Here is a 55334-nt window from a genome sequence, read left to right as displayed (position 1 = left end):
AAGTAGGGCCACGTTTATCACTCCGTTCTCCCGCTCGCTATCATGAGCAGGATTGTGGTCTAAACATGGGTCAACTTAGGATGCAAATTTCCGAGGAAAGTGGGTCAGATTTAAATGCAATTCAACATTCCGTAGGCTGTAATGAGCTGGGTTGTGGTCTCACATGGGGTAGCTTAGGGTGAAAATTTCCGAGGGGAAACTGGGGCAGATGTTAGGGCGATTCAACAGCAAGGGCATACGACTTTAGGAAATTGCAAGGATAGGTGGCAATACAGCATGAAAATGAGCACTTGGATGTCAAAGGGTCGTGCGCTAATTTGGCGACGGGAGAGAAAATGCCTTACGAATCAATGAGCGTGACTGCAGGTTTGGATGGCAAACGTCAATTGGCGTGTTTCCGTGCCGGGGCTGCGCACCGGCACTCAAAAATATTCGAGGTCAATGGAGAAAAACACAGGCACGCCTCGGAATTCGTAAAAAATAGAATGCGAATCATTATTATTTCGGCTCTTTTGGATCAGTCCGGAAGAGCCTTTTTTTATCAGCAATGAACGGCGGAGGTTCGCCAGTATTTTTATTGGACCGAAAAATAATGAAGACCAATCAGGCCCCTTTCAACCCTGCACGCGATATGCGTATCGCCACCTCCATCCTGGTTTCGCTGGTGGCGCTCGGTTTCCACTTGCCAAGCGTGGCGCAACAGTCCGCCGCGCCCGCCGGGCAGGCCGCGCTGGAGCCGATCCAGGTCAGCAGCGACTGGCTCGGCACCGGGCTGGAGAGCAGCGTGAAGACCTATCCCGGCGCCCGCACCGTGGTCAGGAAGCAGGACATCGACAGCACCGGCGCCATCAGCATCGGCGAAGTGATGCGCCGCATTCCGGGCGTGCAGTCCAGTGACAGCGCCGGTACGTCCGGCAGCGCCATTTCCTTGAATATCGGCGTGCGCGGCCTGACCGGGCGCTTTTCGCCACGTTCCACCGTCCTGCTCGATGGCATCCCCTTGTCGGTGGCACCCTACGGCCAGCCCCAGCTTTCGTTCGCACCACTGAGCCTGAACAACATCGAATCGATCGACGTCATCCGTGGTGGCGGTGCAGTGCGCTTCGGCCCGCAGAACGTGGGCGGCATCATCAATTTCAAGACGCGCTCCATTCCGGCAAGCGAGGGTATCTCGGGGGATGCTTCCGTGCGCTACAACAGCTACGGCAAGGGCGGCGGCAATGCGCAGTACACCGCCTTCGCCGGCGGCCAGGGCGACAATGGACTGGGCATGGCCTTCCTGTATTCGGGCCAGGACGGCAGCGGATGGCGCGACAAGAGCGATGAGCACCTCAACGATTTTGCGCTGAAGATGCGCTACGAAATTTCAGCGAGTGCCGAGCTCTATGCCAAGCTCAATTACTACGACGTGATGAGCCGCACCCCGGGCGGCCTGAGCACCGCTCAGTACGCCGCCGATCCGTTCCAGAATACCCGCCTGCGCGACAACTGGAGCGGCACCCGCAAAGGCTTCGACGTCGGCTACCTCAATACGCTGTCGGACCATCAGGAGCTGGAGGTCCGCACCTACTTCAACCAGGCGACCCGGCAGAGCAGCTTGATCAACGCGACCGGCGTGCGCCTGTCGCATCAGCCGCGCAACTACGAAACGCTGGGCATCGAGCCCCGCTACACGCAGCGCTTCGCCTGGGGCAGCACCACGCATGATGTCACCGTCGGCTACCGCACCATCCGCGAGCGCGGGGACGACAATATCTACAACGAAGCGGTTCGCACCGGCGTGTTGAGCGGATTCACCCGGTTCCAGAACAGCACCGATGCCCATGCCGCCTACATCGACGACAAGATCGCGTTGGGCAAATGGCGCATCACGCCGGGCCTGCGTTTCGAACAGGTGCAGTCGAGCCGCTACGAAACGGGCAAGAAGACGCCCTACGAGGTGGCCAACGACAAGCTCCTGCCCTCGATCAACCTCGCCTACCTGCTCACCGAGCAGCTGACCCTGTTCAGCAACTACAACACCTCGTTCGGCGTGGTGCAGAATTCGCAGCTCAACACCATGTCCTCCGCCCATCCGCTGTCGCCCGAACTGGCCAGGACGATGGAAGGGGGCGTGCGGTGGAAGAGTGCGCAAGCCTCGGCCGAGGCGACGATGTTCCACATCAATTTTGACAACCAGATCGTCTCGGTGCAGGGAACGACGCCCAACGTCTTCCGCAACATCGGCAGGACCCAGCATGATGGCGTGGAGTTGGCGATGGACTATGCCTTCGACCAGGACAGCCCCCTGAAAGGCTGGTCGGTCTTCGCCAACTACACCTACACGCGGGCGCTGCAGAAGTCGGGCAGCAATCCGGGCAAGGACTTGCCGTTCTACGCCCGCACGACCGATACGCTCGGGGTGCGCCTGCAATCCGGTCCCTGGGCCCTGAACCTGTCGACGACGCACCAGGGCCGGCAGTTTGCCGATGAAGCCAACACCCTCGCCGAAAGCGCCGACGGCAGCATCGGGGAAATCCCCGGCGTGCGTCTGTGGAATGCGCAGGCGAGCTGGAAGGTGCCGGGCAAGAAGGGGCTGGACCTCACCGCGGGCGTCAACAACCTGATGGACCGGCGCTACTTCACTCGTACCGTCGATGGCAATCTGGGCAAACTGGTCGGCGCGCCGCGGACGATCTATGTGCAGGGGCGTTACGCATTCTGAGCTTCGGGCCGAGCGAAATCGCTCGTCAATTACCGCTCCCGTCGTTCACCTGCTCCTTCCACAAGGCTGGCCCTGCATCCGGGGGCAGGTGAAGAAAAATTCTCGCATTACGGGAATTTCCTCGTAAAAATGAGGCTGGCTCCCCGGGCCAGCCTCGTTACAACTGCAGTTTTCTTCTGTTTCCCCGCCCTTATTGGTGCGCTCCTTCGCATCCTGATTCAAAAAAGTGCATAAAACGTGCGATATGAATGAAGCGCAGCGTTGGCATGGAACTCGCTCTCCCAGCCGCACCATTACGGTGTATTCTGCCCGGCGGGGCAGTGCATTGGAGGAACGGCCCCGCCTGGCCTGGGGCTTTGACCGGGCCGCTTGCCTGCTGTGGCTCCGTCCCTTTTTTAGCGGCGATGAGCGGCGGGAGAGCGCCCGAGTCGGGATGCCCACAGGCATGGCTCGTTTTTTGCTGTAGCAGAGTCCGCAAGCAAGAACCGGTCAGCGACTGGGAGGCGCTGCGGTGTTTTCCGACCGGGTTGCCGTCCACACGGTGGTCAGGTTCGGTCAGCACACATAACAAATGGCACAACGAACTGCGTTTTCAATCTTTCATTGGAAGTAATAGGAGCAATTCATGCAAAAAATCAAAATGATTCCTGTCGCTACGGCACTGGTGGCAGCGTTCTCGTTTGCAGGGGCAGCGCAAGCACAAGAAGTCATCAAGATCGGTCACGTCGCTCCTCTGACCGGTCCCAATGCACACATCGGCAAGGACAACGAAAACGGCGCCCGCATGGCCGTGGACGAACTCAATGCCAAGGGCTTCGAGATCGGCGGCAAGAAGGTCACCTTCCAGCTGGTCCCGCAGGATGACGCTTCCGATCCGAAGCAAGCCACCACCGTGGCCCAGGCCCTGGTCGATGCCAAGGTCAAGGGCGTGGTTGGCCACATGAACTCCGGTACCACCATCCCGGCCTCCAAGATCTACTACGACGCCGGCATCCCGCAGATCTCGCCCTCGGCAACCAACCCCAAGTACACCCAGCAAGGCTTCAACACCGCCTTCCGCGTGGTGGCCAACGATGGCCAGCTCGGTGGCGTCCTGGGCCGTTATGCCGTCAATGAACTCAAGGGCAAGAACGTGGCCGTCATCGACGACCGCACTGCCTACGGTCAAGGCGTGGCTGAAGAATTCCGCAAGAGCGCCCTGGCTGCCGGTGCCACCATCGTGGCCACCCAGTACACCACCGACAAGGCTACCGACTTCAACGCCATCCTGACCTCGGTCAAGTCCAAGAAGCCTGACCTGGTCTTCTTCGGCGGCATGGATGCCGTGGCCGGCCCGATGCTGCGCCAGATGGATCAGCTGGGTGTGGCTGCCAAGTTCATGGGCGGTGACGGTATCTGCACCACCGAACTGCCGAGCCTGGCCGGTGCTGGCCTGAAGGACAGCGAAGTGGTCTGCGCCGAAGCCGGTGGCGTGACCGAAGCAGGCAAGAAGCCGCTGGAAGACTTCAAGGCTGCCTACAAGAAGAAGTTCAACCAGGACGTCGTGATCTACGCACCGTACACCTACGATGCGCTGATGACCCTGGCTGACGCCATGAAACAAGCCGGCTCGTCCGACCCCAAGGTCTACCTGCCGGTTCTGGCCAAGATCAAGCACAAGGGCGTGACCGGTGAAATCGCCTTCGACGCCAAGGGCGACATCCTGAACGGCACCCTGACCCTGTACACCTACAAGGGCGGCAAGCGTACCCTGCTGAGCGTGGTCAAGTAATTTGACATCAAGCTTCACCTCCGGGACCTTCGCGGTTCCGTAGGGAGCAGCAGTGACAAGCCCCGGCCTTCGTGCCGGGGCTTTTTGTTTCATATCGTCCCCAAACCGCATCGACCCGCCGCGTCATTTCCAGATTATAATGAGACACGTTCTCATTACATCTTGCGGTCATGGCCGACCTCGCTCCTTCCCGTGCTCACGACATTGCTGGCCTCTACACCGGGCATCACCGGTGGCTGCTGGGCTGGCTGCGCCGCCGTACCGACAACGCCGAACTGGCCGCCGACCTGGCGCAGGATACCTTCGTGCGCATGATGGTCTCGCGCCGCGATTTCTATCTCGATGAAGTGCGCACGCTGCTGGCCACCATCGCGCGCGGCCTGATGATCGACCATTTCCGCCGCTGCGCGCTGGAAGCCGCCTTCCTGGAAATGCTTGCGCAGATGCCGCCCGAGCACCTGCCTTCGCCCGAAGCCCAGTTGCTGGTGCTGGAAACCCTCAACGAAGTCGACGCCATGCTGGCCGGCTTGCCGCCCAAGGTACGCAGTGCCTTCCTGCTGTCCCAGCTCGATGGCCTGGCCTATGCCGAGATCGCGGCGCGGCTGGAGGTGTCGCTCAGTTCGGTGCAGCAATACATGAAGCGCGCCTTCACCGCTTGCTACCGGCTGCACTATGGCAGCTGAGACCGCAGTCCCGGGCGATGACGTGGTCATGGCCGCCATCGACTGGATGGTGCGGCTGCAATCGGGCAGCGCCACCGATCATGACCACGAGGCCTGCCGCCGCTGGCGTGCCGAACAGCCGCAGCACGAGCTGGCGTGGCAGCGCCTGCAGTCGCTGAGCGAACGTGTGGGCAGCTTGCCGCGCGCGCTGGCCCACGGCAGCATCGGCGCCAGCCCCACCCGCGCACGCAACAACCGCCGCTTTGCCATCAAGACCTTGTGCGTGTTGACGGGCACGGGGTTGCTGGCGTCCAGCGCGGCCCGATGGACGCCCTGGCAGGCCTGGATGGCCGGCTACTCGACCCGCACCGGCGAGCGGCGCCGGGTGACGCTCGCCGATGGCACCGTGCTGCAACTCAACAGTGCCACTGCGGTGGATGTCAGTCTTGACGAACAGCAGCGCCTCGTCCGCCTGCATCGCGGCGAAGTGCTCATCTCCACGGGGCATGAAGAGCGCGTTCCCTCTCGCCCCTTCCTCGTGCAGACCCGGCTGGGCCAGGCGCGCGCACTGGGCACCCGCTTCCGGCTGCGCGATGCGGAGGAGGGCATGCGCCTTGCCGTTTATGAGGGTGCGGTCGAATTTCGTTCGCAAAATGAGAATGCGCCGATACGCGTGGATGCCGGGCGTGAGGGTCTGTTCGATGCGCAAGGGCTGGTGGGCCGCCTCTCTGCCGCCAATGAAGAGGCCATCGCCTGGACCGAGGGCGTCATCGTGGCCGACCGCATGCCGCTGGGCCAACTGGTGGCCGAACTGGATCGCTATCTCCCCGGCAAGCTGCGCTGCGATCCGGCGGTGGCCGACCTGACCATCTCGGGCGTGTTCCCGCTCGACCAGCCGGCACGCATCCTGGCGGCCATCGCGCGGACCTTGCCGGTGCGGGTGGATTCCTTCACGGAGTACTGGGTCACCCTGCGGCCGCGGGCCTCCCCCTGAGGGTGGCATTGGTCTAAAAATTTTTTAAATATTTTCTGCAGGTTTCGGAATCTCGTTCGGTCTACCAGTAGCAAGCCCTCTGAAGCTCACCACCGAACGACATCCATGACAACCCGAACCCGCTTCCCCTCGCGCCCGACCCTGTCCCGACTGGCCATCCTGGCCGCCTTTGCCAGCCCCATGGCCGCTGTCCAGGCGCAAGCCACCGATGCCCAGCGCCAGGCCTACGACATCCCCGCTGGTCCCCTCGACCAAAGCCTCAACAGCTTTGCCCGCCGTGCCGGCGTGCTGCTCTCCTTCGATCCGGCCATCACGCGCGATCGCCAGAGTGCGGGCCTCGCCGGTCGTTATACGGTCGACGAAGGATTTGCCGCGCTGCTCAACGGCACACCGCTGCAAGCCATCCGCAATGCCGACGGCGGCTACACGGTGGCCGCACCGGCGGCCGCCACCGGCAGCAATGCCAATGCCGTCCTGCCCACCGTCACCATCACCGAAAGCGCCGATCCGACCGCCCCCTATGCAGGTGGACTGGTCGCACGCGGTGGCAGCCTGGGCGTGCTGGGCACGGCCAGCGTCATGGACACACCCTTCAGCACCACCAACTACACCTCGCAAGGCATCGAGGATGTGCAGGCGCGTGCCATCGGCGACGTCATCGCCAACGATGCCTCGGTGCGCAACACCAACGGCAATGGCGGCTTCGGCGACAGCTACCAGATTCGCGGCTTCACCATGTCGGCCAATGACGTGGCCTTCAATGGCCTCTATGGCATGGTGCCGCTCACGCGCATGCCCATCTCCATGGTCGAGCGCATCGAAGTGCTCAAGGGACCGGGCACGCTGATGTATGGCATGGGCCCGGCCGGCGGCGTGGGCGGGGCGGTCAACCTGATTCCCAAGCGTGCGCATGAAGATCCGATCTCCAGCGTCACGGCCACGTATCTCTCCAATTCACAGTTCGGATTGAAGGCCGACCTGGGCCGCCGCTTCGGTGAGCAGCAGGAGTGGGGCATCCGCGTGAACGCGCTCTATGCCGATGGCAACACGGGGCTCTCCGGCAGCAATCAGCAGCAGAGCATGGGCTCGGTCGGGCTCGACTACAACGGCGGCCGCGTGCGCTGGAGCCTGGATGCCTACACCCAGCATGAGGATGCCCGCAACTTCCGTCCGCAATTCAGCATCAGCAGCCTGGTGATGCCGGATGCGCCCTCGGGCAAGACCAATCTCTATCCCGGCACCACCCTGCAGTCCGACGACAAGGCCGTGGCCACCCGCCTGGAATACGACATCAACGACCAGCTGACCGCCTATGGTGCCGTGGGCTATCACGTGGCCAGTTCCGCCCAGAGCTGGCCCAGCGCCACCATCCTCAATGCAGCCGGCGATACCGCAGCGCTTTCCAATGGCTACTATGACCAGAAGGTGGTTTCCACGTCGGCCGATGTAGGTATGCGTGCGCGCTTCAACACCGCTGGCATCAAGCACACCGTGATGCTGGGCGTGAACATGCTGGATCAGCAGACGGATTACTTCTTCCTCTCCCAGAGCAGCAACGTCACCTCCAACCTGTATCGTCCGGTCGCCTTGCCCACGGTGACCGGTGCACGCGGCGCGCCCACGCCGCAAAGCCAGATCCGCCTGACCAGCGTGGCGCTGACCGATACCCTGTCGCTGGCCGATGACCGCCTGCGCATCACCGCCGGGCTGCGCCGCCAGCAGGTCTATTCGCACAGCCTGGCCGATGCCACGCAGACCTCCAACAAGACGGCCATCTCGCCGGTGCTGGGCGTGGTCGTCAAGCCGGTGCAGAACGTCTCCCTGTATGCCAACTACACGGCGGCCCTCAGTGCCGGCGGTTTCACTTCGGCCAGCGACGGCAATCCCAACCAGCTCTTCCCGCCCTACAAGTCCAAGCAGGTGGAAACGGGGGCGAAAATCGACTGGGGCCGTATCACCACCACGGCGGCCGTCTTCCAGATCGAGCAGGCCAATTCCAGCACCACGCTGGTCAATGGCGTGAGTACCACCACCCAGGATGGCCGCAATCGCGTGCGCGGACTGGAACTGGCGGCCTATGGCGAACTGCAGCGCGGACTGCGCTTCAATGCCAGCGGCACCTTCTTCGATGCCAAGCAGTACCACACCGACAATGGCACCAATGACGGCAAGGATGTCGGTGCCATCCCCAACAGCAACTTCAACCTGGGACTGGATTGGGATGCACCCTGGCTGCAGGGCCTGGCCTTGAATACCCGTGTCACCCGCACAGGTTCGATGTGGTACAGCAACGAGAACAAGCTCAAGGTGCCGGGATGGACCCGCGTCGATATCGGTGCGCGCTATATCACCCGGGCGGCAGGGCAGGTCGTGACCTATCGCGCCAACATCGAGAACCTGTTCGACAAGAATTACTGGCTGATGCAGAACGGTTACGTCGGCACCTCATCGGGCCGTACGCTGGTGCTGTCGGCGCAGGTTGATTTCTGATCCGGTCACACAGATCGCGTGCGTAAGCAACGCCCTGCCATTGAAAGGTGGCAGGGCGTTTTTTTGTGTAGAGACGCCTGTTTTATATAAATGATTTAAATGATTTAAAGGATTTCAAGAATGGGAAAATCAGAACATGACGAATCCGTCATGTTCTGATCAGGCCGCCTTCTTGTCCATCTCGCGCGCACTTTCCAGGAACACGTGCCGCAACCATTCGATGCCCGGATCATTGGTGCGATAGCGATGCCACTGCATCATCTGGTGCATCTCCGCCAGCGGCAGCGGGCTTTCCTTGAGCACGACCGGCAATTGCGTGGCCAGCTTGCGCGCCAGCCGTCCATGCACGGTGGCGATGCGGTCGGTCCCCTGCACCAGCGCCACGCAGGAGGCGAAGCTGAAGCTGGTGATCTCCACCCGCCGCTCAAATCCCAGCTTGTTGGCCATCCACGCTTCCACCGATGAGGCATTGGCACCCGGCGGCACCATGACCACATGGCCGGCCTCCATGTAGCGCTCCAGCGTGAGCTTGCCCTTGGCCAGCGGGCTGTCGCGCCACACCACGCAGACGTGGCGTTCGCGGAAGACTTCCTCCGCAGGATGATCGGGCGTACAGAATTCCTGTGGCAGCACCAGCAAGTCCACTTCCGCGCGATCCAGCGAACGGGTCGGATCCTGCACCTGCGGCATCAGCGCAAAGCGAATCTGCGGCCCCTCGGCATGGGCCCGTGCGATCACGCGCGGAATCAGTACATTCAGGCTGAAATCCGAGACCGAGATGCGGAACTCGCGCTGCGACTCCTGCGGGACGAAAGCCGGTTTGGCAGCGATCGATCCTTCGATGCGCCGCAGTACGTCATTGACCGCATCGCGCAGCACCTCGGCACGCGGTGTGGCTTCCATGCGGCGGCCGACCTGGATCAGCAATTCGTCATCGAAATAGTCGCGCAGGCGCGCCAGCGCATTGCTCATGGCGGACTGGCTCAGGTGGATCTTCTCGGCGGCGCGGCTGATGTTGAGTTCGGTCAGCAGCGCGTCGAGCGCGACCAGCAGGTTGAGGTCGAGCTTGTTGAAGCGCATGGATGAGTCTCCGTTGTCGGGTGCCGGCCTTTCTTTTGGGCAAGGATTGCGGGGCGCGGTCAGGTATTGATCCCGCCCATATCATGAATCAAAACAATCCATTTGATCAATATCAACCTCGACCTTAACCTTCACACATCCGCTGCACGTCCTCGCAGAAACACCCAAGAAAAGGTCGGCGCGGCAAGCCGGTGGCGCCCTGCGCCATTGTTCAGCCTGGCCCCGACAAGACGCCGCGACGGCGACACAACCAGCCAGGCAGGGTAGGAGACAAGGAGACAGAAGTGAAGAGAGGAACAGTACCAGCCCGGCGGCTGGGGTATCGTGCCGTCCTGGCCGTTGCAGCCGTACTCGGGAGCGCCAGCATGCAATCCGCGCAAGCCTTCGAAGGTGGCGTTTCGCCATTCCCCACCGGGTCCACCAGTGAATACATCGCCGCGCTGCCGCCCATCCCGGGCCTGTTCGCGGTAGAGCAGTTCAACTACAGCAGTGCCGACGGCCTGTACGACAACAAGGGCAACAAGCGCCCCATCCCCTTCAAGACCGACGTGTTCTCGGCCACCACGCGCCTCTTGGCTTCCTATGGCGTGGAGTGGATGGGTGCCAAGGTCTATTCGCAACTGGTGTTGCCGGTGGTCTCGCTGCATAGCGAAGTGATGGGCCACGGCGAGAACCACAACGGCCTCTCCAACGTCACCGTCACCCCGCTGCTGCTGCGCTGGGACGTGGCCGCGCATACCAATGTCACGTTCGGCTTCGACTTCGCCCTCAAGACCGGTTCCTACGATCCCAAGCGCACCAGCGTGGCGGTCGGCTACACCTCCTACCAGCCGGTGCTGGCGATCCGCCACAACGATCCAAACGGGCTGGACCTGGGCATCTCCAACCGTCTGCTCTTCAACGACAAGAACAGCGATACCAATTACCGCTCCGGCACGGCCTACGTGGCGGACTTCATCGGTGGCTGGAACTTCGGCAAGTGGAAAGTCGGCGTCACCGGTTCCTACCTGAACCAGTTCACCGATGACCGCCAGAACGGCACCGACATCACCGGCAACCGTACGCGCAGCTTTGCCATGGGCCCGACCGTGGCCTACAACGCCGGTACCTACAGCATCAACATGAACGTGCAGCGCGGCTTGTACGCCGCCAACACGGCCAAGAGCGATGCCATCTGGATCAACTTCGCCATGCCGCTGTGGATGGGCGGCCGGCACTGAGTCAACGCAGCCGCTCATCCGTATCACTCATCATCAAAGGAGTTACACCATGTTCCGTTATTTCCCGACGAACTATGTCTGGAATCTTTCCGTCGATCTCGCCATCGAGATGGGCGCGCGCATCGGCGAAATCGAAGCCATGTGCGCGCCCCTGCAAGAGGCGGCCAAACAGCCTGACGCCGAAGGCACCGCCGCCTTCCGCGCCACCTGGGCGGACATGGCAGAAAAGCTCTGCAGCCTGGCCGCCGAGGATGAAGCGCGCGGCCGGCTGCTCTCGGCCGGGACCAAGTACAAGCGCGCAGCCAGCTACCTGCTGACCTGCGAACGCCTGCAGGGTCACGGCGCACCGGGCCGCCTGGAGTTGTATCGCCGCTTCCTGGAAGTATTCCAGCGTGGCATCACGCTGGCTGGTGACAACTGCGAGCGCGTCGAAATTCCTTATGAAGGCAAGGTCATCTCGGGCCTTTATACCCGCGCCAACAATGTGCAGGGGCCTGCCCCGATCCTGGTCCAGCTCAATGGCCTGGATTCGACCAAGGAAATGAAATACCTGGTCGGCCTGCCCGGCTGGCTGGCCGAGCGCGGCGTCTCGTCGCTGGTGATCGACCAGCCCGGCACCGGCGAAGCCCTGCGCCTGCATGGCATGACTGCGCGTTTCGATGCCGAGCACTGGGCGCGCCACGTGGTGGATTGGCTGGAACAGCGCGACGACGTCGATGCCAGCCGCATCGGCTGTGAAGGCGTCTCGCTGGGCGGCTACTACTGCCCGCGCGTGGTGGCCATGGAGCCGCGCTTTGCCTGTGGCGTGGTGTGGGGTGCCAATCACGACTGGCGCGACGTACAGAAAAAGCGCCTGGAAAAAGAGGGCGATTTCCCCGTGCCGCATTACTGGCAGCACGTCTGCTGGGTATGGGGTGCCAAGGATGTCGACGACTTCATGCGCATCGCCGAGGACGTGCACCTGGATGGCGTGGTCGAGAAGATCCGCGTGCCCTTCCTGGTCACCCACGGCGAGAAGGACACGCAGATTCCCCTGAAGTGGGCACACCGTACCTACGAACAACTGGTCAACAGCCCCAAGCGCGAATTGAAGGTCTTCACCGACCGCGAAGGCGGCGCGCAGCATGCCAGCTTCGACAATTCCATCAACGCCGGCCACGTCATCGCCGACTGGGTGGCCGAAACCCTGGGCGGCCGCACCAAGCGCTGAGGCGCATGGCGCCAACGCAATACCGAGTCAATCACAAGGAAAACCGCATGAACATCATTGGACCCGATGCCCTGGTCTTTGGCGTGGAGGACCTGCCCGCCTGCCGCCAGTACCTGCTCGACTATGGCCTCAAGGATGCTGGTAACGATCGTTACGAAGCCCTCGACGGCACCGCCATCGTGCTGCGCGCCAAGGACGACGCCACGCTGCCGGCCGCCATGGGTACCGCCAGCCTGCTGCGCGAAACCGTCTATGGCGTGGCCGACGTGGCCACCCTGGATGCCATCGAAACCGAACTGCGCCGCGACCGCGAAGTCAGCCGCCGCGATGGCGTGGTACGCAGCGTGGACGACATGGGCTTTGCACTGGCCTTCCAGGTCACCGTGCGCCGTGCGCTGGACATGAAATCGGAACGCGTCAACGGTCCCGGCGATGCCCAGCGCGCACCGAACCAGCTGGGCCTGCCGGCAGAGGACCAAGCCCTGCCGCGCACGCTGTCGCACGTGGTGTATTTCGTGCCCGATGCCGCCAAGGCCGAGGCTTTCTACCAGCGCCTGGGCTTCGTCTGCACCGACCGCTTCACCGGTGTGGGCCCCTTCCTGCGTCCGGCCGGGACCCTGGATCACCACACGCTCTTCATGATCCAGACGCCGCCCTTCATGAAAGGCTGCGAACATTTCACCTTCCACATGGGCGGCCCGACCGAGGTGCTGCTGGCCGGCACCCGTTTCGTCGAGAAGGGTTACCAGAGCTTCTGGGGGCCGGGCCGCCATCGCTTCGGCAGCAACTGGTTCTGGTATTTCAATTCGCCGCTGGGCTGCCACGTCGAATACGACGCCGACATGGACCTGCACGACGATCAGTGGGCCGCTCGCGAAGTGCCGATGGGAGCCGATGCCTCGCAATTGTTCCTGTTCCAGTACCGCGAGAAGTGGGCGCCGAGCGGCCCGCCGCCACCGGGCGCTGCACACTGAGCCAAGCGGGAGCACACGCCATGTATTTGTGCCATGTCACCCAATTGCCCGACGACGGCGCGCGCGGTTTCGATACCGGCGGGGCAGGGCAGGCCACCATTTTCCTGCTGCGCCGGGGCGACCAGGTGCGGGCCTGGGTTGACAGCTGCCCGCACCACGGCACACCGTTGCCATGGCGGCGCGATGCCTACCTCGATGCCAGCGGGCAGCATGTGGTCTGTGCCGCCCATGGCGCATTGTTCGATCCGCTCACCGGCGTGTGCACGCTCGGGCCTTGCCTGGGCGACTCGCTCACGCCGGTGGCGCTGCGCATCGATGACGACGGCGGCCTGCACCTGGCCGCCGGCGAAGACGATCAACTCATCAAGAAAAAGATTCAGGAGACACCATGACACTCGCAGCCCAACGCATCCTCATCATCGGCGGCGGTTTTTCCGGCGCATCGGCCGCCATCGACCTGCGCCGCCGTGGCGCCCAGGTCGACCTGGTGGAACTCGATCCCCAGTGGCGCAACTATGGTGCCGGCATCAGCCTCGGCCCGGCCACGCTGCGGGCCCTGAAGCAACTCGGGGTGCTCGATGCCTTCCTGCGCGAAGGCGCGGCCGGTGACGGTGTGCGCCTGTGCCTGCCGCATGGCCCGCAGATCGCCGAGCTGCCCACGCCGCGCCTGGCCGCGCCCGACGTACCCGGCGGCGGTGCCATCCTGCGTCCGGTACTGGCCCGTATCCTGGCTGATGCTACCCGCGCATCGGGCACCGATGTGCGCCTGGGGTGTACCTTCACCGCCCTGCGCGAGATCGGCGACGAGGTCGAGGTCGACTTCACCGATGGCCAGACCCGCCGCTACGACCTGGTGATCGGTGCCGATGGCCTCTATTCCAAGCTGCGTGCCCATCTCTTCCCCAATGCGCCCAAGCCGCGCTACAGCGGCCAGGCCGTATGGCGTGCCGTCCTGCCTCGTCCGGCGGAGATCACCACCTGCACGATGTGGATGGGGCCAAAGATCAAGCCGGGCGTCAATCCGGTGTCGAAAGACGAGATGTACCTCTTCGTCACCGAGCCGCGTCCGGTCAACGACCACGTCGATCCGGCCACCTTCGTGGCGCGCCTGCGCGGGCTGCTGGAAGACTTCAGCGCCCCGGTCCTCAAGACCATCCGCGACCAGCTCGGCGACAACGCCCGCATCATCTTCCGCCCTCTGGAAGGCTTGCTACTGCCGCGTCCGTGGTATCAGGGCCGCGTTGTGCTCATCGGTGATGCCGTGCATGCCACCACGCCGCACCTGGCCTCCGGTGCCTGCATCGGCATCGAGGATGCGCTGGTGCTGGCCGACGAACTCGCACGCAACGGCAGCGTGCCGCTGGCCTTGTCGGCCTTCGAGGAACGTCGCTGGGAACGTTGCCGCATGGTGGTGGAGAACTCGGCCCGGCTGGGCGAGATCGAGGTCGAGGGCGGCGACAAGGACGAGCACTCGCGCATCATGCGCGAATCGCACGCGGCACTGGTCCAGCCGATCTGATTTTTTAAACAATATAAAAAATATAAACGATTAACGCTTCTGCAACCTGCAACCTGCACTCTGCATTCTGCGTACGACGCGAGGAGACAAGATGATCACGACCTATTCCAAGCGCGCCCTGGCTGCGCTGATGCTGGCGCACTGCGCCGGCATGATCGACCTGGTCGCGCTGCCGGTCTGGGTTGGCACGCTGGTGGCGCATTACCACTTCGATGCCCGCCAGGCTGGCCTGTTGGCCTCGCTCTTCCTGGGCGGCGCGGTACTGGCCAGCGCCGTGCTGGCACCGCGCTTCGATCCCGAGACGGCACGCTGGAAGGCGGCCATCGGCTTCGGCCTCTCAGCCCTGCTGTTCGCGGTGGCGGCCCAGACCCAGCACTACCTGCTGCTGGCCTTGCTGCATGCGGCCTGCGGCGTCACCACCGGGCTTTCGCTCAGTGTCACGCATGGCACCATCGCGCGGGGCAGCAATCCGCATCGCGGCTTTGCGCTGGTCGGCATCGCCCTGGGCGTGTTCGCCATCCTGTTCCTGGGCAGTGCGCCGCCGATCATTGCCAGCGTCGGTGGTCCAGCCTTGTTTTATCTCTTCGCGGGTGTGATGGCCATGGGCGCGCTGGCTTGTGCGCTAGCGTTTCCCCGTGCAGAGACTGACGGCCTGCCGCGCGTGGCTGCGCCGCGCGAACCGGTGCCGCGCCAGGTCTGGTACGGCATCGCCGGTATCGCCTGCATGGGCCTGGTGCAATCGATGACCTTCAGTTTCCTGGAGCGCGTGGGCAGTGATCGCGGCTTCGGGCTGGAAGCGGTCACCGGTGTGCTCATCGCGCTGGGCTTCGTCAACCTGCTGCCCGCGCCGCTGGCCGCTTTGCTGGAGAAGCGTCTGCCCGCCCGCAGCGTGCTCATGGCCGGTCCCCTGGTGCAGGCGCTGCTGGTGGTGGTGATCATGAGTTCGTTGCGTTTTGCACCTTATGCGGCAGCGGCCTCCGTCTTTGCTGCCGTGATGATCTTCACGCACACCTTCGCCTTCGGCCTCATGGCACGCCTGGACCGCAGCGGCCGCGCCATGGCCGCCACGCCCGCCATGCTGATGACGGGGGCGGCCATCGGCCCCATCCTCGGCGGCACGCTGGTGCAGGGCTGGGGTTATGGCAGCCTGGGTCCGGTGGCGGTGGCGCTGGGCGTGGGGGCATCGATCTGTTTCTCGCGGCTGCCGCGTGCAGTCGCCGTTCAACCCCAAGAGGCCCTGGCATGACCGCATCCCTGCAGACGCGTCGCCGTCATCGTTTCGTCGACCTGTCCATCTATCTCGAAAACGACGTGCTCTCCGACCCGCCCCCGCTGGCCCCGAAGATCACCTACCAGAAGCACGCCGACACCCTGCCCGAATTCATGGCCATGCTGCCCGGCACCCGGCCCGAGGATTATCCCGATGGCGAAGCCGCAGCGGCCGAATGGGTCACGCTGACCACGCACAACGGCACGCATCTGGATGCACCCTGGCATTTCCATTCCACGCAAGATGCCAGGAATGGCGGCGCGCGCCCCTCCATCACCATCGATGAAGTGCCGCTGGAATGGTGCTTCCAGGCCGGCGTGAAACTGGACTTCCGTCATTTCCCCGATGGCTATGTGGCCACCGCTGCCGATGTGGAAGCCGAACTCAAACGCATCGGCCATATGCTGCAGCCGCTCGACATCGTTGTGGTCAATACCCGCGCCGGCTCCCGCTATGGTCACCGCGACTATCTCGGTGCCGGATGCGGCATGGGTTACGAAGCCACCATGTACCTGCTCGAACGCGGCGTGCGCCTGACCGGCACCGATGCCTGGAGCTGGGATGCACCGTTCTCCTATACCGCGCAACGGGTGGCCGAGACCGGCGACAAGTCCCTGATCTGGGAAGGCCACAAGGCCGGCCGCGACATCGGCTACTGCCACCTGGAGAAACTGCACAACCTCGAAGCCCTGCCGGCGCACGGTTTCACCATCAGCTGCTTCCCGCACAAGATCCGTGGTGCCAGTGCCGGCTGGACACGGGCGGTAGCGATCTTCGACGAAGCCTGATGGCCGCTGCCAGACCGGCAGCCATCAGCAGATTCACGCAATGCAAGCGATTCAATGGAGCCCATGATGTCCTTTCCCCCGATTCACCGCGTCGTCACCGGTCACGATGCGCAAGGCCGATCCATCGTCAGCAGCGACGGTCCGCTGCCGACCGTGGTGGAGGTGGCCGCCATTCCCGGCACGCTCTTCCATGAAGTCTGGAGCACCAGCGCCACGCCCGCGCGGGTGGACAATGGCGTTGATCCCAGCCTGGGCGCACTGGTGCTGTCTCCTCCGGAGCGTGGTACGCGCATGCGCTTCGTGGACATCCCGCCTGATACCGAAGAATTCCTCGCCAGCGCCAACAGCAAGATGCAGGAGGCCTTCAGCCAGATCGGCGAAGCCTCGGCCTCCACCATGCAGGCCGACTCGCCGCATCCGCTGATGCACCGTACCGAATCGGTGGACTATGGCATCGTCATTGAAGGAGAGATGACCCTGGTACTGGACCGCGGTGAAGTCGCCCTGAAGCCTGGCAGTGTGGTCGTGCAGCGTGGCACCAATCACGCCTGGGCCAATCGTTCGGGCAAGCCCTGCCGCATGCTGTTCATCCTGGTCGATGGCGAGTATGACCCGGCCATTGCCGCCCAACTGGCCGAGGGAGCGTAAGCCATGAAGTTCGCCACCCTGCGCGACGGCACGCCTGATGGCGCGCTGGTATTGGTCGCGCGCAATGCCACCACTGCCTTGCCGGTGCCGCAGGTTGCGCGCACCCTCATCGATGCGCTGGCACGCTGGGACGAGGTCAAGCCCGCACTGTCCGAACGTTATGAGGCCCTCAATGCCGGCCGGGCCGACGGTGCCATCGCCTTCGATGCGCAGCTGTGCATGGCGCCGCTGCCGCGCGCCCCGCAATGGCTGGACGCCTCTGCCTTCCTCAATCACGGACGCTTGATGGAAGAAGCCTTCAAGACGCCGCCGATTCCGTATTTCGATACCGTGCCCGTGATGTACCAGGGGGCCAGTGATGACTTCCTCGGACCGCATCAGGACGTGCCGCTGCGCTCGGAAGCCGAAGGCATCGACTTCGAAGGCGAGTTCGGCGTGGTGGTCGGTCCGGTCGCCATGGGTGCGAGCGCGCAAGAGGCCCTGCAGGCCGTGCGCCTGGTAGTGCAGCTCAATGACTGGAGCCTGCGCGCACTTGGCCCGCATGAGATGAAGACCGGTTTCGGCTTCCTGCAAGCCAAGCCCTCCACGGCATTTGCGCCGATTGCCGTCACGCCCGATGAACTGGGCGATGCCTGGCGCGATGGCCGCGTACAGATGCGCTTGCAGGTGCAATGGAATGGCGCGCGCTTTGGCGAGCCGCACGGCGGCGAAATGAATTTTTCCTTTGGCCAGCTCATTGCCCATGCGGCGCACAGCCGGCGTCTCACGGCGGGCTGCATCATCGGCTCGGGTACGGTCTCCAATGTGGCGCGCGCAGCTGGATCAGCCTGCATCGCCGAGCGGCGCGTGATCGAGAAGATCGACCAGGGCGAGATCCGCACCGGCTTCATGCATTTCGGTGATGAGGTGCGCATGCAGGCGTATTACGAGGATGGCCGTCCCGGCCCCTTCGGCATCGTGCAGCAGCGCGTGGTGCGGGCAGCATGAGGGTCCTGGTCACCGGCGCGGGCGGCTTCATCGGCGCGACCCTGCTGCAGCTGCTGCAGCAGGTGGGGCAGGTCGGCCCGCAACGTATTACGCGGCTGGCGGCGATGGACCGCACATTGCCTGCGCTGCCCGATTCCGTCGAACGCATCGAGGGCGAATTGCAGGACGCGCAGGTGCAGTCGCGCCTGGCACAGTTCGGTGCCGATCTCTGCTTTCACCTGGCAGCGGTGCCGGGTGGTGCGGCAGAAGCCGATCCGGCCTTGAGTCGCCGCGTCAACCTGGATGCCACGCTCGATCTGTTCAACTTGCTGGCCGAAGGCAGGACAAGGGGCAGTGCGCCCCCGGTGGTGGTGTATGCCAGCACCATCGCCGTGTATGGCACGCCCCTGCCGGACCCGGTCACCCCGGCCACGCCCACGCGGCCGGCCCTGATCTATGGCGCGCACAAACGGGCTTGCGAAATCCTGCTGGCCGACGCCACGCGCCGTGGCGTGCTGGATGGCCGTTCGCTGCGCTTGCCGGGCATCGTGGCGCGTCCGCGTGCCGCCTCGGGATTGGTCTCGGCTTTCATGAGCGAGCTGTTGCATGCGCTGGCGGCGCGGAAATCGGTGACCTTGCCCGTAGGGCCGCAGGCTACTGCGTGGTGGATGTCGGCACAACGTTGTGCGGAGAACCTGCTGCATGCGGCCACCATGGATCCGATGCTCGATACGCAAGGCCACATGGAGCGCACCTGGGCCTTGCCGGTGTTGCGGCTGTCCATGCAGGAAGTGGTCGACACGCTCTCGGCCTTGTTTGGCGTGGAAGGACGTGCGCTCGTGCGCTATGCCCCGCAAGAGCCGGTGGAAGCGGTGTTTGGACGCTATCCGGTACTCGATGACCGCATCGCGCGCCGGCTTGGCTTGCGTGATGACGGGACGGCGGCGGAGCTGGTGCGCCAGGCGTTGTGTGATCTTTCCTGATATTCCGGCCGGACTATCTGCTGGACCTCCGAGCATGACGACGGTGGCTGCCTGATTTTCCACTAATTACTGCCGCAGGTCAGGACATCATTTATCTCATCCTAATACGCATCATTGATTCCTTCGGTAACAAGTAAGCCTGCGGCGAATCATTTGCCGGTGCAGGGAAATGATCCGCAAACTGTGATGCGAGATTCCAATATTGATAGAACATATTGGAATCTCGAGTGAGATGTGCTTTTCCTCTGGTTTGTAACGCCTGCCGATGCACACAGCCTCAGAAAGCTCTATCTAAGTCTTAAAGTCTGGTTGGCTAGCAGTGTGTCGAGCAATTGACTTGGACCACCGTGCTCTTTTGAACTTAGCAACAGTATTTTTCGGGCTGCACGGCTCGCACCAAGATAGACGCGCGAAACATAGCGTCTACGGGTTCCTTGCCCTTGATCTTCGTCGTAATCTGCACCATCGACATGAATTAGGAATACGGTGTGGAATTGCAGTCCAGCGACGAACTCCGGCATGCTGAAAACGCATTTGTTCCGTGCATAGCGCAACTCCTTGAGGTCTTCACGCGTTGTTATCGGTACAAACTTGTCACGTACACGACCTGCAGAGTAAATTTTGTCAAACAGTGTCTCGTTCAGGCATAGAACGGCTACCTGGCTACCACCGCCATCAATGTCGCGTGCCATACGGATGGCTTGCTCAAATACGCTATCAACCAACTCCAGGTCAGTTGCGAATACAGTAAGTGTTGGAGTGTCACCTTCCTCTTGTTGCGACTCTGCCACGTAGGTTGCGTATTCTCCTTCAAGGTCCATCGCTGGGAAACAAGCGTCCAAATCTCTGAGGAATGCCGTAATCTGAGGCGTCGATCGATAGACCTGCTTAAGTTCAGACAGCGCTGATTCGCCAACACCGGGATTTCGGAATTTCTCCATACTTCCACTTAAGGCTACGTCGTTGGTCCCTTGCTTGATATCGTAGGCCATAAGCAGAGGCCAACGGCCGCTAACTTGAGCCCGTGGTTTAAATAGGTTGTGGAGCAACATCGCCTCGGCACGCGTGAAATAGTGATATTCATCTACAAAAACTAGATCAAATCCGTCTCGCTCGCGTAGTGCGCCCCATTCATGTGTCCCGAGATAACGCCCGAAGTCGGCAATCATCTGATCCATGCCCAGCATCTTTGCTAAGCGAAGCTTTGCTCGATAGACATCATGTATTTCTAAAACCACGCGACGGTGGGCTTCGGTTGGTAAAACCATCTGCCAAGGCTCTCTGGATCCGCGAGCATAGCGGTTCGCCTCGTGGGTATCCTTTTTGATAGCCTCAAGATCAAGTACACAGGCGAATTCATTCATGAGTTCGTCAATGAGCGACGGATCATTGGCTCTATTAGTTAAACGCTTCTCGAAATCCTGGCAGCCAGGAAAGTGGTCCATCACTATTTCAGGGGACACTAAAACCTGATTAATAGCCTCTTCGATCAGAACCCGTTGGTATTCTCTACCTTCACGGCCATCCAGAGATAATGGCTCGAGCCCTTTTTTGTCGTACCCTAGCTTCTCTTGCGCAAGCTCATAAATTGTGCCGATCCACAGTTTTGGACGCCCTGATGGAGTCATCATAGACGTCCATCTCTCATTTGGGTCCAGTGCGTGAAGCATACCGCGCACGACCGTATGAGCTAACGCTGAACTGTGAGTCAAAAAAGCAAAAGTCTTGTCGCTGTCTGGATCCGCATACATATCATGTAGACACTTCACGACCATTGATTGCGTTTTTCCCGTGCCAGCAGCCCCACGCAGGCGAACAGGTCGGTCGTGTGGACGATCAACAAATGCGCGTTGTTCACGATTCAATCTTTGCTCGTACCATTCGGACAAAGTACCAGAGCCCGCTAGTCTCACGCCTAACGGCTCGGATAGTAGAACACCAAAGTTGCCAACTGGGGGGGCAAGTGGAGAGTCGGCTAACAGGGCATCGCAGATACCTTCTACAGCCCGCTTATAAAGATCTTCATCCTTCGGTACACCGTCAAGATCTTCAGGATTGCTTGTTACGGCGAATGAGTAGAGATTACCGCTGCCATCTGGGGATTGGTCGAAGTAAATTCGTTGTTTTGAATCTCTGGCAGCTTGAGCAAATACGGAAAGCCGGGAACCGCTATGGTATGCCTGCCAAGGAATCGGAATCGCAATACTCCGATCGAAGTGACGCAAAGCAACTCGAATTATTCGCTCAAATGCAATTCGAGGCTTACTCAGTTCTTGTAATGGTGAGAAGACTGCGGTGTTGATTACCAAATAGCCGTCGTCTAGATCTGCATCTTCTGAAAGCAAGTAGACGATATCGCTCGATTCCACGCGACGCAGTCCATCAGCATTCTGCGGTACTTCGAATTTTTGTAGCCAAGCATCTTCTACAAATGCTCGGTCTAGGATATTCACAGCTTTTTTGTCGAGTACAACCGCAGCAATATTCTTCGTCATGGTCATGCCTTATGCGCGTTTTTCTTGAAAAATTCCTCTGTAGTCACTTCAGCAGCGGTTTCACAGGCGGATTCGAACGTCGTCGGCATCCCAATTCTAGAAAAGAGGAATGCTAACTTCTGGGTAATTGAGAAACGGATGCCATCGTTAAGACGCCCTAAACGATGGAAAGCATCTGGACGATCATTAATACGAGCGTCTTGCTCGGTAAGGTACAACTCAGCAGCCATAATGGTCCACATTGAACGAAGCAGAACAACGTAGCCTAGACCAGCTTCTTTTGGTAACTCAGGAAGAACGAAATAGTCTTGAAAACCACCGCCATCCTTAAAAGCATTGCGTACGGTCTCCTGTTGCTTTCTTTCTTCAAATCCGAAGAGTGTCCAAGCTTCTTTCAGCCTGCTGAAGGCAGTGTGAGACTCGTCAATTGTGGTAAGCGCAAAGCCTTGGAGATCACGGAACTGCTTACTGTCTTCTCTAGTCGGCTCGCCTGTGATCTTTGTTAATATTTCTTTGGCGCTTCTGTTGCGGAGCCATTGGGCTAGCGACTCATTTGTCAGCGCCTTCAAGTGCGGATATTGCTGGCGCAGTTGGCCGTTGAGCTGATCACATATTCCCTTGGACCGCTTTTCTGATAATTTACGCAGCTGTTCTTGTGCCCAAGGGCCTTCAATATAGGCTTTCATAGGTAAGACTTCGAGCCATGTGTAGCGCTCTCCAGCCTTCTTTTGAGCGATATCGCAATCAGCCGTAATAACTATCCCTAGCTTCTCTGCGGCACCTGTTCTTGTATTAATTTTGCGGATTATGTCGCCCTGACGAATATCATCCGTGTCTTCTATATGGGCAAAAAAGCTGGTCATGTTTTTCTCTAGATGAAAATCGTAGCCAAAACGTGCATATAATCTTACACGTTGATGAATTAATTAATTCATGAAACAGATTATTTATTTTTATATAGTCAAAAGTAAACGTATTAATTAGTTAAGTGGATGGTCTCGATTAACGATTCTTTTAACTGGTCAATTAGGCATAATCAGATAGAAAATTCGGCGGTAACGAAATAAGAGATGAATCGCCCCGGAACTGCTGTAATGACCCACTGAAAACCTGCTCAGTAGTTAATCTTAAAAGGAAATCCGAATGAGCAAGGTCATGGAAGAGGAATTTAAGCGTCGGGCAGCAAGCACAAAGCCGCGCTGGTGTTGGAGATCATCCAGGGAAAGACGACGGTAGCCGAGGCTAGCCGGTCGTTTGATATCCCGCCTTCAGAGATCGAAGCATGGGTCGATGAAGGCCGCAAAGGGATGGAGAACGCCCTGCGTGCCAAGCCGCTGGATGTGAGAGAACAGTACGAGCGGCAACTCAAGGAGCTCCAAGAAGCCTACGGAGAAGCCATGCTGGAGCTGCGCGCCAGAAAGAAATTTGGCGTTTCTGTTGGGCGAGGAAGACAAGTAATCGAGACCATCCGCCAGGGACTCAAACAAGACGGTTTCGATGTGGCTGTCAGCAAGATATGTGCGTGGTTTGGGATTGCCAGGCGCAGCGCTTACTACAAGCCTGTGAAGGCCGAGCCCAAGGTACAGGAGCGCTTCGCCGAACCTATTCGCAAGATGATCCTGGAAGAGCCGTCCTTCGGCTATCGCACGGTAGCGGGCCTGCTCGGGTTCAACAAGAACACGGTGCAGCGGATCTTCCAGCACAAAGGCTGGCAGGTTAAGAAGCGACCTATTGGTTTCCGTCCCAGGGTGAAAGCCTTGCCGTCGGTAGCCACAGGACCAGACCAGCGCTGGGCTACTGATCTGTGTCGGATCTGGACAGGACGCGATGGCTGGGCGGTGTTGGCCCTGGTAATTGATTGCCACACGCGGGAATTACTGGGCTGGCATCTGTCGCGTTCGGGCAGGTCGAAGACGGCAGAGTCGGCCTTGGAGCAAGCACTGATCGCGCGTTATGGTTCGCTGGGGCGCGTGACGGCGCCGTTCTTGCTGAGGTCCGACAATGGGCTAGTGTTCACCAGCCGTAGTTACACAGCGTTGGTCCGTAGTTACGGGCTGCAGCAGGAGTTCATCACGCCGCATTGCCCGCAGCAGAATGGCATGGTCGAACGCGTCATCAGAACCCTGAAGGAGCAGTGCGCTCATCGACATCGCTTCGAAACATTGCAGCACGCCAGTCGCATCATTGGTGACTGGATTGGCTTCTATAACCACCGCCGGCCGCATCAGGCGCTGGGCATGAAGACACCAGCTGAGGCGTTTGCTTTAGCTGCTTGAGGTGAGCAGGTTTCGCTGGGTCATTACAGCAAGGCGTCCGCCTATCACCATTTTCCCTAGTAACTCACGCCGCCAACCCAAACTCCTCCAGCGTATAAGGCTCCCGCTGCTGCAGCACTTCGCTCAATTCCATCGCCTTGCTGAACAGCCATCCCTGCGCATGGATCTGCGGCGCAATGCTGCGAATGAGCTGCAATTGCTCTTCCGTCTCGATGCCCTCGATGACCACCTTCAGCTCCAGCTCGTTGGCCAGGCGCAGCAGGTTGGGGACCACCGAGCGCAGCGGTGATCCGGTGCTCAAGGCGCTGGTGAAGAGCCGGTCGATCTTGATGCCGTCGAACTGCGCATAGGACAGATGCGACAGATTGGCGCTGCCGGTCCCAAAGTCATCGATCCAGATCGCAAAGCCCGCCTTGCGCAACAGCTCGATGTTCTGTGTGAAGGTGGCCGAACGAATGTCGGCGCGCTCGGTGACTTCCAGGTGCAATTGCGGACGCAGGCCCGGCGTGGCCGCCGTCAGGTCCAGCGCGAACTCGATGAAGTCGGTATCCTCGATGTCGGCGACCTCGGTATTGACCGCCAGCATCAGCGCCGGATCGGCCTGCAGCAGATCCTGCATCTCGCGCAGCGCCCGTGCCAGCACCACCTTGGCCAGCGCCGTGCTGAGCCGGTTCTGCGCGGCCAGCGGCACGAAGATGTCCGGGCCGATCTCGGGCTCGTCGGCCGGGCGCCAGCGCGCCAGCGCTTCATAACCCTTCAGGCTCAAGTCGCGCACGCAAACGATGGGCTGGTACAGCAGCACGATCTCGTCATTGGCAATCCCCTCGCGCAGCTTTTCCAGCACGCCCTGGTTGCGGCGCAGGCGCAGGTACAGCAGGTAGGCCAGCGCACCCAGCAAGAAACTGCCCGCCATCAGCGCGAAGAAACTCAAGGGATGGGCCAGCGCAAACCAGTGCAGGTGTGCCGTGGCCTGCGCGCACAGCCCCATGTCGGGGCTGCATTCGGTGATGTCGATGGCCGGCAGCAGTTCGATGGCGCCCGAGGGGTTGTAGCGCAGGCCGGCGCGCTCGGCATAGGTGTGCGTGCCGCTGCCGTTGGTGATGCGCAGGGAGACATCCTGGTAGAAGCGATTGAGATCGAAGGTCGACGGCGAGGCAATGGCCAGGCTGTGATTGAGCGCGACCAGGTTGCTCTGGTAATGCGTCTGCAGGACTTCCTGGTGGCTCCACACGCTGAATCCGCCGCGCGGGCGGTAATGCGGTTCAGGCAGGCGGGTGACCCTGTCCAGCTTGCCCCACAGCGCCGTACAGCGCACCACGCCTTGCTCGATGCGGCCCAGGTCGGCGACATAGCTGTTGGCATAGGTGATGTTGCGCAGGATGGTAAGGTCACCCTCCGAGCACATCTCGAAGGGACTGGCTTCGGCCCGGCGCAGCGCATCGACGGTGGCGCGGCCGGCATCTTCCGCACGCTGCAGCGCCTGCATCGACGAGGCGTCGATATGACGAATCTCCGCTGCGTTCAGCGCAAGCTGTGCCAGGATGACTCCTCCAGCCATGCTGCTGCAGGCCCAGAGAAGAATTTTCCAGGAGGAAACGCGCCGGAAGACTTTGCGGTTCATTGCTCAGAAAGTAATTATTTCGCGCAAGCTTAATTTAAAACCGAGTCTCCTTATTCGGTTTTTTTCGTTGGCCATTGTTTTGCGTCGTGTTTTGCAGCGATTTCCCAGCGCGCGATAGAAGCACCCATCCCAAGTGATGCGCGCCATCCACGAATCTCGCCAGTCCTCGCTTCCCGGTGGATTGGCTCACGTCATGCGCCATCGCGCCGGACTCAGGAAGTCACCTTCACCGCGCGGCCGATGTAGAGGATGGGGCCGGTCGGGCGGCCCGTGGGCGAGCCGGTCCCCGGCTCCAGGGTGATCTCGAAGAGCTGGTCCGGCTGCAGCGGTGGCAGCTTGTCCAGCGGGACTTCCTGGGTCTTGCCGGGCTTGACGATGCCCAGCGACACCGGGCCGTTCCAGTTGGCACCCTTGGTCCAGAATTGCAGCGCTTTCTCCTGCGGCACGGTGGCCACGCCCAGCGGAATCAGGTTGAGGCGGCCGCTGCCACCGGTCTGTACCACCCAGCCGGGCGCCTTGTCCTGCGGCGCGACCAGCACCACCATGTAGGCCGGTGCACGGGCGGGTGGCTCGGCACGCAGCATGAGCACAGCCAGCAGCACCGAGCAGGCCAGCGCCGCACCGGTACTCCAGCGCCAGAATTGCACGCTCTCCCACCATGCATGCCAGCCGCCACGCCGGCGTACCGGGGCCGGCATGGGCAGGCTGCGCTCGATGCGTTGCCACAGGCTGGCCGATGGCTGTACCGGCTCTGCCAGTGCGGTCAGGGGATGCAGCCTGGTTTCCCATTCATCGACGGCGGCACGCAGTGCGGCGTCCGTGGGCAGGCGCTGCTCCACCGCCTGGCGCTGTGCGTGCGGCAGCGTCCCCAGCACGTACTGGGCCGCCAGCCATTGCAGTTCATCGTGTGATGCATTCATCCGATACACTCCCGCAGCGCGGCCAGGCCGCGCTTGATCCATGCCTTCACCGATCCCAGCGGCGCTTGCAGGCGCTCGGCGATTTCGCCATGGGTGCAGCCGTCGACATAGGCGTAGACGATGCTGGCGCGCTTGGCATCGCTCAACTGGCCCAGGCACTCGTCCAGCCGGCCGAGGTCGGCTTGCCAGTCGGGCGCCTCGACGGCGGGCTCGGTGCGGTCGGCCAGTTCTTCCAGGTCGTCACCGGCGGAGACTTCGTGTTGCATGGCGCGGATGCGATTGAGGGCGGTATGGCGCACCACCGTATAGATCCATCCGCGTGCAGCACCGCGCGCCGGGTCGAAGCTGCCGGCGCGGTTCCAGAGGTTGAGGAAAGCGTCATGCAGGACGTCCTCGGCCAGCGCGCGATCACGCACGATGCGCAAGGCCACCCCCAGCAGATAGCGGCCCTCGTGTTCGTAAAGCGCCTGCAATGCACGGCGCTCGCCGCGCGCGCAGGCCAGCAGGGCGGCTTCATGATCGAAGGAGGCGGGGACGTCAGTCACGCGAAAGCAGGCTCCGGGCGCAGGTTGCCCGGCCGGAACGTCCGGCCGGGGTGACCTGGATTATAGCGAGGGATGCGCCGGCATCAGGAGGCTTTCCAGAAAATATAGTCGGCCTGGTAGCCCACCTTCTGCTTGGCACCCGCCGAACCCATGTCGCAGCGATCGGCCGGCGCCACGCCGCCCTTGGTGGCAACGCGCTGGATATAGGTGGTCTGCGTCATGGCGCCCATGCCGGTGGCCGGATTGGCCTTGACCAGCTGATGCGGGATGTTGCCGGTGCCAGCCGGTGCCACTGCCACCTGCGCACCGGTCACCTTGGAACCGTCGCTGCTCTCCCAGGTGGCCGGCGGGCCGTAGTAGCGGCCCACCTGCATGCCGCTGCGATCCTTGAGCACGGCATCGGGGCCGACGAAGGTCCATTCGAACTGGCCGGGCATGTCCTTCTTGGCGCGGCACTCGTAGAGGATCTCGCCCACGCCCACGGTCTGCAGTACCACCTTGTTGCCGGCCGGGACCTTGACGGCGTCCGGCAGGCTGTCCTGCGAATACATGGTCGACATCGGCGCGCAGGCCACCAGCGTGAGGGCCGCGGCCAGGGGCAGGGCGATACGGAGGGAACGGGAGGACAGGACGGCAGTTTGCATGATGGGCTCCTAGTTTCTTGAAATGGATGGTTGTCTCGTGCAGCCCGTGGCCGCATGCGCGACAACGGGGCTGACATGAGGTACTACCCGCGAGGAGCCGATCTGGATGCAGTGATCTGAAAATATTTTTTAAAAAAGATGGGCGGGAGAATTGGTGAGTATCTTTAACGGGAAATTCTACTTCTCCCGCCGCAGCGCGAACACCGCACCCGCCAGCACGATGAAGCCGCCGATGATGGCTTTCTGCCAGGTACTGGGCACGCCCGCCAGGATCAGCACGTTGTTGATCAGGGTCACCAGCAGCACGCCCAGGAGCGTACCCACCACGCTGCCATGGCCGCCCGTGATGCGCGCACCGCCCAGGACCACGGCGGCGATCACATCCAGCTCGCTGCCCACCAGGTCGAAGGGATTGGCCAGGCGCGTGCTGGAGACGTGCACGATGCCCGCCAGTCCGGACAGGAAGCCGGCATAGCCGAACACGAACAGATGCACCGAACGCAATTTGTAGCCCAGGCGTTCGGCGATGGCCAGGCTGCCGCCAACGGCATAGACGGCGCGGCCCATCAGGGTCTTGTTGAGCAGCCACCAGGTCAGCGCACTGGCCAGTACCAGGACCAGCACCGTGGCAGGCAGCACGGCGTGCAGGCCGCTGGCCGTGTCATGCCGGGCCAGGGCCAGCTTGCCGAACTGGTCCATGGCATGCGGCACGTTCATGAAGAACACCGTCCCGACGAAGGTCAGCAGGATGCCGCGATAAAGATATTGCGTGCCGATGGTGACGATCAGCGAGGGTGCCTTGAGCCAGTCCACCAGCAGTCCGTTGAGCACACCCAGCGCGGTGCCGCCGGCCGCACCGGCCAGCAGGATGACGGCAATGTGCGTCTCGGGGAAATACGTCATCACCACCTTGGTGATGGAATACATGGTGAGCGCCGCGATGGCCGCGAAGGAGACGTCGATGCCACCGGCGGCCAGCACGATCATCACGCCCAGCGCAAACAGGCCCAGCGTGGTGCAGGCACGCACGATGTCGAACAGCACCGCCAGCTGGAAGAAGGCGGGATTGATCAGGGCCACCGTCACCACCACCAGCAGGATCAGGACGAAGGTGAACAGCGAAGGGTTTTTCTTGAGCAGCACGCCCAGGCTGGCTGCCGCACTGCGCGGGGGCAGGGCGGGGCTGGTGTCGGCGCTGGCGTTCTGGCGGGTCAAAGTGCTTGCATCCATACTCGGTTCTCAATGTTCGTGGCTTTGTTCGGAGACCAGGTCGTGCGAGAGGTCGCTCTCGGACAAGCCCTCCACCTCGAAGCGGCGCACGATGCGTCCGCGCTTCATCAGCAGCAGGTTGTCGCAGTTCTGCAGCAGCTCGGGCAGGTCGTCGCTGATGAGGATGACGCCCATGCCCTGTTTTGCCAGGTCCTGGATGATGCGGTAGATGATGTCCTTGGAACCCACATCCACGCCCACCGTCGGCCCGTGCAGGATCAGCACGCGCGGATTGATGGCCAGCCAGCGGCCGATCAGCACGCGCTGCTGGTTGCCGCCGGAGAGCGACTGCACCGGACGATCCACGTCCGGAGTGGCGATCTGCAATTGCCTGACCGTGTCCACCGAGAAGCGCTGGCAGGCCGCCGCATCAAGTGCGCCGAACTTGCCGCGCATCTTGCGCAGGATGGTGGTGATGATGTTGTCGCGAATCGATTTGTCCAGGAACAGGCCTTCGCTGATGCGATCCTCGGGCACGTAGCCGATGCCGTGGGTGATGGCATCGCCGGGCGCGCGCAGCGATAGCGGCTGTCCGTCCAGCACGATCTGTCCGGCATGCGCCGGTTCCACCCCGGCCAGCGCCAGGGCCAGTTCATTGCGGCCCGAATCGAGCAGGCCGGTGATGCCCAGGATCTCGCCTTCATGCAGCGTGAAGCTGACGTCCTCGAAGGCAGCGCGGCGCGTGAGGGCCGTGACTTCCAGGCGGGTCTTCTGCAATTGGGCGTCGACGCGATAGCGTTCCTGGCTCAACTGCTTGCCCGTCATTAGCTGGCCCAGCTGGGCCTTGGTGAAGCCCTGGATCGGACCTTGCGCGACTTTTTCGCCATCGCGGAAAACGATGGCCTGGCCGCCGATGGCAAAGCATTCATCGAGCTTGTGGCTCACGAACAGCACCGCCACACCATTGGCGCGCAGGCCGTTGATGACCTTGACCAGCGCATCGACTTCTTTCTGGGTGAGCGAGGTGGTCGGTTCATCCATGATCACCATGCGCGCACTGGTGGCAATCGCGCGCGCGATGGCGATGAGCTGGCGGGTGGCGATGGGCAGCTCGTCCACGCGCGTATCGAGAAACTCCGCCGTGGCCGGCAGGTTGACCGCGCGCAGTGCGCGCGCCGCCGTGTCGTTGAGGGCGCGGCGATCGAACAGGCGTGCCAGCCGCCCCTGGTGGTGCACCAGCTGGGCGCTCAGGGCGACGTTTTCGGCCACGCTCATGTTGGGCAGCAGCGAGAGATCCTGATACACCGTCTCGATGCCCAACGACAGTGAGGCCAGTGGCGTGAGTCCGGCCACGCGTTCGCCCTGGATGAAGATCTCGCCTTCGCTGGGCGGCTGGGCCCCGGCGATGATCTTGATCATGGTGCTCTTGCCGCAGCCGTTCTCGCCCAGCAGGTGATAGATCTCGCCGGCATGGATGGTGAGATCGATGCCGCGCAGGGCGTGCACCCCGGCAAAGCGCTTGTGGATACCCTGCAGCCGCAGGAATTCCCGGGCTGGCGTTCCATGGGGGCTGGAAGTGTCTTGAGTGCTCATAGTCCAACGCGATGACGAAGGACATCCGCCGTGGCCGGGTTGATGATGCGGGCGCGCGGCGGATGTCCGGTGGGTCTGATCAGGCCGCGATCAGAACGCGTACTGCTTGTAGTTCTTCTTGTCCACTTCCACCCAGGCCTGGCCGGTGACGATCACGCCCACGCCCGGGCCCTTCTTGACGCTGACCTTGTTGTAGCCCGGAATGCCCAGGTCCATGCCGTCGGTGATCTTCTTGCCCTGCACCAGCATCATGGCCGCCTTGTTCATGGCCAGGCCGGCATCCTTCGGATCCCAGAAGGCGATACCGCCCACTGCGCCCGATTCCAGGAACTTGGCCGCTTCGCTGGGCAGGCCGGTGCCATAGACACAGACCTTGCCCTGCAGGCCGGCTTCTTCCACGGCGCGGCCGATACCCAGCACGTCCAGCGAGGACGAACCCTGGAAGCCCTTGATGTCGGGATGCTTGCGCAGGATTTCCTTGGCCTTGGCATAGGCCTTCTCGGCATCGTTGGCCGATTCGTTCTTGGCATCCACCAGGGTCATCTTGGGGTACTTCTTGGCGGCATTGGAGGCGCCGCCATCGGCCCATTGCACCTGCGACTGGCTGCCCAGCGAACCGACCAGCGACGACCACTTGCCGGTCTCGCCCATGCAGGCTGCCAGGCGGTCATTGAGGCGGGCGCCATAAGCGGTGTTGTCGAAGGCTTCGATATCGACCAGGGTGTTCTTCTGGTTGTCGGCTTCATGGGTGACCACCTTGATGCCGCGATCCAGGGCGCGCTTCAAGACCGGCTCCAGGGTCGGCGGATCCATCGACACCACGGCGATGGCGTCGACCTTCTTGGCCACCAGGTCTTCCACCAGGCGTTGCTGCTGGGCGGCATCCGATTGGGCCGGGCCGATCTGGCGCGTGGTCACGCCGGGATTGGCGGCAGCGAATTCCTTGACGCCCACTTCCATGCGGTTGAACCAGCTGATGCCGGTGATCTTGACCACGGTGACGATATCGATGGGTTTGTTCTGCGCCTGCAGCGCGCTGGCAAAGCCGATGGCTGCCAGAGCCGAACCCAGTACGCAAGCCGATTTCTTGTTCATCATGTCTCCAGTTTCCCCACTATGTGGATGGATCTTGACAGGCGGGGTGCTGTTCAAGACTTGCGCAATTGCGCCTTTGAATTCGGGAAAAAATCACGCCAGCTGACCCGCGCCGAGGCCAGGAAGCACAGCAGCAGCAGGCCCCAGGCGCAGTCGCGGAAGAAGTTGGAAATCTCCAGCAGGTTGAAGGTCGAGGACAGCAGCTGCAGCGCCAGCGCCGAGAAGAACAGGCAGACCATGCGGCCGTAGCCGCCCTGCGGACGGATGCCGGCCATCACCGCGATCAGGATGGCGATGAGCAGGTAGGAGTTGCCATAGTCCGCCTTCACGCTGGCAGTGCGGGCGGCGATGATGATGCCGGCCACCGAGGCCAGCACGCCGCTCAAGGTGTAGGTGGCAAAGCGCAGGCGATTCTGCGAGATGCCCGCATAGCGTGCCGCGCGCGCATTGGTGCCGAGCAGGTAGAGCTTGATGCCGAAGAGGCTGTAGCGCATCAGCCAGCCCACGCCCAGCAGCAGCGCGACGAAGATGATGAAGGGGATGGGCACGCCCAGCACCGATTCATTGCCGATGGCCGAGATCGGATCGACCACGCTGATGCGCAGGCTGGAGCCATTGGTCAGCACCACGGCCAGTCCGGTGAAGATCATCTGCGTGCCCAGCGTGCAGAGGATGGGCGTGAGGTTGCCGCGCGAGATCAGCCAGCCGTTGAGCGCACCGCCGACCAGGCCGGTGACCAGTGCCACCGCCACGAAGCCCAGCGTATAAGTCCACGGTGCCGCATCGGGCGCAGCGATCAGCAGCGGCATGGCAGCCGCAGCCACCACGCCGGACAGGTTGGCCAGGCCGATGCCGGAGAGATCGATGCCGCCATTGCCCGAGATCATCGCCAGCGCCACGCCGATGGCCAGCAGGCCCAGTTCAGGCAGCTGGCTGGCCATGGACTGGAAGTTGTAGACGTCCAGGAAGTCGCCGCGCGAGAACACGGTGGCTACCAGCAGGATGGCCAGGTTGATGACCAGCAGGAACAGCAGTTGCGGGTCGGAGATCTTCAGTTTCATGGTGGGGTTACCTCGCGGGGAATGTCATTGCGCCTGCGCCAGCGCACCGGCGTTGGCCTGCAGCAGCGCCAGCGCCTCCTGGCGGCTGGGCATGGACGGGGCGGTGCCGGCGCGGGTGACCGAAATGGCCGCCACCGCCGTGGCCAGCCGCGCGGCTTGTTCGGCGCTCATGCCCTCGGCCAGTCCGGCCGCGAAGGCGCCGTTGAAGGCGTCGCCGGCACCGGCGGTCTCCACGACGGTGCCCGCGCACAGGGCCGGCAAATGCAGCGATTGCGCGCGGCTGTGCAGCAGCGCACCCTGTGCGCCCAGCGTAATGAGGGCGCAGCCGACGCCGCGTTCCAGCAGCACGTCGGCAGCGCGGCGGGCATCGTCAACGGTATGGATTTCGATCCCGGTCAGCAGGGCCGCTTCGTGTTCATTGGGGGTGATGAAATCGCACAGGCCATAGATCTGCGGCGGGAAGTCCAGTGCCGGTGCCGGGTTGAAGACCGTGGTGGTGCCCGCCGCCCGGGCGATCTGCAAGCCGGTGAGGGCGGCTTCCGGAGGCTGCTCCAGCTGGGTCACGAAGACGCTGGCTGCTTCGATGGCCTGGTGTTCGCGTTCCACATCCTGGGTAGAAAGTTGCGAGGCGGCGCCCGGCACCACGATGATGGCGTTGTCACCGCTGGCGTCGTTGACGTAGATGAAGGCGGCACCCGTGGGCGCATCCTCGATCACGCGCACGTGGGGGGCGATGGTTTCCTGACGCCACAGCGAGAGCGCGAAGTCACCGAAGGAATCCTTGCCGATGGCCGAGATGAAGCGTACCGGCGCACCGACGCGCGCAGCGGCCACGGCCTGGTTGGAGCCCTTGCCGCCGGGACCCATGGCAAAGCCCGTGCCGGCGATGGTCTGGCCCAGGCCAGGCATGCCCGGTGCGCGGAAAGCGAGGTCGGCCACGTAGATGCCCAGCACGGCTACGCCGGTCTTGTGCGAGAGGGAAGTCATGCTCACGCCTCCGGTGGCAACACACCTTTTTTGAGCAGGAAGCAGCCGTAGAAGCGGCGCTCGCCGGTAGCGATCACGCAATACGCTTTCTTGGCCGCTTCATAGAAGGCGAAGCGCTCGATCGACCCGAGCGGGCGTTCGCGGCCTTCAGCCTGGTTCACTTCGTGTTGCAGTTCCTGCTGTACCGGCGGGATGGTGGCAGGTTCGCCCATGATCTCCATGCGGCGCACCGGTTGTTCCACCGCATTGTCCAGCGGCAGCACCGAGAGGATGGCGCGCGCGGCTTCGGTGGTGCCCACGCCGTCGATGCGCAGCACCTTGCCCAGTACCGTCTGGCGGGCCACCGAGTCGGCCGGGAAGTTGGCGTCGCACAAGACCAGTTCGTCACCGTGGCCCATCGCACGCAGGGCGTAGAGCACATCGGCGTTCAGTAAAGGATGCAGATTCTTAAGCATGTCGTCTCCTGTGGATTTTATAAGTATGCTTATAGGATAAATCTAAATCTTGTTGCTTGGGAGTCCTTGTTCAGCTTGATCGTTCGCCGTAAAAAACTAATATTTTCAATCTCAAGAGTTTTCGATTTATTAGTCAGTATTTCGTCAGGATTTCGTCAGCCATTGTCAGCTGTTGGCAGTCATGTCCAGCTGCGACCAGGAAAAGCGTGTTGCGCTCAAGCGCAGCATTTTCATTCGCCATAAGGAATCCAGATGTTCTTGACGTGCGTGGCCTGGCGCAGGTATTCGCCACCTTCGCCCTGCGCAGCATCGTGCCAGTCGGTGAGCTCGCCGTGATCCACGAAGCAGCGCTTGAGGTTGCCGACGGACAGCCGCTCGGCCGTCGCCGAGAACTCGGCCGGTCCGCGTACCCACAGGGCATCGACTTCGTCGTGCTCGGCCAGCACGGTGAGCAGTTCGGCACTCTTGCCGGTGACGATGTTGATGACGCCGCCGGGCAGGTCCGAGGTGTCTAGCACCTGGTAGAGATCGGTCGCCACCAGCGCTGCCTGCTGGCCGGGGACGACCACTACGCGATTGCCCATGGCGACGAGCGGTGCCACCAGGCTGATGAAGGACAGCAGCGGTTGCTCTTCAGGACAGACCACGCCAACTACGCCAATGGCTTCCGGCATGGCCAGGGCCACGCCGCGCAGCGGCGGCTGGTGCACGGCTCCGTCGTACTTGTCGGCCCAGGCGCCATAGCTGAAGAGGCGCTTGATCGCAGCATCCACTTCGGCCCGCGCGGCCTCGGCGGAGACGCCGGTGGTGAGGGCAATGCGGCGCGCGAATTCATCGGCACGCGCTGACAGGTTTTCCGCGATGTAATACAGCCCCTGGGCGCGGCGATGGGCAGTCGCGCTGCTCCAGCCGCCGGCCTTGACGGCCGCGGCGACGGCGTTGCGGATATCCTTGCGGTTGCCCAGGCCCACATCTTCCAGCCGCTCGCCACTGGCCGCATAGCAAGCCATGGATACTTCGCCATCCGGACGGACCTGCTTGCCGCCGATGTAGAGCTTTGCAGTGCGGTCGACCAGGCCGCCTTGCAGCGGAGAGTCCTTGTGTGCGCCGGCCGGCGTGTCCGATGCAGTATTGCGTTGCGCACGGTTCAGGCGATGGCGCGGCTTGAGGTATTCGTAGCAGCCTTCGCGTCCACCCTCGCGGCCATAGCCGGATTCGCGCACGCCGCCAAAGCCGACCGCCGCATCGAACTGGTTGGTGCTGTTGATCCACACCACGCCGGCCTTCAGCTGCGGGGCCACGCCCAGGGCCAGGCCGATGGTTTCGCTCCAGATGCTGGCGGCCAACCCGTAGCGGCTGTTGTTGGCCAGTTGCACGGCTTCGTCAGGGGTGCGGAAACTCATGGCGACCAGCACCGGGCCAAAGATTTCTTCGGTGGCCACGGTGGCAGCGGGATGCACGCCGGTCAGCAGCGTGGGCGGATAGAAGCAGCCGCCGGGCGGCGTATCGAGCGCCACCTGGTGGCACTGCGCACCTTCACGCACGCCCTGTTCGACCAGGCGCCGCACGCGCTCCAGCTGCACCGGGGAAACCAGCGCGCCCATGTCGCTGCACTTGTCCAGCGGTGCGCCGACCTTGAGCTTTTCCATGCGCTTTTTCAGCCGCGCGATGAAGAGATCGTGGATGCCTTCCTGTACCAGCAAGCGGCTGCCGGCGCAGCAGACCTGACCTTGGTTGAACCAGATCGCATCGACCACGCCTTCGATGGCGGCATCGATATCGGCATCATCGAAGACGATGAACGGTGACTTGCCGCCCAGCTCCAGGGTCAACGACTTGCCGCTGCCGGCGGTTTGCGCGCGGATCAGGCGGCCCACTTCAGTGGAACCGGTGAAAGCGATTTTCTGGATGCCGGGATGCGCGACGATGGCCGCTCCCGTACTGCCGTCGCCGGTGACGATATTGAGCACGCCCGCTGGCAGGCCGGCCTGCTGTGCCAGTTCGGCAAAGAGCAGGGCGGTCAGCGAAGTGTCTTCGGCGGGCTTGAGGACGACCGTATTGCCCAGTGCCAGTGCCGGGGCGATCTTCCAGGCCAGCATCAGCAGCGGGAAATTCCACGGCACGATCTGGCCGACCACGCCCACCGGGACATGATCGGGGAATTCGCTTTCCTGCAGCTGCGCCCAGCCGGCGTAGTGATAGAAGTGGCGCGCTACCAGCGGGACATCCACGTCGCGCGACTCGCGCAGGGGCTTGCCGTTGTCCATCGTCTCCAGCACTGCCAGCAGGCGTGCGTGGCGTTGGACGGCACGGGCCAGTGCATACAGGTGACGCGCACGGCCGTGACCGCCCAGCGCCTGCCAGCCGGCCAGCGCGGCCTGGGCGGCGTTGACGGCGGCATCCACGTCAGCTGCCGAGCCTTGCGTGAGATGCGCCAGCCGCTTGCCGCTGGCCGGATCGAGATCTTCCAGCTGGCCGCCGGGCTGGGTGAAACGTCCCGCGATGAAGTGGCCGAACGAGGCCTCGTGGCTGGCCAGCCAGGCGCGGGCATCCTTGTCACTCTCGGGGGCGGGGCCGTAATCCATGGTGTCGAAATAGGTGGAAACGCTCATTGTGCTTGTCCGTGCAGGGTGGCTTAGCCGATGGCATGCCGGTTGAAGGCGGAGTAACGGCCGGTGACGTGGTGTTCCAGCTGGCGCTCGATGTCGGCCAGCAGGCTTGAAGCCCCCACGCGGAACAGATCGGGTTGCAGCCAGTCGTCACCCAGTTCCTCCTTCATCAGCACCTGGTATTCGAGTACATCCTTGGCCGTGGCCACACCGCCTGCGGGCTTGTAGCCGACCTTGATGCCGGTCATCTCCTGGTACTGGCGGATCATGCGCAGCATCACCAGCGAGACCAGCGGCGTGGCGTTGACGCTTTCCTTGCCGGTGGAGGTCTTGATGAAATCCGCCCCGGCCATCATGCAGACCATCGACGCCTTGGCGACGTTGCGCAGGGTCTTCAGTTCGCCGGTGGCGAGGATGGCCTTGACGTGGGCTTCGCCACAGGCCTGGCGGAAATCGCGCATCTCGCGATGGAGCGCTTCCCAGTTGCCGGTGAGCACGTGTTCGCGGGTGATGACGATGTCGATTTCGGCAGCACCGTCGCGCACCGAGGCTTCGATTTCCTTGAGCTTCAGTGCGTGCGGATTGAGACCTGCCGGAAATCCCGTCGATACCGCCGCCACCGGAATATTCTTTCCCTCCAGCGCTTCCACCGCCGTCTTCACGAAGCGGTGATAGACGCACACCGCACCCGTGGTCAGCCCGCGTGCCTGCATGCCCAGCGCTTCCAGCAGATCGGCGCGTACCGGATTGGCGGCCTTGGCACACAGGCGGCGCACGCGTTGCGGGGTATCGTCGCCGGAGAGCGTGGTCAGATCGATGCAGGTGATGGCCTTGAGCAGCCAGGCAGCCTGCGCATCCTTCTTGACCGAGCGGCGGCCTTTCAAGGTGGCCACGCGCTTTTCAGCGGCGCTCAGGTTGATGCGCAAATGTTCGAAGGCGGCAGCGTCATAGGGCTGCACGCTGTTGCGCGGATGGCCGGCGTGCGCGCTATCCTCACGCACGATGTCGGCCTCGCCCTGCGCGCGGCGCAGGGAAGGGGTCTTGCTGGTCATGTTCATGGCTGCGTAACTTTTAGTTAATTACCGTTGGCTGGTGCCGACGGGCAGGTCTCTTCCATGTGCTGCTTGCGCTGGGTCAGGCTTGGCTCTTGCATGCATCGACGCCGTCCGCCGGCCTCGCTACAATGTGGCCCAACGCGCTAAATGTTTTGCAAATAACATTTAATGGCTGTAACGTTACATCCATAACTTTTAAGGCGCAACCTTTTTTTATCTGCAACATTTCCCGATCAGGAAAACGCCTCATGGCTTCGATGACCCCGACTTCGCCCGGAAAGCCGGCCCCTCAACCCACGCTGGGCGAACGCGCACGTGCCCAGCGGCTCTCGCGCATGCAGGACATGATCCGCGAGCAGGGCCCGACGCCGCTGGCGCGCATTGCCGAGGTGCTGGGGGTGACGGTGATGACGGTGCGGCGCGACCTGGCCGCTGACGATTCGCCGCTGATCTGCCTTGGCGGCCACGTGCTGGAAAGCAGCCCCGGCGCTGGCGAGAACCGCTACTCGATCGACCGCGAAGCCGACCAGCACGCGCAGCGCAAGCGCCTGGCCTGCCAGCGCGCGGCGCAGCGGGTGCAGGAGGGGGACAGCATCTTCATCGACTGCGGCACCACCATGACGCATCTGGCGGAGGCCTTGCCGGTCGATATCGGCCTGAGCGTGATTTGTTATTCCCTGAACATTGCCAACATCGTCAGCCAGCGTCCCAATACGCAGGTGATCCTGCTGGGCGGGCTGTATCACCCGTCATCGGCCTCGTTTGCCTCCGAAGAGGGCGTGGCCTATCTGAGGCGGCTGGGCGTGAACAAGGCCTTCCTGTCGGCGGGCGGGGTGGACGCGCGGCGCGGCGTGAGCTGTTCCAACTTCCATGAAGTGCCGATCAAGCAGGCCGCCATCGCCAGCGCGGCGCAGTGCTACGTGGTGATCGACCAGAGCAAGCTGGGCCGGTTTCGTCCGGCCTTCTACAGCACGCTGGAAGTATTTTCGGGGATCGTGGTGGGGGGAACGCCGGAACAGGATCAGCTGGACCTGTTCTCGGACTTTCCCATCGAGGTGGTGGCAGGCTGAGAGCCGCCACCGGATTGATACGCAGGTCAGTTGCGGGTGGCGATGGAAGGATAATCGCCGCAGCCTTCCGGCCAGGGCGTGAGGATTTCATAGCCCTTGGCGGTGACTACCACCATGTGTTCCCACTGGGCCGACAGCGAGCCGTCGGCAGTCAATACGGTCCAGCCGTCGTCGAGCTGGCGGGTGTGGCGCTTGCCGGCGTTCAACATCGGTTCGATGGTGAAGATCATGCCTTCCTTGAGCGGCAGGCCGCTGTTGCGCTGGCCGTAGTGCAGCACCTGCGGTTCGTCGTGATAGATGGTGCCGATGCCGTGGCCGCAGTATTCGCGCACCACCGAGAAGCCGTCGCGCTGGGCCACGGTCTGGATGGCGTGGCCGACGTCGCCCAGGGTCGCACCCGGGCGCACCGCGCGGATGCCCGCGCACATGGCCTCATAGGTGGTGTTGACCAGCTTGCGCGCGGTGGCGTTGGGGGAGCCCACGAAGTACATGCGGCTGCAGTCGCCGTACCAGCCATCCTTGATGACGGCCACGTCGATGTTGATGATGTCGCCATCCTTGAGCACCTGGCCGCCGGGGATGCCGTGGCAGATCACGTCGTTGACGGAACTGCAGATGGTCTTGGGGAAGCCGTGGTAGCCGATGTTGGCCGGGGTGGCCTGCTGCACCTTGACGATGTGGTCATGGCAGATGCGGTCCAGTTCGTCGGTGGTGACGCCGGCCTTGACGTGCTCGGCCACGATGTGCAGCACTTCGGCCGCCAGTTGCCCGGCCACGCGGGCCTGGGCGATTTCTGCGGCGTTGCGCAGCTTCACTTTTCTCATGCTTGTCTGTTCGGTGGGTGCCGCGCGGTGCGCGGCGGTCGTTCGGGCGACTATTTTAGCCGGGCTGGCAGACGGCTGCCGTATCGGTCCCCGGTAATGGCGATTTTTCGAGGAAGTACGCAGAGTTTTTTCCACAGCCGTGCTGGCGCGCACTTGTCAGTAAAATCGATACCAACAGCCTGATTCATTCATGGCATCGATCAATCCAACGGCATCACCAACCCACACGGACCCCATGGAACTGAGGCAACTGCGCCAATTCATCGCACTGGCAGAAGAAAAAAGTTTTACCCGGGCGGCCACGCGCTGCCATGTGGTGCAGTCGGCGCTGTCCTCCTCGATCCGCTTGCTGGAAGAAGAGCTGGCGGCAGCGTTGTTCGTGCGCACCACGCGCCGGGTGGAGCTGACGGCGGCCGGCGAGGCTTTCCTGGAGAGCGCACGCCGTTCGCTGGCGGCGCTGGAGCAGGGCGCTACCGATGTGGCCGACGTCAATGCCATGCGGCGCGGCCGGCTTTCCATCGGCACGGTACAGAGCCTGCCGTCCTTCGTCGATCTGCCCGCGTTGCTGGCGCGTTTCCACCGTCGCCATCCGGCGGTGGAGGTGCGGCTGTGCCAGGGCGCGGCGGGCGAACTGAACGAGAAGATCGACGCCCGCCAGCTGGACCTGGCCATCCTCCCCATCGAAGAAAGCGGGGAGGGATTGCAGCAACACATCATTGCCTGCGATGAGCTGGTACTGGCCTGCCATCCCAGCCATCGCCTGGGCAAGGCGCGTTCGGTGACATTGGAACAACTGGCCGGCGAGGGCTTCGTCGATTTCGAAACCGGGCTGGGCACGCGTGCCCTGGTCGATCGCGGCTTTGCCGAAGCAGGCTTGCGGCGTCGCGTGGCCTTCGAGGTCAGCGACCTGGTGACCTTGCTTGACCTGGTGGGCCACGGGCTGGGCGTGGCCCTGCTGCCGCGCGACCTGGTCCACGCGCGGCGCGGCAAGCTGGCCAGCGTCAAGCTGCGCGGGGTGGAGCTGTGCTGGGAGCTGGTGGTCACGCACAAGGCCGCCGCCCGCAATGGCATGCTGGTGCTGGATGCGGCACCGGCGGCGTTTCTGGAGTTGTTGATGGAGCAGGCGCGGGCGCAGGAATCGGCCTGAATCAGCGAGCGGGCAGGAGCGCCCGCTCGGCCAGTGCAACGATGTCATCAGCCGATGAACCGTCCCGCATTGAGCGGGCGATGCGCTGGCAGGCCTGCACCACTGCCGACGCCTGCAGCAGCGGCTTGAGCTTGTGCTGCAAGCGACTGGCCGACATCTGCCGGGCCGGCAGGACATCACCCGTTCCCAGCCGCTGTACCCGATAGCCGTTGTCAAACTGATCGTAGGCAAACGGTACCACCAGCTGCGGCACGCCTGCCCGCAAGGCAGCAGCAGTGGTGCCGATGCCGCCGTGATGGACGATGGCCGCCACCTCCGGCAGCAGCGCATCGAAGCTCACGTACGACTGCCACAGCACGCCCTCGGGCAAGACCGCCGGTACCTGTTCACGATGCCGTGTTACCAGCAGCGCGCGGCGGCCAAGAGCCTGCGCGGCCTCTACGGCGCTGGCGAAGAACTGCGCGGCATGCTGGTGGCCGGAGCCTGGCGTAAAGACGACGGGTGCCGGACCAGCGTCGAGAAACTGCCGCAGGGCCGGTGTCCAGTCCGATGGCGAAGGCGCCGCAGGGGGCGGAAATTGTCCGCTCACGAAAGGCTGCGGCCAGTCCGGCTGGACCGCGCCGAACCAGTCCGGAAACAAGCCCAGCGACGCATTCGGTGCCTGCATCACGTGCGCAAAGAAATGCGCCACCGGCGCCAGTCCATGGTTGGCCCGTGCGGCATTGAGCGCCGGCAGGCTGGGCGGATCGATCATCCAGCGGTGCGCCAGTGACCACAAGGTCTTGCGCCAGGACAGCGGTACCCAGCCAGGAATGCGCAGCGATCCCATGGCCAGCAGGTCGTGGCTGCTGCACAGGTTGGAGGGCGCGAGACAGGTGGCCACGATGCGCAGCCCGGGGCGCGCGGCACGCGCGATGTCCGCCGCTGGGACCAGCAAGGGATGGCTGAGGATGACGCACTGCTCCTCGGCAGGCAATTGCGTGACCAGCTGGTGCAGGCAATCGATATAGGGGGCGGCGGCGCGGCAGATGACCTGCCAGCCCTTGCGTTCATCCCACAGGTCCGGATTGGCCAGCACGGCCTGGAATTCTTCCACGCTGCCCAAGGGATGGCAGGATAGTCCCGCCTGCTCGAACAAGGCCACATGAAATCGCGGCACCACCATCAGCACCCGATGTCCCCGCGCTTGCAGGCCGAGACCGAGCGAGAGGAAGGGCAGCATGTCACCGGTGGTGCCGGTGGTGGCGAGGATCAACAGGGGAGCACGGGGGACAGGTGCTGGCATGGGGTGGCTAGGGGGCGAAATGAAGAAGGCTGCAGGTGCGCGCCACTGTAGCCGATTTCCGTCGCCCTCGCCGTCGTCAGATGAAGCGTTTGACCGCCCGTGGCCCGAACAGCGCCACCACCATCATCACCAGCGCCACCCCCACGAAGCTCACGCGCAGCCCCAGGTGCTCGGCCACGCCCCCGATGCATACCGGCCCCAGCAGCATGCCGACGTAGGCGAAGCGTGCCACGGCAGCGATGCTCTCGGCGGCCGGCATGCCCGGCACGCGTGCAGCGGCCAGGAAAAAGATCGGCATCAGGTTGGCGATGCCCAGCCCGGCCAGCAGCAGGCCGGCCATGGTCGCCAGGGGGGTGGGCAAGGCCGCCGCCAGGGCGATGCCGGCAGCACCCGCCACCCCGCTCCAGAGCAGCGTGCGCAGGCCACCGATGCGTGCACGGATGCGGTCGCCCGTCAGCCGTCCGGCCGCCATGCCGGTAGAAAACGCAGCGTAGCTGTAGCTGACCCAGGCCGCAGGCGATTGCGCGATGTCGCGCATGTACACGGCAGCCCAGTCATACATGCCGCCTTCGCACATGAGCGCCAGGAAGGAGATCACGCCCAGCACCAGCACCATGCGGCGGGCGGATTTGTCAGCCCCGGGTGTGCTTGCGGTTTCATCATGGGCATCGTCGGGCAAGGCGAAGGGGCCGATGGACAAGGCCACCGAGAGCGTCACCACCGCCACCAGCGCGGCGTGTGCCAGGGGTGACAGGCCGGGCAGGGCGCCCAGTGCCGAGCCGGCGATGCCGCCGATACTGAACATGGCATGCAGGGTCGACATGATGGGGCGGCTGCGGCCGTTTTCCACCAGCGCAGCCTGGACCGACATGGCTACATCGAAGGCGGCCATGGCGCTGCCGAACACCAGCAGCAGCGCCACCAGCATCCAGAACTGCGGCGCCAGCGGGATCAGCAGCAGCGTGGCCGCATAAAGGATGCCGGCCTGGCGCAAGGCGCGCGCGCTGCCCACCCGCGCGATCCACTTGCCGGACTGGCCCATGGTCAGCAGGGCACCCCCAGCCACGGCCAGCATGGCCAGCGACAGCACGGCATCGGACAGGGCGAAGCGATCCTTCACCGAAGGAATCAGGATGCCCCAGGTGGCGAAGGTGGCCCCGTTGACGAAGAACTGCGCCATGGTGGCACGGGTGGCGTTGCGGATGCGGTGCGGGTGGAAAGCGGGTACTGATGAGCTGCCTGGATGCATGGGGAGGTCTGGCGAATGGCAAAGATCGTCACTGTGCCAGTTTTTGATTCATTCGTTAAATGGATTATTCAGATCAGCTTGATCGATTCCACAGATGAATTACGCTGGCCCTCTGATGCCGAGCGCTCTCAGCCAGGCATCGATCTGCCCATACGCATCTTGTTGCCATTGGTCAGGTGTGCGTTGGCCAAGGACCTGCGATTGCTCGACGAAGCGGCGCACACACGTAGGTCCGAAACCGTCGACGCTGTCGAATTTGCGGTCAATGAAACCGTAACCGGCTGCCGCGCCGGGATGATGCAACAGGGCGCGGCATTCTTCGGCAAGCACATCCGCACCGCCCGGATAGTTGCGGACGCAATAGTAGATGTCGTAGGCATCCTTCTGCTTGTAGCGTCCTTCGATGGCGTGCCCTTTCATGGCCAGCAGGGCGGGGATCGAGCACACCGCAATCTCGACCCGATTGGTCCCGCCGGCCGGCATGGGTCCGCTGATGGCAACCCATTGATAAAAACGCAGGGCAAGATCGGCACCATCGGCGCGCTGCACGGCGAAGTCGCTGATGAGCGGCGGGACGTTCTTGACGATCTCCGCATCGCGCGGCATAAGGAAGTCGACAATGATGTCGATGGACGCGCCTTCGTCTTCGCTGGGGACCTGCCGTAGCAACTGGAAGCGGCGCAGGTCGCGGCGCTGCTGATACCCATGTTCCTGCAAGGCTTCCACCAGGGTGGCGTATTGGCCGTCACCCAGCGCTTCGGCGTCAAGACTCAGGTCAACATCCACCGTACCCACGTGCGGCATATCGTCATTGCCCAGCAGCAGCCACGGAACCGCACCGCCGACGATGGCGAATTTGCCTTTGAAACTTCCCAGGATCTGACCGATTTCGATCAGGACTTTCTTGACTGCGCTACTTGTACGGTCATCGTAATCGGTGGCGGATTGCGGTTCGCCGGGCGTCAGCTTTTCCATGTGAGCAATGTCTTTCTGAGATGGTCTGCGGCCTCCCGTCCGCGTTCGCCTGCGTGGTACAGGTCTAGATAGGTTTGAATGGGACTGGTGCAGACCGCGCCGGGCGCGGGTTCCTGCGTGTCACGAAGAAGATCGGCGTCGTCAAGCAGGTTCAGCATGACGTTCTCGCCTTTGGCCGCAGAGGAGAGCTTCAGGGCGGACTGCAGTGCTTCCAGCCCGGCTTCGGTCGCCTGGAAATAATGGGTTCCGGTCCTGGCGTAGGGGGCCAGCCATTGCGCCGCCGAGAACGAGGAAAATGCGGCTGCGGGGAGTTCGTCCTCCTGATGGCGGCGCATGGCATGCCGTGCCGCCTGTTCAAAGGCGCTCCCGTGCAGGGGACTGTAGAAAGCCAGACGCTCACCGGGCGGTGGTGCATAGGCATCCTGCCATTCATCCAGCAAGGTATCCGGTTCTGACAGCAACAGGCCGCCTTCCGCCACCTGGGCCCACTCGCGCTCCAGCAAGGCCGTCCGTACATTGCTGACGTGACCGAGACTGACCGCTGCTGCCTGAGCCAATTCCATGACGCGCCAGGCGCGCTGCGGGTCGCGCAGCAACACCCGCAACACTTGTGCTGATTTCGGTTTGAACAAGGAGCGCAGTGCCCGTCGATCGGCAACGGGTTTGCTGGCCACCTGCCGTTCGATGAAGATGCCGTCGAAGACCAGGCGGGCATTGCCTTCCAGATCCAGGAAACCGGCTTCATGTTCACGGCACAGCGCCTGGGCATCGGGAGACAGGTAAGGGGCGATCAGGACGGGTGTGGCGTCCTCTGCGTGGTGCGACATGTAGTCGCGCAGGGCCAGCAAGGCATGGCGCACATGGCGCGGTTGCCCCGAGGAATTGGCTTCGCACACCAATGCATGGCGTTTGCCTGCGACCTTCAGCCGCGCCGTGAAATCGACGCCTGAATCCGCCATGGCGGTCTCGCGCTCGATGTCCAGCAACTTGAGCGCAGGCACCTGCAGCAGCAACGAGCGCAGGGCATGGGCTGCTTGGGTCTCAAACGATTTCATTGAATGACGTGTTTTCAGCATATGCTGAAAATAGCACTAACGATGAAATTGTCAACCTATATTTTCACTAAAAAAGCATATTTCAACATTTGTTGAAATATGTGCTTAGGGTGAAATGTCCGCTGCTTATGTCGGGGCAGGATGATTGTTGGGCGTCTCGCCACACGCAAAAAAACCCGGCCAGCTTGCGCCGGACCGGGTTGAGGGACTACCGAGGAGGAGGTTTCGGCTTATCGCTTTACCATTCGGCAAAGCTGCCATCCTTGTGGCGCCAGATCGGGTTGCGCCAGCGGTGGCCGACTTCGGCGCGCTGGCGGACATACTCTTCGTTGATCTCGATGCCCAGGCCAGGGCCTTGCGGGATCTTGACGTAGCCGTCCTCATACGCGAACACGTTCTTGTCGCGGATATAGTCCAGCAGGTCATTGCTTTCGTTGTAGTGAATGCCCAGGCTCTGCTCCTGGATGAAGGCGTTGTAGCTGCCCGCATCGACCTGCAGGCAGGAGGCCAGCGCGATCGGGCCCAGCGGGCAGTGCAGCGCCAGCGCGACGTCGTAGGCTTCGGCCATCATGGCGATCTTGCGGGTCTCGGTGATGCCGCCAGCGTGCGAGACGTCCGGCTGGATGATGTCCACATAGCCCTCGGAGAGGATGCGCTTGAAGTCCCAGCGCGAATACAGGCGCTCGCCCAGGGCGATCGGGGTCGAGGTCAGGTGGGCGATTTCCTTCAGGGCCTCGGAGTTTTCCGACAGCACCGGTTCTTCGATGAACATCAGCTTGTACGGCTCCAGTTCCTTGATCAGGACCTTGGCCATGGGCTTGTGGACGCGGCCGTGGAAGTCCACGCCGATGCCCACGTTCGGGCCCACGGCTTCACGCACGGCTTGCACGTTGGCCAGGGTCAGTTCGATCTTGTCGTGGCTGTCGATGAATTGCAGTTCTTCGGTACCGTTCATCTTCACGGCGGTGAAACCACGGGCCACGGCATTCTTGGCCGCCGCTGCAGTATCGGCCGGGCGGTCGCCGCCGATCCAGGAATAGACGCGAATGGAGTTGCGCACCGCGCCACCGAGCAGCTGGTGCACCGGCACGCCCAGGGCCTTGCCCTTGATGTCCCACAGGGCCTGGTCGATGCCGGCCAGGGCGCTCATGTGGATGGCGCCGCCACGGTAGAAGCCGCCGCGATAAAGCACGGTCCAGTGGTCTTCGATGTTGCGCGGATCCTTGCCGACCAGGTAGTCGGCCAGTTCATCCACGGCCGCCGCCACGCTGTGGGCGCGGCCTTCCACGATGGGCTCACCCCAGCCGACGATGCCCTCGTCGGTCTCGATCTTGAGGAAGCACCAGCGCGGGGGCACGATGAAGGTGGAGATCTTGGTGATTTTCATTGTTCGGTCCGGTTATGCGTTTAATCTGTCTACTCTATTAATCTGCCTGGCAGATGAATGATCGCTGTGCGATCGGTTACAACGATGAATCTCTGTTGACGGGAAATCAGCCCAGCGCCTTCCAGGCCGCCACGAAGGCGTCGGCACGCTGGCGCACCGCATCGGCGGACAGGCCCGGCGTGTACAGTGCCGACCCCAGGCCGAAGCCGGAGGCACCGGCCGCGCGGAAGACGGCCATGCCTTCGGGCGTGATGCCGCCGACCGGCAGCAGGGCGATGTCGCGGGCGATCACGGCACGCCAGGCCTTGACCACCTGCGGTCCCAGCTGTTCGGCCGGGAACATCTTGAGGACGTCGGCACCGTTTTCCAGCGCCGCAAAGGCTTCGGTCACGGTGGCCACGCCCGGGGCGCTGTAGAGGCCCGCATCACGCGCGGCGCGAATCACGGCGCCATCGCTGTGGGGCATGACGATCAGTTCGCCACCGGCGTTCTTGACGTCCTGCACCAGGGCAGGCTTCAAGACCGTGCCTGCACCGACGATGCAATCGGCCGGCAGGCTCTTGCGCAGGATGCTGATGCTGGCCAGCGGTTCGGGCGAATTGAGGGGGACTTCGATGATGCGAAAGCCGCTTTCATAGAGGGCCGCGCCGATGGCTTGGGCCTCGTCGTTGCGCACGCCGCGCAGGATGGCGATCATGCCGGTGCTGCGCAGGGCGTCGTGGAATCGTTGGGCTTGGGTGGTCATGGTGTTTTCCGTGGTGCTGGTGCGTAGTGCGGTGTTGGTCAGGCGGATCAGGCCAGCAGGCCGGCGTGTTGCGCCAGGTTCCACAGGCCCGCCTCGGTGGCGCCCTCGGCCTCGACGGCCGGGCCCAGTCCGTAAAGGTCCAGCGCCAGCCGGTAGCGGCGGCACAGCCCGGCGTCGCCGATGAGGACGATGGCGGGCGTGGTCGGATGGAGATTCTTCAGGGCGGCGATCTCGTGGCCGATCAGCAGGCCCGAGAGATAGTCCGGCTGGGCGTCGGCCGCCAGTTCGCCGGTCAGGCCCAGGGTGCGGCTGCTGAAGATGTTGGAGAGCACGCCGGCCTTGCCATGCGCGCTCTTGGCCACGCCGGCGCCGCGCAGGAAGGCGGCGTCATCGGCCACCTCCGGTTTTTGCATGGTGCGGCCCAGGATGGTGTGGCCGCACAGGGCAGCATAGACTTCGCCGGTCATGAAGGTATCGAAATGTTCGATGCGCCCGTCGACCACGCGCACCCATTTGGAGTGCGTACCCGGCAGGCCGATCAGCAGTTCGCGCTCGGTGCGTGTCTGCAGGGCGCCGATGACCTGGGTCTCTTCGCCGCGCATGACGTTGGGCAACGCGCCGGGTTCCAGCAGGCCAGGCACGATCCACAGCGCACGGCCCAGGCCGGTATCGACTTCGGTCAGCTGGCTGCCGATCAGGGATGGTGCCAGCGGCACGTTCAGGTAGGCGGCTTCACGCCAGCCCTGCTTGCTGCCGACCATGCCGGCCGCGATCAGGGGCGCGGCGGGCGCGGCCTTGAGCCAGTCGCCGCACGCCGCTTCCAGCGCGGCACGGTAGGGAGCGTGGGCATCTTCGCCATGGCCCACGGCGGGCAGGTTCATGATGCCCCAGGGATGGGCGCGGCGCTCCACCACCTGGCCACGGCCATCAAAGCGATAGCAGCGCAGCGAGGAGGTCCCCCAGTCGAGGGCGATCAGGGCGCAGTCTTGATTCGTTTCTTGAGTCATCGTCATCGGTTGCCGGCGTCAGCGCGCCAGGCTTGTCTGTTGGGTGGTGGCCCGGACTGGCTCCTGGGCGATATCGCAGACCGTGAAGCGGGTCAGCAGCACCATGTCCTCGCCCGGCGCCAGCGCGATCAGGCCGGGCTGCTTGGGCTGGTGGAAGGCATCGATGGGATGCGTGACCGGCTCCAGGCAGAAAAATGGCAGGCCGTTGGGGCGGTACATCAGCACATAGCCGCTGCGGTCCGTGGTGTGCATCTGCAGCCGCAGGCCGCGCGTGGGATCTTCGATCATGGCCAGGCCATCCCAGCCCTCGAAGCAGTTGTCGATCAGGCCGCCCTGCAGCGGGGCGGCGCGGTTGTAATCCCAGCCGGCCGGCAGCTCGCGCGAGAAGCCGGTGGGGATGCGATCCGGTCCGGACAACCACACGCCGCGCGAGCGGAATTGCAGGCGGGTTTGCACGTCATGCAGGAAATACGGATGCAGGCCCAGGCCGTAGGGCAGGGTTTCTTCACCCGTGTTGGTCACGCGCAGCTCGATCTCCAGTGCGTTCTCGCGCAGGGTCAGGACCTGCCGCGCACGATAGATGTAAGGGTTGCCGTCGCAGCGCACCGAGTCCAGTTCCAGCGTCATGCGGTCCTCGGCCTGGGACACGATGGTCCAGGCCTGGCGCCAGCTGTCGCCGTGGATGGGATAGGGCTCGCCGGCGCGGTTGGGGGCCAGCGGGTAATGCTTGCCATTGAAATCGAAGCCGCCGCCGGTGATGCGATTGGACCAGGGCAGCAGCGGGAAGCACGCGGTCGCGTACAGCTTGGCCGGATCGGCGCTCCACGGGCGCAGCAGCGGCAGCCACTTGCGCTCACGCTGCCATTCCCAGCCGGCCAGTGCGCCGCCCAGCGCCGGCAGCACGTGCAGACGCTGGCGCCCTGATTGCAGGGTATGGATTTCCGGCAGCCCCTGGGCGCCTGCGGATTGGGCATCGCTTGCTCGGGATGGCATGGTGTCTCGTGTCTTGTTATGGAGTGCTGCGTGCATCGTTGGCACAGGAACGCGTTGTCCATCGCGTCGTCCCCAATGGGGCTGTCTGAAGGCGTCGGCAGGAAGAAGGAGTTGGCTCACGTAGGGTCGCGCCCGGTCTTCATGCAGTGCGCTTCAAAAAAATCTGGCTGATCCTATCACCGCACTCCGATAGGGAATAATGAAAAAAACATCGCAAACGATATCAAAAATGCGTGCCGCATGCCGGCAAGCAAAACGACCGGCCTGCGTGCCCCGGTACGCCTCACGAAGAGACAGGTCGGTCCCAACGATGCGCGAAACGATATCAAAAAACATTAAAAATTCATTGGATGCGAATTGGTCGCTTGCCTAATATTGAGCGCGAATCAAGGACGATCAGGGCTGTCCGCGATTCCAACCGCACCGCGCCGCTTCCAACGCATACCTACAAGTCAAACTCACCCCGGCGCAGCGCACCCCACGCATAGAACAAAGGGAAGTCCACAATTCCCTGTCAACGGAGACTGACAATGAACTCGAAGAGAAGAGCGCTTCTGGGCGCAGCCATTTGCATGAGCCTGGGCAGCGCCGTGAGCTTCCCCGCCTTTGCCGCCGACAAACCACTGACCATGGGCTTCTCGCAGGTGGGTGCCGAAAGTGAATGGCGCACCGCCAATACCGTATCGATCAAGGATGCTGCCAAGCAGGCCGGCGTCAACCTGAAATTCGCCGACGCCCAGCAGAAGCAGGAAAACCAGGTCAAGGCGATCCGCTCCTTCATCGCGCAAAAGGTCGATGTGATCGCCTTCTCGCCGGTGGTGGAGTCGGGCTGGGAAACCGTGCTGCGTGAAGCCAAGGCCGCCAAGATCCCGGTCATCCTGACCGACCGCGCCGTCAACGTGAGCGACAAATCGCTCTACGTCACCTTCATCGGTTCGGACTTCGTGGAAGAAGGCCGCCGCGCCGGCCGCTGGCTGCTCGACAAGGCCAAGTCCATGCCTGCTGGCGACATCAACATCGTCGAACTGCAAGGCACCGTGGGCTCGGCGCCTGCCATCGACCGCAAGGCCGGTTTCGAGGAAGTCATCAAGAGCGAGCCGCGCCTGAAGATCATCCGCTCGCAGACCGGCGACTTCACCCGTGCCAAGGGCAAGGAAGTGATGGAAGCCTTCCTCAAGGCCGAGGGCAAGAAGATCAACGTGCTCTACGCGCACAATGACGACATGGCCATCGGCGCCATCCAGGCTATCGAAGAAGCGGGCCTCAAGCCGGGCAAGGACATCACCATCATCTCCATCGACGGCGTCAAGGGCGCCTTCGAAGCCATGATGGCCGGCAAGCTCAATGTCACCGTCGAATGCAGCCCGCTGCTGGGCCCGCAACTGATGCAGATCGCCAAGGACATCAAGGCAGGCAAGGAAGTCCCCAAGCGCATCACCACCGAGGAAGGCATCTTCCCGGCGGAAGTGGCGGCCAAGGAATTCCCGAACCGCAAGTATTGATGCCGGCATGACGGCAGCGCGCGCGCACTGGATGGTCCAGGGCGCGCGCGTCGCTGGGTTGGCCTGATGGGCGCGCCGGCGGTCGCTTGCGCATGCCCCCAGGATTCCGATGCTTCTGATGGAGTTGCGATGACGATGTCTGTCGGGACGCAGGCGCGTCCCATGCTGGAATTGAGCGGTATCCACAAGGCATTCGCGGGCGTGAAGGCGCTCACCGATGTCGGCCTGCGGCTGTTCCCGGGGGAAGTGCATACCCTGATGGGACAGAATGGCGCAGGCAAGTCCACGCTGATCAAGGTCTTGACCGGCGTGCATGAACCCGATGCAGGCAAGATCGAACTGGATGGCCGCGCCATTGCGCCGGCCTCTACCCTGGAGGCGCAGTCGCTGGGCATCAGCACGGTCTACCAGGAAGTCAACCTGTGTCCCAATCTCTCCGTGGCCGAGAACATCTTCGTCGGCCGCTATCCTCGCCGCTTCGGCCGCATCGACTGGAAGAGCGTGCACGCGCAGTCCAGGCAACTGCTGCAGCAGCTGCAGATCGATATCGATGTCGGCGCGCTGCTGTCGTCCTATCCGCTGGCGATCCAGCAGATGGTGGCGATCTCGCGTGCGCTCTCGGTGTCGGCCAAGGTGCTCATTCTCGATGAGCCGACGTCCAGCCTGGATGAAGCCGAGGTCCAGCAACTCTTCAAGGTGCTGCGCCGCTTGCGCGAGCAGGGCATGGCGATTCTCTTCGTCACCCACTTCCTGGACCAGACTTACGACATCTCGGATCGCATCACCGTGCTGCGCAATGGCGTGCGCGAAGGTGAATACCTGGTCGGTGACCTGTCGCGCCTGGACCTGGTCAACAAGATGGTCGGTGTGACTGCGGTGGATCATCGCAAGGTCGAAGCCGGTGCCGACGCACTGGCCGCCGGATTGTCGGCCGATGAATCCGGAGCGGGCGAGGTCTTCCTGCAGGCTGATGGCTTTGGCCGGCGCGGTGTGCTGTCCCCGCAGGACCTGGAATTGCGGCGCGGTGAAGTCTTCGGTTTGTGCGGTTTGCTCGGTTCCGGTCGGACCGAGATGGCGCGCCTGCTGTTCGGTGCCGACCGCGCCGATTGCGGACAATTGCGCATCGAAGGCCGCAGTGTGAAGCTCGATAATCCGCGCGATGCGATTGCGGCCGGTATCGGTTTCTGTTCGGAGGATCGAAAGAAGGAAGGCGCCATCCTCGAATTGTCCGTGCGCGAGAACATCATCCTGGCGCTGCAGGCGCGCCAGGGATTGTTCCGAGTGCTGCCGCGCAAGCGCCAGAACCAGATCGCTGCCGATTACGTCAAGTGGCTCGGCATCAAGACCGCCGACCTGGAAACGCCGATCGGCCTGCTCTCCGGAGGCAACCAGCAGAAGGCCTTGCTGGCGCGCTGGCTGGCCACCGATCCGGGCATGCTGATCCTGGATGAACCCACACGCGGCATCGACGTGCGGGCCAAGCAGGAGATCATGGATTTCGTCATCGCCATGTGCCGCAAGGGCATGTCGATTCTTTTCATATCCTCGGAGATTCCCGAGGTCCTGCGCTGCAGCGACCGCATGCTGGTGCTGCGCGACCGGCGCGCCTGCGGCGAGTACCGTCGCGGCGAGCTCGATGAGCAATCGGTCTTGCAGGTGATCGCGGGAGAGGCCGCATGAGTGCATCCATGGATTCCAAACTGATTCCCGACAGTGCCGCCACTGGCGGTGCGCCGGCGTTGACAGCGCTGCTGCATCATCCGCTGGTGCGTCCGCTGGCAGCGCTGGCCTTGCTGCTGCTGATCGATTTCCTGCTGGTGCCGGGCTTCTTCAAGATGGAGATCAAGGACGGCCACTTGTATGGCGCGCTGATCGACATCATCAACCGTGCCGCACCGCTCATGCTGGCAGCACTCGGCATGACGCTGGTCATCGCCACGCGCGGTGTGGACATCTCGGTCGGCGCGGTGGTGGCCATCTCCGGTGCCGTCGCGTCCATCTTGATCGGCGGCAAGATGGTGGTGGTCGATGGCGTCTCGCAATACGTCAGCAATGTGCCGATGGTGTGGGCACTATGCGCGGCGATGGGCGCGGCACTCCTGTGCGGTGCCTGGAACGGCTTGCTGGTGGCCGGTCTCGGGCTGCAGCCCATCATCGCCACGCTGATCCTGATGGTAGCCGGACGCGGGCTGGCGCAGCTGCTGACCGATGGACAGATCGTGACGGTGTATTACAAGCCCTTCTTCTTCCTGGGAGGCGGCTACCTGTTCGGATTGCCGTTCTCGCTCTACATCGCCGGGGGCATGTTCCTGCTGCTGGCGCTGTTGATGAGGAAGACCGCGCTGGGCTTGTTCATCCAGTCGGTCGGCATCAATCCGGTGGCGTCCCGCCTGGCCGGCATCCGTACGGCCGCGCTGATCTTCTTTGTCTACATGTTCTGCAGCGCCTGCGCTGGTCTGGCGGGACTGATGATCGCTTCCAACATCAAGAGTGCCGACGCCAACAATGCCGGCCTGTTGCTGGAGCTGGACGCGATCCTGGCCGTGACCTTGGGTGGCACCTCGCTGGCCGGGGGCAAGTTCAGCCTGGTAGGCAGCGTCATCGGTGCGCTCATCATCCAGACGCTGACCTATACGATCTATTCGCTGGGCGTGCCGCCTGAAGTCAATATGGTGGTCAAGTCCATCGTGGTGTTCCTGGTCTGCCTGTCGCAGTCGCCGGAATTCCGCCGCATGTTGAGGATGTCCAAATCATGATGCTTGCTTCTTCCTTGCGGCGCGCTTCGCACGCGCCGTGGTTCACGTCCATGGTCACGGTGGCGCTGCTGGTGCTGATGCTGGTCATCGGCGCGTTTGGTTACGATGGCTTCCTCTCGCCCCAGGTGATGCTGAACCTGCTGATCGACAATGCCTTCCTGCTGGTGGTGGCCGTCGGCATGACCTTCGTCATCCTCTCCGGCGGCATCGACCTCTCGGTCGGTTCGGTGCTGGCGCTGACCACCATGGTGGCGGCCTTCCTGCTGCAGAACTGGCACTGGCCGCCGCTGCTGGTGATCGCCACCGTGCTGCTGATGGGCGCAGGCTTCGGTGCGGCGATGGGCGCGATGATCCATTACTTCAAACTGCAGGCCTTCATCGTCACGCTGGCCGGGATGTTCCTGGCGCGCGGACTGTGCTACCTCATCAGCATCAATTCCATCACCATCGATGAGCCGCTGTTCGTGGAACTGTCGCAGTCGCGGCTGGAGTTGGGCGGATTGTTCATCTCGCCCAGCGTGGTCATCGCCCTGATCGTGCTGGCGGTGGCGATCTGGATGGCGCATGGTACCCGTTTCGGCCGTGCCGTCTACGCCATCGGCGGCAGCGAGAGTTCGGCGCTGCTGATGGGCTTGCCGGTGGGGCGGACCAAGGTCCTGGTGTATGCCTTCAGCGGTTTCTGTGCATCGGTGGGCGGCGTGCTGTTTTCCTTTTATATGCTCTCGGGGTATGGACTGCATGCGCAGGGCGTGGAGCTGGACGCGATTGCGGCCGTGGTCATCGGCGGCACCTTGCTCACCGGCGGCTATGGTTACGTGGCCGGAACACTCACGGGCGTGCTCATCCTTGGCGTGATCCAGACCCTCATTGCCTTCGATGGCAGCCTCAGTTCCTGGTGGACCAAGATCTTCATTGGGGCGCTGCTGTTCGTCTTTTGCGTGGCGCAGCGAGTGATTTCTTTGGGAGCCCTGCGCGGCAAAACGGCCGGATCGGCGAAAGCCGCGCCAGCCGTGGCTTAGGCGGGATTTTTTAAGCTTAATTAAGATAACTTTACATAGAGGGAGTTATACCGAAAAACATATCCATTACGCTCAAAAAATCATTAGAAATGTATTGGTAAAGCAATTAATGTAGAGCCCGCAAAACAGTTGCTCTGCATGACATTCATCAGAACTAGAGGCGCTGTTTTAGAAATAACTACAACACGCCATTCCATAAATAGAGACTGGAGACTCGAAGCATGAAAATCAAATCCGTATTGAGCGGTATTGCCCTCGGCCTGGGCGTCACCCTGATGTCCATCAGCGCCCAAGTGAGCGCGCAGAGCAAGCAGCTGGTCGGCGTGGCCATGCCCACCAAGTCCTCGGCCCGCTGGATCGCCGACGGCAACAACATGGTCAAGGTCTTGAAGGAAAAGGGTTACCAGACCGACCTGCAATACGCGGAAGACGACATCCCCAACCAGCTGTCCCAGATCGAGAACATGCTGACCAAG

49 protein-coding genes (1 of these 49 running past the window's edge) are annotated in these 55334 nt (G+C 62.7%); 24 read left to right on the top strand and 25 right to left on the bottom strand.

Annotated features, from left to right (window positions below; genetic code table 11):
• Positions 1–335: 335 nt before the first annotated feature.
• From FYB76_RS12555 to FYB76_RS12530, 6 genes are all read left to right on the top strand, one after another.
• On the top strand, positions 336–551 hold the full coding sequence (locus FYB76_RS12555; RefSeq protein WP_154133848.1) for a hypothetical protein: 216 nt from the start codon (positions 336–338) through the stop codon (positions 549–551).
• Between the two features lie 41 nt (positions 552–592).
• Positions 593–2704, top strand: a complete 2112-nt coding sequence (locus tag FYB76_RS12550; protein WP_154133847.1) for a TonB-dependent siderophore receptor — start codon at positions 593–595, stop codon at positions 2702–2704.
• 625 nt (positions 2705–3329) lie between these two features.
• Entirely contained in the window at positions 3330–4475 is a 1146-nt protein-coding gene (locus tag FYB76_RS12545; protein ID WP_088755389.1) for a branched-chain amino acid ABC transporter substrate-binding protein, read from the top strand.
• A gap of 170 nt (positions 4476–4645) precedes the next feature.
• Positions 4646–5158, top strand: a complete 513-nt coding sequence (locus FYB76_RS12540; RefSeq protein ID WP_088755388.1) for a sigma-70 family RNA polymerase sigma factor — start codon at positions 4646–4648, stop codon at positions 5156–5158.
• Positions 5148–6131 (top strand): FecR domain-containing protein, encoded by a 984-nt coding sequence (locus tag FYB76_RS12535; protein ID WP_154133846.1) that lies wholly within the window; start codon positions 5148–5150, stop codon positions 6129–6131. Before FYB76_RS12540 ends, FYB76_RS12535 begins: the two co-directional genes overlap by 11 nt.
• A 105-nt stretch (positions 6132–6236) precedes the next feature.
• Complete coding sequence (locus FYB76_RS12530) at positions 6237–8621, top strand: TonB-dependent receptor (protein ID WP_154133845.1); 2385 nt, start codon at positions 6237–6239, stop codon at positions 8619–8621.
• A 159-nt stretch (positions 8622–8780) separates the two neighbouring features.
• Here the strand turns inward: FYB76_RS12530 and FYB76_RS12525 are convergent, their stop codons facing one another.
• Positions 8781–9701, bottom strand: coding sequence for a LysR family transcriptional regulator (locus FYB76_RS12525; RefSeq protein ID WP_088755385.1), 921 nt, complete (start codon positions 9699–9701; stop codon positions 8781–8783).
• 365 nt (positions 9702–10066) lie between these two features.
• Between FYB76_RS12525 and FYB76_RS12520 the strand changes: the two genes are divergently transcribed.
• From FYB76_RS12520 to FYB76_RS12475, 10 genes are all read left to right on the top strand, one after another.
• Entirely contained in the window at positions 10067–10921 is an 855-nt protein-coding gene (locus FYB76_RS12520; RefSeq protein ID WP_154133844.1) for a transporter, read from the top strand.
• Between the two features lie 49 nt (positions 10922–10970).
• The gene (locus FYB76_RS12515; protein ID WP_088755383.1) at positions 10971–12131 is read left to right on the top strand and encodes a S9 family peptidase; all 1161 of its coding nucleotides are present in this window, start codon (positions 10971–10973) and stop codon (positions 12129–12131) included.
• Between the two features lie 47 nt (positions 12132–12178).
• Positions 12179–13105, top strand: a complete 927-nt coding sequence (locus tag FYB76_RS12510; RefSeq protein WP_088755382.1) for a VOC family protein — start codon at positions 12179–12181, stop codon at positions 13103–13105.
• Between the two features lie 20 nt (positions 13106–13125).
• Positions 13126–13497 (top strand): Rieske (2Fe-2S) protein, encoded by a 372-nt coding sequence (locus FYB76_RS12505; protein WP_088755381.1) that lies wholly within the window; start codon positions 13126–13128, stop codon positions 13495–13497.
• Complete coding sequence (locus tag FYB76_RS12500; RefSeq protein WP_154133843.1) at positions 13494–14624, top strand: FAD-dependent oxidoreductase; 1131 nt, start codon at positions 13494–13496, stop codon at positions 14622–14624. The genes FYB76_RS12505 and FYB76_RS12500 overlap by 4 nt, the downstream gene beginning before the upstream one ends.
• A 91-nt stretch (positions 14625–14715) precedes the next feature.
• Positions 14716–15870 carry an MFS transporter gene (locus FYB76_RS12495; protein WP_154133842.1) on the top strand — a complete coding sequence of 385 codons (1155 nt, stop codon included), beginning with the start codon at positions 14716–14718 and terminating at the stop codon, positions 15868–15870.
• Positions 15867–16682 carry a cyclase family protein gene (locus FYB76_RS12490; protein WP_154133841.1) on the top strand — a complete coding sequence of 272 codons (816 nt, stop codon included), beginning with the start codon at positions 15867–15869 and terminating at the stop codon, positions 16680–16682. Before FYB76_RS12495 ends, FYB76_RS12490 begins: the two co-directional genes overlap by 4 nt.
• A gap of 66 nt (positions 16683–16748) precedes the next feature.
• Positions 16749–17330 carry a cupin domain-containing protein gene (locus tag FYB76_RS12485; protein ID WP_154133863.1) on the top strand — a complete coding sequence of 194 codons (582 nt, stop codon included), beginning with the start codon at positions 16749–16751 and terminating at the stop codon, positions 17328–17330.
• 3 nt (positions 17331–17333) lie between these two features.
• A complete protein-coding gene (locus tag FYB76_RS12480) occupies positions 17334–18317 on the top strand; it encodes a fumarylacetoacetate hydrolase family protein (protein WP_154133840.1) in 984 nt (327 codons plus the stop codon).
• Positions 18314–19279 carry an NAD-dependent epimerase/dehydratase family protein gene (locus FYB76_RS12475; protein ID WP_154133839.1) on the top strand — a complete coding sequence of 322 codons (966 nt, stop codon included), beginning with the start codon at positions 18314–18316 and terminating at the stop codon, positions 19277–19279. The genes FYB76_RS12480 and FYB76_RS12475 overlap by 4 nt, the downstream gene beginning before the upstream one ends.
• Positions 19280–19566: 287 nt before the next feature.
• Here the strand turns inward: FYB76_RS12475 and FYB76_RS12470 are convergent, their stop codons facing one another.
• Both FYB76_RS12470 and FYB76_RS12465 read right to left on the bottom strand, forming a co-directional pair.
• Positions 19567–21774, bottom strand: a complete 2208-nt coding sequence (locus FYB76_RS12470) for a UvrD-helicase domain-containing protein (protein WP_154133838.1) — start codon at positions 21772–21774, stop codon at positions 19567–19569.
• Positions 21775–21776: 2 nt separating this feature from the next.
• Positions 21777–22637, bottom strand: a complete 861-nt coding sequence (locus FYB76_RS12465) for a hypothetical protein (RefSeq protein ID WP_154133837.1) — start codon at positions 22635–22637, stop codon at positions 21777–21779.
• A 339-nt stretch (positions 22638–22976) separates the two neighbouring features.
• Between FYB76_RS12465 and FYB76_RS12460 the strand changes: the two genes are divergently transcribed.
• Positions 22977–24050 (top strand): IS3 family transposase, encoded by a 1074-nt coding sequence (locus FYB76_RS12460; protein ID WP_195724628.1) that lies wholly within the window; start codon positions 22977–22979, stop codon positions 24048–24050.
• Positions 24051–24114: 64 nt separating this feature from the next.
• On the opposite strand, the gene FYB76_RS12455 is transcribed toward FYB76_RS12460, so the two are convergent.
• From FYB76_RS12455 to deoC, 12 genes are all read right to left on the bottom strand, one after another.
• Complete coding sequence (locus FYB76_RS12455) at positions 24115–25608, bottom strand: EAL domain-containing protein (protein ID WP_154133836.1); 1494 nt, start codon at positions 25606–25608, stop codon at positions 24115–24117.
• 275 nt (positions 25609–25883) lie between these two features.
• Positions 25884–26591 (bottom strand): anti-sigma factor domain-containing protein, encoded by a 708-nt coding sequence (locus tag FYB76_RS12450; protein WP_154133835.1) that lies wholly within the window; start codon positions 26589–26591, stop codon positions 25884–25886.
• On the bottom strand, positions 26588–27136 hold the full coding sequence (locus FYB76_RS12445) for a sigma-70 family RNA polymerase sigma factor (RefSeq protein ID WP_370516344.1): 549 nt from the start codon (positions 27134–27136) through the stop codon (positions 26588–26590). The genes FYB76_RS12450 and FYB76_RS12445 overlap by 4 nt, the downstream gene beginning before the upstream one ends.
• Before the next feature lie 83 nt (positions 27137–27219).
• Entirely contained in the window at positions 27220–27780 is a 561-nt protein-coding gene (locus FYB76_RS12440) for a DUF3455 domain-containing protein (protein ID WP_154133834.1), read from the bottom strand.
• Between the two features lie 177 nt (positions 27781–27957).
• On the bottom strand, positions 27958–29010 hold the full coding sequence (locus tag FYB76_RS12435) for an ABC transporter permease (RefSeq protein ID WP_088755370.1): 1053 nt from the start codon (positions 29008–29010) through the stop codon (positions 27958–27960).
• 9 nt (positions 29011–29019) lie between these two features.
• Positions 29020–30582, bottom strand: a complete 1563-nt coding sequence (locus tag FYB76_RS12430) for a sugar ABC transporter ATP-binding protein (protein WP_187697670.1) — start codon at positions 30580–30582, stop codon at positions 29020–29022.
• 90 nt (positions 30583–30672) lie between these two features.
• The gene (locus FYB76_RS12425) at positions 30673–31680 is read right to left on the bottom strand and encodes a substrate-binding domain-containing protein (protein ID WP_034331985.1); all 1008 of its coding nucleotides are present in this window, start codon (positions 31678–31680) and stop codon (positions 30673–30675) included.
• A 50-nt stretch (positions 31681–31730) separates the two neighbouring features.
• The gene (locus FYB76_RS12420; protein WP_154133833.1) at positions 31731–32738 is read right to left on the bottom strand and encodes an ABC transporter permease; all 1008 of its coding nucleotides are present in this window, start codon (positions 32736–32738) and stop codon (positions 31731–31733) included.
• A gap of 24 nt (positions 32739–32762) precedes the next feature.
• Positions 32763–33725 carry a ribokinase gene (rbsK, locus tag FYB76_RS12415; RefSeq protein WP_088755368.1) on the bottom strand — a complete coding sequence of 321 codons (963 nt, stop codon included), beginning with the start codon at positions 33723–33725 and terminating at the stop codon, positions 32763–32765.
• A 2-nt stretch (positions 33726–33727) separates the two neighbouring features.
• Positions 33728–34180 (bottom strand): RbsD/FucU family protein, encoded by a 453-nt coding sequence (locus tag FYB76_RS12410; protein ID WP_088755367.1) that lies wholly within the window; start codon positions 34178–34180, stop codon positions 33728–33730.
• Positions 34181–34410: 230 nt separating this feature from the next.
• Positions 34411–36792 (bottom strand): aldehyde dehydrogenase family protein, encoded by a 2382-nt coding sequence (locus FYB76_RS12405; protein WP_154133832.1) that lies wholly within the window; start codon positions 36790–36792, stop codon positions 34411–34413.
• A gap of 23 nt (positions 36793–36815) precedes the next feature.
• Complete coding sequence (deoC, locus tag FYB76_RS12400; protein WP_154133831.1) at positions 36816–37847, bottom strand: deoxyribose-phosphate aldolase; 1032 nt, start codon at positions 37845–37847, stop codon at positions 36816–36818.
• A 245-nt stretch (positions 37848–38092) separates the two neighbouring features.
• Here deoC and FYB76_RS12395 point away from each other — a divergent pair, with 245 nt between their 5' ends.
• The gene (locus tag FYB76_RS12395; protein ID WP_187697669.1) at positions 38093–38914 is read left to right on the top strand and encodes a DeoR/GlpR family DNA-binding transcription regulator; all 822 of its coding nucleotides are present in this window, start codon (positions 38093–38095) and stop codon (positions 38912–38914) included.
• 26 nt (positions 38915–38940) lie between these two features.
• Here the strand turns inward: FYB76_RS12395 and map are convergent, their stop codons facing one another.
• The gene (map, locus tag FYB76_RS12390) at positions 38941–39738 is read right to left on the bottom strand and encodes a type I methionyl aminopeptidase (RefSeq protein WP_034336051.1); all 798 of its coding nucleotides are present in this window, start codon (positions 39736–39738) and stop codon (positions 38941–38943) included.
• Positions 39739–39973: 235 nt separating this feature from the next.
• On the opposite strand from map, the gene FYB76_RS12385 reads away from it, so the two are divergent.
• Positions 39974–40885, top strand: a complete 912-nt coding sequence (locus FYB76_RS12385; protein WP_088755363.1) for a LysR substrate-binding domain-containing protein — start codon at positions 39974–39976, stop codon at positions 40883–40885.
• Between the two features lies 1 nt (position 40886).
• Here FYB76_RS12385 and FYB76_RS12380 read toward each other — a convergent pair whose 3' ends face one another.
• The 9 genes from FYB76_RS12380 to FYB76_RS26635 form a co-directional block, all read right to left on the bottom strand.
• Positions 40887–42170, bottom strand: coding sequence for a glycosyltransferase (locus tag FYB76_RS12380; RefSeq protein ID WP_154133830.1), 1284 nt, complete (start codon positions 42168–42170; stop codon positions 40887–40889).
• A 76-nt stretch (positions 42171–42246) separates the two neighbouring features.
• Positions 42247–43419: an MFS transporter gene (locus tag FYB76_RS12375; protein WP_088755361.1), complete on the bottom strand. Its 1173-nt coding sequence runs from the start codon at positions 43417–43419 to the stop codon at positions 42247–42249.
• 99 nt (positions 43420–43518) lie between these two features.
• Positions 43519–44394: a nucleotidyl transferase AbiEii/AbiGii toxin family protein gene (locus FYB76_RS12370; RefSeq protein ID WP_154133829.1), complete on the bottom strand. Its 876-nt coding sequence runs from the start codon at positions 44392–44394 to the stop codon at positions 43519–43521.
• Entirely contained in the window at positions 44382–45470 is a 1089-nt protein-coding gene (locus FYB76_RS12365) for a type IV toxin-antitoxin system AbiEi family antitoxin (protein ID WP_154133828.1), read from the bottom strand. Before FYB76_RS12365 ends, FYB76_RS12370 begins: the two co-directional genes overlap by 13 nt.
• Positions 45471–45687: 217 nt before the next feature.
• Positions 45688–46836 carry a galactonate dehydratase gene (gene dgoD, locus FYB76_RS12360; RefSeq protein ID WP_088755358.1) on the bottom strand — a complete coding sequence of 383 codons (1149 nt, stop codon included), beginning with the start codon at positions 46834–46836 and terminating at the stop codon, positions 45688–45690.
• 106 nt (positions 46837–46942) lie between these two features.
• The gene (locus tag FYB76_RS12355; RefSeq protein WP_088755357.1) at positions 46943–47581 is read right to left on the bottom strand and encodes a 2-dehydro-3-deoxy-6-phosphogalactonate aldolase; all 639 of its coding nucleotides are present in this window, start codon (positions 47579–47581) and stop codon (positions 46943–46945) included.
• A gap of 47 nt (positions 47582–47628) precedes the next feature.
• On the bottom strand, positions 47629–48588 hold the full coding sequence (locus tag FYB76_RS12350; protein ID WP_154133861.1) for a 2-dehydro-3-deoxygalactonokinase: 960 nt from the start codon (positions 48586–48588) through the stop codon (positions 47629–47631).
• A gap of 18 nt (positions 48589–48606) precedes the next feature.
• A complete protein-coding gene (locus tag FYB76_RS12345) occupies positions 48607–49581 on the bottom strand; it encodes an aldose 1-epimerase (RefSeq protein WP_088755356.1) in 975 nt (324 codons plus the stop codon).
• Positions 49582–49734: 153 nt separating this feature from the next.
• Complete coding sequence (locus FYB76_RS26635) at positions 49735–49917, bottom strand: hypothetical protein (protein WP_088755355.1); 183 nt, start codon at positions 49915–49917, stop codon at positions 49735–49737.
• A 194-nt stretch (positions 49918–50111) separates the two neighbouring features.
• On the opposite strand from FYB76_RS26635, the gene FYB76_RS12340 reads away from it, so the two are divergent.
• From FYB76_RS12340 to chvE, 5 genes are all read left to right on the top strand, one after another.
• Positions 50112–51083: an ABC transporter substrate-binding protein gene (locus FYB76_RS12340; RefSeq protein WP_039789112.1), complete on the top strand. Its 972-nt coding sequence runs from the start codon at positions 50112–50114 to the stop codon at positions 51081–51083.
• A gap of 129 nt (positions 51084–51212) precedes the next feature.
• Positions 51213–52763 (top strand): sugar ABC transporter ATP-binding protein, encoded by a 1551-nt coding sequence (locus FYB76_RS12335; protein WP_154133827.1) that lies wholly within the window; start codon positions 51213–51215, stop codon positions 52761–52763.
• Positions 52760–53839, top strand: coding sequence for an ABC transporter permease (locus FYB76_RS12330; protein WP_154133826.1), 1080 nt, complete (start codon positions 52760–52762; stop codon positions 53837–53839). Before FYB76_RS12335 ends, FYB76_RS12330 begins: the two co-directional genes overlap by 4 nt.
• Entirely contained in the window at positions 53836–54858 is a 1023-nt protein-coding gene (yjfF, locus tag FYB76_RS12325) for a galactofuranose ABC transporter, permease protein YjfF (protein WP_154133825.1), read from the top strand. The genes FYB76_RS12330 and yjfF overlap by 4 nt, the downstream gene beginning before the upstream one ends.
• Positions 54859–55079: 221 nt before the next feature.
• A protein-coding gene (gene chvE / locus FYB76_RS12320; RefSeq protein WP_088755351.1) for a multiple monosaccharide ABC transporter substrate-binding protein crosses the window boundary here: on the top strand, positions 55080–55334 show its start. It continues 819 nt past the right edge of the window; only the first 255 of its 1074 coding nucleotides appear in the window; the start codon lies at positions 55080–55082; its stop codon lies beyond the right edge, outside the window.

Source organism: Herbaspirillum sp. CAH-3, assembly GCF_009668275.1.
Classification (GTDB): Bacteria; Pseudomonadota; Gammaproteobacteria; order Burkholderiales; family Burkholderiaceae_D; genus Herbaspirillum; species Herbaspirillum aquaticum.
The sequence above is the reverse complement of the archived record's forward strand: the minus strand, read 5'-3'. Positions and strand labels throughout refer to the sequence as shown.

Excerpts from the sequence above, each read along its gene's own strand:
- FYB76_RS12555 (WP_154133848.1), top strand. The coding sequence starts at position 336 with ATGCCTTACGAATCAATGAGCGTGACTGCAGGTTTGGATGGCAAACGT.
- FYB76_RS12550 (WP_154133847.1), top strand. The coding sequence starts at position 593 with ATGAAGACCAATCAGGCCCCTTTCAACCCTGCACGCGATATGCGTATC.
- FYB76_RS12545 (WP_088755389.1), top strand. The coding sequence starts at position 3,330 with ATGCAAAAAATCAAAATGATTCCTGTCGCTACGGCACTGGTGGCAGCG.
- FYB76_RS12540 (WP_088755388.1), top strand. The coding sequence starts at position 4,646 with ATGGCCGACCTCGCTCCTTCCCGTGCTCACGACATTGCTGGCCTCTAC.
- FYB76_RS12535 (WP_154133846.1), top strand. The coding sequence starts at position 5,148 with ATGGCAGCTGAGACCGCAGTCCCGGGCGATGACGTGGTCATGGCCGCC.
- FYB76_RS12530 (WP_154133845.1), top strand. The coding sequence starts at position 6,237 with ATGACAACCCGAACCCGCTTCCCCTCGCGCCCGACCCTGTCCCGACTG.
- FYB76_RS12525 (WP_088755385.1), bottom strand. The coding sequence starts at position 9,701 with ATGCGCTTCAACAAGCTCGACCTCAACCTGCTGGTCGCGCTCGACGCG.
- FYB76_RS12520 (WP_154133844.1), top strand. The coding sequence starts at position 10,067 with ATGCAATCCGCGCAAGCCTTCGAAGGTGGCGTTTCGCCATTCCCCACC.
- FYB76_RS12515 (WP_088755383.1), top strand. The coding sequence starts at position 10,971 with ATGTTCCGTTATTTCCCGACGAACTATGTCTGGAATCTTTCCGTCGAT.
- FYB76_RS12510 (WP_088755382.1), top strand. The coding sequence starts at position 12,179 with ATGAACATCATTGGACCCGATGCCCTGGTCTTTGGCGTGGAGGACCTG.
- FYB76_RS12505 (WP_088755381.1), top strand. The coding sequence starts at position 13,126 with ATGTATTTGTGCCATGTCACCCAATTGCCCGACGACGGCGCGCGCGGT.
- FYB76_RS12500 (WP_154133843.1), top strand. The coding sequence starts at position 13,494 with ATGACACTCGCAGCCCAACGCATCCTCATCATCGGCGGCGGTTTTTCC.
- FYB76_RS12495 (WP_154133842.1), top strand. The coding sequence starts at position 14,716 with ATGATCACGACCTATTCCAAGCGCGCCCTGGCTGCGCTGATGCTGGCG.
- FYB76_RS12490 (WP_154133841.1), top strand. The coding sequence starts at position 15,867 with ATGACCGCATCCCTGCAGACGCGTCGCCGTCATCGTTTCGTCGACCTG.
- FYB76_RS12485 (WP_154133863.1), top strand. The coding sequence starts at position 16,749 with ATGTCCTTTCCCCCGATTCACCGCGTCGTCACCGGTCACGATGCGCAA.
- FYB76_RS12480 (WP_154133840.1), top strand. The coding sequence starts at position 17,334 with ATGAAGTTCGCCACCCTGCGCGACGGCACGCCTGATGGCGCGCTGGTA.
- FYB76_RS12475 (WP_154133839.1), top strand. The coding sequence starts at position 18,314 with ATGAGGGTCCTGGTCACCGGCGCGGGCGGCTTCATCGGCGCGACCCTG.
- FYB76_RS12470 (WP_154133838.1), bottom strand. The coding sequence starts at position 21,774 with ATGACGAAGAATATTGCTGCGGTTGTACTCGACAAAAAAGCTGTGAAT.
- FYB76_RS12465 (WP_154133837.1), bottom strand. The coding sequence starts at position 22,637 with ATGACCAGCTTTTTTGCCCATATAGAAGACACGGATGATATTCGTCAG.
- FYB76_RS12455 (WP_154133836.1), bottom strand. The coding sequence starts at position 25,608 with ATGGCTGGAGGAGTCATCCTGGCACAGCTTGCGCTGAACGCAGCGGAG.
- FYB76_RS12450 (WP_154133835.1), bottom strand. The coding sequence starts at position 26,591 with ATGAATGCATCACACGATGAACTGCAATGGCTGGCGGCCCAGTACGTG.
- FYB76_RS12440 (WP_154133834.1), bottom strand. The coding sequence starts at position 27,780 with ATGCAAACTGCCGTCCTGTCCTCCCGTTCCCTCCGTATCGCCCTGCCC.
- FYB76_RS12435 (WP_088755370.1), bottom strand. The coding sequence starts at position 29,010 with ATGGATGCAAGCACTTTGACCCGCCAGAACGCCAGCGCCGACACCAGC.
- FYB76_RS12430 (WP_187697670.1), bottom strand. The coding sequence starts at position 30,582 with ATGAGCACTCAAGACACTTCCAGCCCCCATGGAACGCCAGCCCGGGAA.
- FYB76_RS12425 (WP_034331985.1), bottom strand. The coding sequence starts at position 31,680 with ATGATGAACAAGAAATCGGCTTGCGTACTGGGTTCGGCTCTGGCAGCC.
- FYB76_RS12420 (WP_154133833.1), bottom strand. The coding sequence starts at position 32,738 with ATGAAACTGAAGATCTCCGACCCGCAACTGCTGTTCCTGCTGGTCATC.
- rbsK (WP_088755368.1), bottom strand. The coding sequence starts at position 33,725 with ATGACTTCCCTCTCGCACAAGACCGGCGTAGCCGTGCTGGGCATCTAC.
- FYB76_RS12410 (WP_088755367.1), bottom strand. The coding sequence starts at position 34,180 with ATGCTTAAGAATCTGCATCCTTTACTGAACGCCGATGTGCTCTACGCC.
- FYB76_RS12405 (WP_154133832.1), bottom strand. The coding sequence starts at position 36,792 with ATGAGCGTTTCCACCTATTTCGACACCATGGATTACGGCCCCGCCCCC.
- deoC (WP_154133831.1), bottom strand. The coding sequence starts at position 37,847 with ATGAACATGACCAGCAAGACCCCTTCCCTGCGCCGCGCGCAGGGCGAG.
- FYB76_RS12395 (WP_187697669.1), top strand. The coding sequence starts at position 38,093 with ATGGCTTCGATGACCCCGACTTCGCCCGGAAAGCCGGCCCCTCAACCC.
- map (WP_034336051.1), bottom strand. The coding sequence starts at position 39,738 with ATGAGAAAAGTGAAGCTGCGCAACGCCGCAGAAATCGCCCAGGCCCGC.
- FYB76_RS12385 (WP_088755363.1), top strand. The coding sequence starts at position 39,974 with ATGGAACTGAGGCAACTGCGCCAATTCATCGCACTGGCAGAAGAAAAA.
- FYB76_RS12380 (WP_154133830.1), bottom strand. The coding sequence starts at position 42,170 with ATGCCAGCACCTGTCCCCCGTGCTCCCCTGTTGATCCTCGCCACCACC.
- FYB76_RS12375 (WP_088755361.1), bottom strand. The coding sequence starts at position 43,419 with ATGCATCCAGGCAGCTCATCAGTACCCGCTTTCCACCCGCACCGCATC.
- FYB76_RS12370 (WP_154133829.1), bottom strand. The coding sequence starts at position 44,394 with ATGGAAAAGCTGACGCCCGGCGAACCGCAATCCGCCACCGATTACGAT.
- FYB76_RS12365 (WP_154133828.1), bottom strand. The coding sequence starts at position 45,470 with ATGCTGAAAACACGTCATTCAATGAAATCGTTTGAGACCCAAGCAGCC.
- dgoD (WP_088755358.1), bottom strand. The coding sequence starts at position 46,836 with ATGAAAATCACCAAGATCTCCACCTTCATCGTGCCCCCGCGCTGGTGC.
- FYB76_RS12355 (WP_088755357.1), bottom strand. The coding sequence starts at position 47,581 with ATGACCACCCAAGCCCAACGATTCCACGACGCCCTGCGCAGCACCGGC.
- FYB76_RS12350 (WP_154133861.1), bottom strand. The coding sequence starts at position 48,588 with ATGACTCAAGAAACGAATCAAGACTGCGCCCTGATCGCCCTCGACTGG.
- FYB76_RS12345 (WP_088755356.1), bottom strand. The coding sequence starts at position 49,581 with ATGCCATCCCGAGCAAGCGATGCCCAATCCGCAGGCGCCCAGGGGCTG.
- FYB76_RS26635 (WP_088755355.1), bottom strand. The coding sequence starts at position 49,917 with ATGTTTTTTGATATCGTTTCGCGCATCGTTGGGACCGACCTGTCTCTT.
- FYB76_RS12340 (WP_039789112.1), top strand. The coding sequence starts at position 50,112 with ATGAACTCGAAGAGAAGAGCGCTTCTGGGCGCAGCCATTTGCATGAGC.
- FYB76_RS12335 (WP_154133827.1), top strand. The coding sequence starts at position 51,213 with ATGACGATGTCTGTCGGGACGCAGGCGCGTCCCATGCTGGAATTGAGC.
- FYB76_RS12330 (WP_154133826.1), top strand. The coding sequence starts at position 52,760 with ATGAGTGCATCCATGGATTCCAAACTGATTCCCGACAGTGCCGCCACT.
- yjfF (WP_154133825.1), top strand. The coding sequence starts at position 53,836 with ATGATGCTTGCTTCTTCCTTGCGGCGCGCTTCGCACGCGCCGTGGTTC.